The sequence below is a fragment of the Streptomyces sp. NPDC054786 genome, from assembly GCF_053611685.1.
The window spans coordinates 57,672-113,166 of sequence record NZ_JBSHAW010000010.1 but is presented as its reverse complement, the minus strand read 5'-3'; the positions used below and the strand labels follow the sequence as shown (position 1 = coordinate 113,166).

The following is a 55,495-nucleotide window of genomic DNA, read 5'->3' as shown; positions in this document are numbered from 1 at the left end:
CCCACTGACCGGCCTACGCGGGGGCACGCATCTGGTCCAGCGCCACATACGTAAGGCGCGCGGCTTGGCTTCTCGCCCGCCACAAAATCTCGTCGGCAAGCATATTCCCGAGACCGGCAAGTGCCGCGGCAGATAGCCGGGGGTGTCCGCGTTCCCGAAAGTCCGGCGGTAACCATAACGCCATAAGTTTCTAGGATACTTGAGCGGTAAGGCGAAAGGTGACGAGGGAGGATTTGCTGAGGACTCACCGGAAATCCAGGGCAGCTCGCGCTGATAGGGAGTTTTTGTCGTGACGGAAAACATGTGGGACTTCCAGGAAGAGACCGGCTTCCGGGCAGGGACCGACCTGATCGGCTTCGACGTCGAAGCGATCGACGGAAGAATCGGCAAGGTCGACAAACACTCCGACGAGGTGGGCGCCGCTTACCTGGTCGTCGACATCGGCGGATGGCTGTTCGGCAGGCATGTTTTGCTACCGGCTGGAACGATCTCCTCCATCGACCTCGAGAAGACCACGATCCATCTCTCCCGTACCAAGGAGGACATCGAGCACGCCCCGGAATTCGACAAAAACAGGCACATCGCCGACGACGACTATTACCGGCAGCTGACCGGCTACTACGGCGCTCCGCACTCCTGAACGTGCCGGCCCTCTCGCCTCGGGGCCGACGACCTGATGGGCCGCCACCGTGGGTCGTCGAGCCAACCACGATCCTGACAACGGGCCACAGCGGTCCCGTTCCCGTATGGCCCGCCCGTAGCAGGAGCGACAGACGCCGTCTGACGAGTTCGGCCGGGGGCCGGGCGGGAGTTCGTGCCCTGCGGGACGTTCACGGCCGTTTGCGTTTCGATGATGTTCCCCGACCCCCTACTCGAAGGTCTTCAGGGTGTCCTCACCGTGGGTCCACCAGACACCGAGCCTCTGGCGCGTCAGGAGCCAGCCGTTCGGGCCCCGGCTGAACTCCCAGTCGTAGGGGCCGCCCATCGAGTAGGGGGAGGAAGTCTTCCCGGATTCGGTGACGGCGACGAACCACATGTAGCCGATGCCGGTCGCGCGGTCGCCGTCCATGTCGAAGTGCATGTTCAGGATGTGGTGCTGCATGCTCGGGTAGGGCGATTCCGCTGCTTCCACCGTCGCCAGGACCGCGTCCTTCCCGTGGATCTTCTCCCATGGCCCGAACTCCAGCACCGCGTTATCGGCCCAGCAAGCGATCCAGGTCTGCCAGTCCTTGCGGTCCAGTGCCCTCCACCCTTGGATCATGAGGGCACGCAGGGCTTCTTTGTCCTCCAGGTCCCGCAGTCTTCGCACCAGGCTGTCGTAGTCGGCGGCAGTGGGTGGCATACCTGCTCCTTTCCTTCCGGAGTGGGTCACTGGGCGCTTGCGGTGGGGCGGACGACGATTTCGTTCACGTCGACCTGCGACGGCTGTGAAAGGGCGTAGGCGATGGCCTCCGCGATGGCTGCGGCCGGCAGTGCCACGGCGCGGTAGGTCTTCATCGCCTCCCTGGCCGCACGGTCGGAGATGCTGTCCGCGAGTTCGGACTCGATCACGCCGGGGGAGACGAGGGTGACCCGGATGTCCCCGGCGGACTCCTGGCGCAGCCCTTCGGAGATCGCACGGACAGCGAATTTGGTGGCGCAGTAGACGGCGGCGGTGGGGGAGACCTCGTACGCGCCGACGGAGGCGATGTTCACGAAGTGCCCGCCGCCCTGTGCGCGCATCACGGGCAGGGCGGCGGCGATGCCGTGCAGGACTCCCCGCACGTTCACGTCGATCATGCGGTCCCACTCATCGGTCTTGAGCGCTTCCAGCGGGGAGAGGGGCATCAGACCCGCGTTGTTCACGAGGGCGTCGATCCGGCCGTACTCGCCCACCGCCGCATCGATGAACGCGCGCGTCTCTGCCGCGTCGGTGACATCCAGCTTTCCGAAGGCGGCGGTGCCGCCCTCCTTCGTGATCTCCTCGACCAGCCGCTCCAGTCGGTCGGTGCGGCGCGCCCCGAGAAAGACCTGGTGCCCGTCCGCCGCCAGACGCCGTGCGGTCGCCTCACCGATACCGCTGCTCGCACCGGTGATCGCTACCACCTTGGTGATCCGTGCCATGTTTTCCTCCTTGAAGAGAATGAGGTGCCAGTGGTGGAACACTCCGTCACGGACCTCGCCCGTGGCGGTGACACCGTTTGTCGACGGAGTCGAGATGACTACCGGTCAGCGTGCAGCGGCCGGCAAGGCACTGCGACGCGTGCCGCGAGCCTCGTCGTCATGGCTGTCGGGCATACCGCTCCTGCCGGGTGGTCCGTCCGCGGTCACCCGCACACCGACCACATCCGCCCTCTCACCGGACCCGGCCCCTGTCGCAGGGCCCGACTGTTCGCTCACCGTGCCGCTTCCGTACTTCCGTCCGGCTCTCCGGAGTCTGGACGGCGGCGGAAGGGCACGCCAGGACAGGCTGTTCCCGGGTACGGCGCACCCAGGAACACAGGCGGGCCGGGGGGATCCAAACCGAAGTGGAGCCAGCACGGCGGTTGGAGACTTCCTTCGCGGACCCTGCGGACCCTGCGGACCCTGCGGACCCTGCGGACGGCTGCGGCGCTGGTACGGCGACGTAGGGCTGGCCGGCCTCCTGCGGCCGGCGCCGGGTGGCCGGGCTGCGGGCGGAAGGAGATGGCCGTCCTGACCGGCAGGAACACCGGCTGTCCCGGAGCGGCGGTCGTCATGAACGGTGCGCCGTGGGGTACACGAAGGCAATGGTCCACCGTAGTGCCACCGAACCGGCCCCGGTCTACCCGGCGGCTGAGGGCCCCATGTGGGCGGGCTGGGTCTACGTCGGGCTGGCTGCACTGGCCGGTGCCCAGCTCCTGGCAACCGTGCTGAGGGCGGGTTCCGGTGAACCGGCCCTACTCCCCAGCCTGGTCGGCGTGATCGCGTTCCCCGCGTTGGCCGCGGGTTCCTTCCTGCGGACTCGCCGGAGCCGTGCCCGAACCGACCTGGCCCGCGATTGCCTCATCGGCCGGGGCGGGTGACCTTGCCGCGGCCTGCTTTCGAACGCATGGGCGGCTGCTGGCCGGGCCGCCGTGGCCTCGCCCCACCACAAGCGCGGCTTTGTCCATCTCGGCACCACCACCGCGGGAGCCCTCACCAGCTGGCTCCGAACAACCGGCCATGCCGAGGGGCGAAGCCGCAGGATCGGCTTCGCCCCGTGTGCGGCAGGAGGATTGCCGCTATCCGGCGGCGCCCGGTGCGATGGCGGTCACGGTGAATTCATTACCGCAGACCTTCAGGCCCGAAGTGCGCGCGGTCATCGACTCCTTGGAGCCCGGAGGGAACGCCTGCACCAGGTCAGCACCCTTCCAGCAGCCGGAGCCCTTCAGCCCCTCGTTGAGCGTGTGCAGCACCGCGTGCGCGCTGCTGCCGGGAGCCAGCGTCACGGCCGTCCCCGCCCCTCCTTCGCGCGCGGCAGGCTTGCCGATCGTCTGGCCGTCTCCGGCCAGGAGGGAGACCCCGGGGTAACCCCGCAGGGTGCAGGACTGCTTGCCGCTGTTGGTGAAGACCAGCGCGTAGCGGATATTGCCCGCACCCGCGTCGGGCGCACCCAGACGCATCCGCATCGACGTCGCCGCGCAGCGGTTCGAGGAGTTGTCGGCGGACGCGGCGCTTCGTGCTGCGGTGGGCCGGCGGTTGCTGCCCGTCGACCCGCCGGTGTTCTGCGAGCCGCCGGCGGTGTCGCCGCCACCGGATGCTGTGTCGGAACCGGCGCTGTGGGAAGTGGCCGCCGAGGACGGGTTTCCGGAGCCGGTGGTCTTGCCGTCCTGGCAGGCGGTGAGCGCGACGGCGGCAGCGGTGGCGAGCACCGCGGCGGCGAGCTTATGTGGGTGGCGGGGGGAGGGGAGGGCGGGCATGTCGCTCCTGATCTGGTTGAACGTCGTGCGTAGACCTGCGGGGCACTCGTCCGCCTGTCCCGGGGACAGGCGGCGCAACACCTCTGACGCTCAGTGGGGTGACGCCAGGTGGGGGCGGGGTTGCGGAGCACGAGTAATCCTCGACGTGATCACTTACGGTCCGCTAATGCTGCACTAACGTCGCGCGGACATCGCGCCGCGAGAGGTTCTACGAGTCGCACCGGCTGCCGACGGATCGGATCGCCGGGCTCTTGGATCGGCCGCACTCGTCATCAGCGCGCAACCGGTGCAGGAGGCTGACAACGCAGCCACATGGACGACCGTTACCTTTCGAGGGCTGCCGGTCGCCGCTCGAAGCGCGGCCGTGGCCCGACAGCAGCCGGCCGCCCACCCTCGCCGCGGCGCGGTACTCGATCCACTCCGCGCAAGGCCAGGGACCCCACGGCCTACTGGATGCTCCAGCGGTGCGGATGCGAGGGGTCGGCGGGGCAGGCGAAGACGTTCAGTTGACCCCAGCGGCCCACGGTGACCTTGGTCGGCACGGCGGACCGGTGCGTGGGCAGGTTCCGTTCCTCCAGCGGTTTCCAGCTGCCGCTGCCGCCGTCCCACTCCCGGCTGTCGATGGTCAGCAGTAGGTGCATCGGTGCGGCGCAGGCCCGGCAGTCCATGGGAGAGGGGTCGGTCAGGTGCCATGACGCGAACCCGCCGACGCGCCAGCCGGGCGGAATGGACAGGTCGTACTGGTAGGCGGGCGGCTCGGGTGCGTCAGTGTCCGCCGCATCTTCGGCCTGCTCCTCAAGGGCTTCTTCCCAGGCATCGATTCGGGCGCACAGGTCCTCGGGAAGCAGGCCGGCGAACGGGTACGTGGCCACCTGTTCCGGGTGCAGCACGCAGGGCTCCGGCACGTACCCCTCGTAGCCCACGACCTCCGGTCGGGGCGGTGCGGCCAGGACCTCGGCGACCTCGGAGGACCGGCGCCAGCGGAGGTCCAGTGACATGCCGTACCCGGTCCTTCCGTGCCGGTCGAAGGGGCACCAGAACACCTGGAGCAGGTCACAGCCGTCCGGGCCCGCCGGCAGGTCGGGCAGGTCCCGCCGGTAGAGCTGGGCGACGCCGATCATCGGCAGCGGGTCGGTGTCGGCCGGCCCCGCGATGCGGTGCTCGCGCGAGAGCTCCGCCAGGAGTGCCCGCTCCTCCGCCGTGGGGCCCGAGCCCGGGTCGCGGTCCCAGGCGCCGGCGAGGACTTGTCGCTCCCGGTGGATGTCCACGGGACGCCGGCCGGTCCCGCGGGTGTGCGGCTCGGTGCACACCGGCCACGGCTCGTCCGCCGGCCACAGCAGGGGCCCGCCCACGGAACTGGACGACACGGCCGGTCTGCCCGGCCGCGGGTGCAGCCGGGTGGTCGTTCCGCGGTAGGAGGCCAGTTCTGGGAACAGCGCCTCGACATCGAGCGGGCGTGGCGGCGTGGTCCTGGTCATGGACGCGACCCTAATCATCAGCGGGCCTCGGTCACCGAGCGCCCCCTTGCCGCCTTCCTCCGGCGCGCGGAGCCGTGACCGCGAAGGCGTGACCGGCCGAGTCCGCTCCGAACCGGTGGTGTCGACATGCGGGTTCTGGCTCAGACCGTGTGGGCCTGTCACCGTGAGTGCCGTGCAACCTGTCGGGTGCCACGGCATGAGGTGGCGTTGCGGTGGCCGCCACGCCCTCTTCGGTATCGAAGACCGCGGTACTTCACGTGCGTTGTGGTAGCCGGTCGAAATCAGGTGCTTGGGGGGACGACGTTTGTGCCAGCGACCTCTCTGCACATCAGCCTCGCCGTCGGGAACTGGTACGGCTGGTTGGTCGTCTCACCGGGCATGCCCTCTGCTCTCGTTGTGGGAATCGATCCGCACACCGTGCCCGGTATGGACGGCAACGCGATGCGCGCTGCCCTCGACCAGGAGCTGGCGCGCTTCGGCGACCATGCAATCGATGCCTCCATGGCGCTGCTCGCGCTGGATGGGTCGGCCGAGTCCACGCTGATCGCCGCACTGTCCGGGCGTGACTGGGACGTTGTGGTCATCGGAGGCGGGATCCGCAAACCGGAGCCTCTTCTGCAGCTCTTCGAGCACGTGGTGAACTTGGCGCGACGTCGCGCCGCAGGCCGCGATCGCGTTCAACACCAGCGGGGGCGACAGCGTCGAAACGGCCAAGCGGTGGGTGTGAAGGCGGGCTGAGGCACGGGGTGCGTGACCGACACTCCCATGGGGAATCGCCCCCGCGGGATGGGGAGTTACGTGACGTTCACGCCCCCTGGAGCTCAAACGCCAGATGTTCGGCCGCGCCGGGCTTCGACTTCTCCGGAACGAGTCCTGCTCGCTCCCGTATCGAGCTGCACCAAGCGCGCTTTATGCGCAGGCAGCCGCCTTCAGGACATCCGCGGTGAGCAGTGACAGCAGGCCGATCCCTTCGGCTGCGAGCGCCTCCGCGCCGCCCTGCTGCCGGTCGATGACACACAGCGACTCGCGGATGTCCGCACCCAGAGCACGCAACTCGGTAGAGGAGAGCACGATCTGGCCACCGCTGGTGACCACGTCTTCCACGACCAAGACTCGGCGCCCGACGATGTCGGCCCCTTCAGCCAGACGGCACGTTCCATACGGCTTTGCCTGCTTACGCACGAAGGCACAGGGCAGACCGGTGTGCCGACCGAGCGCAGTGACCACTGGGATGCCACCCATCTCGAGTCCGGCCAGCACCTCCGTGTCCGACGGTACGAGCGTGACCATCTCCCGGGCGATGGAATCGAGGAGAACGGGGTCACCTTCGAAGCGGTACTTGTCGAAGTACTCGGTGGCCCTGCAGCCCGACCGGAGTACGAACTCGCCGGTCAGGTGGGAAGCGGCATGAATCTGGCGGGCAAGGTCTGAAGAAGTCACAGGATCGAAGTATCCCAGCACCAATGCAGCATGCGAGTCAGTTCACATCGACGTTGTCGAAGAGTTCGAGCAGTCTGCTGCGTCACCTCGACGTCGGTCCCGCGGTTCTCGTCGGAGGTGACCGGCAACGGCAGAAGGAACCGAGCGATGTTCACCTGCGCGGATCGCTGGGAGGAATGGCGGTCTGCTGAGTGAGGGCACTCCGGCGATGGCTGGGACGGCGTCGGTCACGTACTCTCCGCCGCGAGCTGTCGCGGATCCCGGTTTCGTGTCCCACAGTGGTTGAAGTGTTCTGCGTGTGGAAAGCCGCTTGGGTGGGTGGAGGCCGGTCGGTCCGCCCGCCCGAGACGCGGGCGCGATCCATGAAGGCTGCTACACGCGGTAGCACCGCGTCCGGTGGGCGGGGAGCGCGACGAGCAGCTGCGCCAGGCCGAGCGGGACGGTTCGGTGTGTGGGTATCGCCGACGTGCACGTCTCTTGTCTGCGCGGACGTCCGTCGTTCACCCGCTGCTCCGGAAGCCTCGGGCCGCCTTCGTGTCGTATGCCCGCACCATCAACACGGGAGAATGCATGCTCTTCGCGCTATCGCCCACCCCAAGGGCCGCGGGCCTCGGCCGGCCCACTTCGCCGGTGGTCCCCAAGCCGGGTGACCCGCCCCGGCAACCACACCCCGGCGCGCCGGACCCGCCACCGCCCGGCCCACTCGATCCTGTGCACCCTGATCCGAACCCCCCGCCCGTTCCCGATCCGGGCAAGGAACCGGAGCCACAACCCGCTCCGGATCGCCGGTACTGCACTTGATGCGGCCGGCGGGCGACGTCGCCGTCCGCCCGCCGTTGCCCGGCGCCGCATGCAGGAAACCCCTGTTCTGGCGCATCGACGGCGGCGGCGCCCCTTCCAACGACTGAACCGCGAGCCGGGCCGTCTGGTCGAGACCGGGCCGGCCCTCTCGTGTCGCGCGTGGCTGCGTTTGGGCGTGGAGTGGGAGTGCATGGCTGCGGACGGGACGGTGCATCCGGCAAGCGGCAGGCCCAGCATCCCGAACACACTGATCAAGGAGTCTCATCATGCCTGCAGGTTCGAGCAAGAAGCGTGAGCGCCAGTACGAGCACATCAAGGAACAGTCCGAGGAGCGCGGCACCTCCGAAAAGCGGGCGAAGGAGATCGCCGCCCGCACGGTGAACAAGGAGCGTGCTCGCTCCGGTGAGGCGAGGTCCGCCGGCAAGGTCTCCACCCGCGACCCCAAGTCCGCCCCGCAGCGCGGTGGCGAGCGTTCCCACAGCGGACCGCAGGGGCCCACGAAGGACCAGCTGTATGAGGAGGCCAAGAAGAAGAACGTCGACGGCCGCTCCACCATGACCAAGGAACAGCTGCGCAAGGCCGTCGGCCGCTGAACGGAGCGGGTTCCGCGAGCCGGATCGGTGACGGTTTCCGTGTCGGGCTCGTCGACGGTCAGCAGGGGGCGGCATCGAGCCCCTGCCCCGCGCCGGCGGGATACCGGGCAGGAGACGCCCTACCTCGCCGGTGCGCAGGCCGATGAAGCCGCCGCACACATCCCCGGGCGCGGAACCACCGTCGCCGTCGGGCCTGGTCAGCGCCGAAGTACCGGCGCCTTCCGGGCGGGCCCGCATGCCTGCCGCTGCCCGGATGGGTGAGTAACCCACCCGCCAAGGGGCACGCGAGGCCTGAAGGGGCGACTTTGGAGAGGTAGGCCATGCGTCGACGCGCTGGAGGAACCATGGGCGTACGCCGGCTGCTGCGCGAATGGCCCGCGTACCGGCAGCTGACCAAGAAGGATCCGCTGGGCCGTGGCCGTGCCGCAATGTCCCGGCACACCGAAGAGCTGCGGCCGCGTACGGACACCGCCGACCGTGTGGTGGGGTCGATCTGCCCGTACTGCGCGGTCGGCTGCGGACAGCAGGTGTACGTCAAGGACGACCGGGTGGTGCAGATCGAGGGGGACCCCGACTCCCCGATCAGCAGGGGGCGACTGTGTCCCAAGGGGTCGGCGACGCTGCAGCTGACGACGGGGGACTCCCGGCGTCATCAGGTCCTCTACCGGCGGCCGTACGGGACCGAGTGGGAGCCGCTGGACCTCGACACGGCCATGGACATGATCGCCGAGCGGGTGATCAAGCTGCGTCGTGACACCTGGCAGTGGGAGGAGGGCGGCCGGCGGGTCGCCCGGACGCTCGGCATCGCCAGCCTGGGTGGCGCGACCCTCGACAACGAGGAGAACTACCTGATCAAGAAGTTGCTGACCGGTCTCGGCGTGGTCCAGGTGGAGAACCAGGCCCGGGTCTGCCACAGCTCCACGGTCGCCGGTCTCGGTACCTCGTTCGGGCGAGGCGGGGCGACCACCTTCATGCAGGATCTCCAGCACGCGGACTGCATCGTCATCGAAGGCTCCAATTTCGCCGAGGCGCACCCGGTCGGCTTCCAGTGGGTCATGGAGGCCAAGGCGCGCGGCGCCCGGATCATCCACGTCGATCCGCGCTTCACCCGTACCAGCGCCCTGTGCGACCTGCATGTGCCGATCCGGGCGGGCAGCGACATCACCTTCCTCGGCGGGATCATCCATTACGTCCTGAGCGAGGAGAAGGACTTCCGGGAGTACGTCCTCGCCTATACGAATGCCGCCACGCTGGTCAGCGAGGACTTCCGCGACACCGAGGATCTCGGCGGCGTCTTCTCCGGCCTGGACGAGGAGCAGCGGCGCTACGACCCCGCGAGCTGGCAGTACGAAGGCACCGACGTCCAGGCACCGGCGGGCGACGTCGAGCAACTGCACGACCAACGCCTCCAGGACAGCAAGGTCACGCCGCAGGTGACTCCGGGGCACGCCGAGTCACATGGCGCGGGCGGCCCCCAGGCCCACCCCCGCGCACCGCAGGACCCGACGCTGCAGCACCCCCGTTGCGTCTACCAGATCCTCAAGCGGCATTACGCCCGCTACACCCCCGAGATGGTCGAGCGGACCTGCGGGGTGCCACGCGAGACGTTCTTGCAGGTGTGCGAGGCGCTGACGGAGAATTCCGGGCGCGAGCGCACCAGCGCCTTCGTCTACGCGGTGGGCTGGACGCAGCACTCGGTGGGCTCTCAGTACATCCGGGCGGCCAGTGTGCTCCAGCTGCTGCTGGGCAACATCGGCCGCTCCGGCGGCGGCATCCAGGCGCTGCGCGGCCATGCGTCCATCCAGGGCTCCAGCGACATTCCCACCCTCTTCAACCTGCTGCCCGGCTATCTGCCGATGCCGCATGCGCACACCCATGAGGACCTGGACAGTTTTGTCGCGGCGAGCCGTACCGACAAGGGTTTCTGGGGCCAGATGCGGGCGTACTTCGTCAGCCTGCTGAAGGCGTACTACGGCGACGCCGCCACGCCCGGCAACGACTTCTGCTTCGACCATCTGCCGCGGCTCACCGGCTCCCACAGCACCTATGACACCGTGCTCGCCCAACTGGACGGCGTGTGCAAGGGCTACTTCCTCATGGGCGAGAACCCCGCGGTCGGCTCCGCCAACACCCGTTTGCAGCGGCTGGGGATGGCCAACCTGGACTGGCTGGTCGTCCGCGACTTCTCCCTCATCGAGTCGGCGACCTGGTGGCAGGACGGACCCGAGATCGAGACCGGCGAACTGCGCACCGAGGACATCGGGACGGAGGTGTTCTTCCTCCCGGCGGCGGCCCACACCGAGAAGTCCGGTTCCTTCACCAACACCAACCGCTGGCTGCAGTGGCACCACGCCGCCGTCGAGCCGCAGGGCGATGCGCGCAGCGATCTGTGGTTCATGTATCACCTGGGCCGGCGCATCAAGGAGAAGCTGGCGGCGTCCACCGATCCGATGGACCGGATGATCCAGGACCTGACCTGGGACTACCCGGTGGAGGGGCCGCTCCGGGAGCCGGTCGCCGCGGCCGTGCTGGCCGAGATCAACGGCCACGGCCCCGACGGGGCACCACTGAGCGCCTACACCGAGCTCAAGGACGACGGTTCGACCCGGTGCGGCTGCTGGATCTACTGCGGGGTCTTCGCGGACGGCGTCAACCAGGCCGCCCGCCGCACTCCGCACACCGAGCAGGACTGGGTCGCCGCCCGGTGGGCCTGGGCCTGGCCCGCGAACCGGCGGATCCTCTACAACCGGGCCTCGGCCGCCCCCGACGGTACTCCCTGGAGTGCGCGCAAGGCCTATGTCTGGTGGGACGCCGACGACGGACGCTGGACCGGCCATGACATCCCCGACTTCCTTCCCGACCGGGCCCCGGACCACGTGCCTCACCCGGAAGCCACCGGACCCGACGCCCTGCGCGGCGACGACCCCTTCATCATGCAGGCCGACGGCAAGGGCTGGCTCTACGCACCGTCCGGGCTGCTCGACGGGCCGCTGCCGACCCATTACGAGCCACAGGACTCCCCGTTCACCAACGCCCTCTACCCTGACCGCCCGCGTAATCCCACCAAGCAGCTCTACTTCCGCGCGGGTAACCGCTACCACCCCAGCGGCGACGAGCCGGGCGCCGAGGTCTATCCGTACGTGCTGACCACGCACCGTCTCACCGAGCACTTCACGGCGGGCGGGATGAGCCGCTGGTCGTCCCATCTGGCCGAGCTGCAACCCGAGTTGTTCTGTGAGGTGTCACCGCAACTCGCCGCGGAGCGCGGCCTGGAGCACTCCGGATGGGCCACGATCATCACCGCCCGCAACGCCATCGAGGCCCGGGTCGCGGTCACCGACCGCATCAGGACACTGACCGTGCACGGCCGTACGGTGCACCAGATCGGGCTGCCCTTCCACTGGGGGCCCAACGGGGTCGTCACCGGCGATGCGGCGAACGAGCTGGTCGCCATCGCGCTGGACCCCAACTCCCATATCCAGGAGGACAAGGCCCTCACCGCCGACATCCGGCCGGGGCGGCGGCCGCGCGGCCCCGCGCTTCCCCGCCTGGTGGCCGATTACCGGCGGCGTGCGGGCATCACCGAGCACACCGGAGAGGACCACCGGTCATGACCGACAGCCTGCTCAGCGGCCCGGAGCCCGACCCGGCCGGCGACGCCGGTCATGCCGATGCCCCGCCCCGGGTGGGGTTCTTCACCGATACCTCGGTCTGTATCGGCTGCAAGGCGTGCGAGGTGGCGTGCAAGGAGTGGAACGCGATCCCGGAGGACGGGCTCTCGCTCACCGGCATGTCGTACGACAACACCGCTGAACTCGGCGCCTCGACCTGGCGCCATGTGGCCTTCATCGAGCAGTCGGCGCCACCGGCCGCGCCCCGGGTGCCCGCCCCCGACGGCCGTACCCAACTGCCGCTCGCCGAGGACTCCTCGCAGTCGGCGGGCGGCGACTTCCGCTGGCTGATGTCCTCCGACGTCTGCAAACACTGCACCCATGCCGCCTGCCTCGATGTCTGCCCGACCGGCTCGCTCTTCCGTACCGAGTTCGGGACCGTCGTGGTCCAGGAGGACATCTGCAACGGCTGCGGCTACTGCGTCCCCGCCTGCCCCTACGGCGTCATCGACCAACGCCCGTCCGACGGCCGCGTCTTCAAGTGCACCCTGTGCTACGACCGGCTCGGCGCCGGGCAGGAGCCGGCCTGTGCCAAGGCGTGCCCGACCGAGTCGATCCAGTTCGGCCCGCTGGACGAACTGCGCGAACGAGCGGCGTTGCGGGTGGACCAGTTGCACTCCGCAGGCGTGCCCGAGGCCCGTCTGTACGGACACGACCCCGAGGACGGGGTCGGCGGGGACGGCGCGTTCTTCCTGCTGCTCGACGAACCCGAGGTCTACGGGCTGCCACCCGATCCGGTGGTCACCACCCGGGACCTGCCCGCGATGTGGAAGCACGCGGGGGCGGCGGCGCTGTCGCTGGTGGGCGGTGCTGCCCTCTCCTTCGCGCTGCCCGCGCTCCTGCGAAGGAAGGTACGACGATGACCGACCAGGCACCCCGCAGCGATGGCACCGGTGCGCGCCGCCGCCGTAAGGGCGAGCAACTCATGGTCCCCCGGGCGGAGTTCCGCTCCTACTACGGGCGACCGGTCATCAAGGCCCCCTCCTGGGCGGCCCGCGACATCGCCGGGTACTTCTTCCTCGGCGGCCTGGCGGGAGCCGGGTCGGTACTCGCCGCGGGCGCCCAGCTGACCGGCCGCACCACTCTGGCGACCGCGATGAAGGTGTCCTCCCTGACGGCGGTGTCCCTGTCGGCCGCGGCACTCATCAACGACCTGGGCCGCCCCGGGCGGTTCGCCAACATGCTGCGGGTACTCAAGCCGACCTCGCCGATGAGCGTCGGCTCGTGGTTGCTCAGTGCCTACGGGCCGGCTGCCGGTGCGGCGGCCCTCTGCGCGGTCACCGGGCGGCTGCCACGGGCCGGCGCCACCGCCACCGCGGCCGCCGCAGTACTGGGGCCGGTGGTCGCCACGTACACCGCGGTCCTCGCGGCGGACACCGCCGTACCGGCCTGGCACGGTGCGCACCGGGAACTGCCGTACCTCTTCGCCGCTTCCGCGACCGCTGCTGCGTCCGGCATGGCGCTGGTGTGCGCACCGACCGCGGACAACGCACCGGCGCGTTGCGCGGCAGTGCTGGCCGCGGCCGCGGAAGCGGCGGCCACCCGAGCCGCCGAACGCCGCCTGGGCATGGTGGCGGAGACCTACCGGGAGGGGCGGGCAGGGAAGCTGCTGCGCTGTGCGCAGGTCCTGACCGGTGGCGCCGCGGTGACCGCGGCGATCGCGGGGCGCCGCTGCCGGACGGCGGCCCTCGCCAGTGGTCTGGCGTTGCTGGCCGGTTCCGCCTGCACCCGCTTCGGCATCTTCGCGGCCGGCATCGCCTCCGCGGAGGACCCCGCCTACACGGTCCTCCCACAACGCGCCGCCAAGGAGGCGGCACTGACGAACTGATCCGCCCTCGGTCACGGGTGCCGGCGGATGCTCGTGCGCCTTCCTCCCTCGCCCGGAGGCCGGAGCGATCAGCATCGTCGACGAGTTCGGTCGGCAGGAGGAATGTCATGGCGAGCGTGGAGCCGGCGCGAAGATGTCCAGGCCGGCCCCGAGGATGACGTATTGGGTGACACCGCGGTCGGCCTGCTCGGCGATCAGATCCTCGATGAAGCGGGCACGGGTCACGATGGCCGCCCGGAACGCGCTGGTGGCGTGGGGGTCCATGTCAGGGCGGTCGCGCCAGTCATCCCGGGGGCCGCCAGCCGCAGTCCGATCTCGTCCTCGATCACGTGCGGCGGCGGGTCGACCTGGACGTGCATCGCCCGCCAGAGGGCGGTCCGCACCGCGCTGCTGTCCGGCGCCTCAGCCTGCTCGTCTGCCATGGTGCTCCCTCTCGTCGCGGTCAGTTCCCGGCGGGAGCCTGGAGGTTCCACAGGCGCCCGTCGGGGTCGCGGACGGCCATTTCCTTGGTCCCGTAGGCGGTGTCCTCGCGCCGATGCGGCTCGTCGAGCCCGGTGGGCACCGAGACGGCAGCGGCCCCCCGTGGCGTCATGCCACCAGGGGCCGGTCCCTGGGGCCGATCGGGGTGGGAAGCGCGGTGGAGCCGGTCAGGTAGCGGTCCGCGGCTGCCGCGGCGGCCCGTCCCTCGGCGATGGCCCACACCACCAGGGACTGGCCGCGCCCCGCGTCGCCCGCGACGAAGACTCCGTCCGGCCGCATGGGGGCGGCCCGTTCGGCCGGCCACGCCGCCTCGGCCGCGAAGCCGCCGTCCCGGGCGAAGTTTCCCCGCTCGTCCAGGGTGAGCCCCAGCTGCCGCATCAGACCGGTGCCCCGCTCGGGACCGGAGAAGCCGAGGGCGACCAGCACCAGCTCCGCCGGGATCACCCGCTCGGTGTCCGGCCGCGGCCTTCTCGCCGTGGGCTCCACCTCCGTCAGACACAGGGCGCGCACCCGGCCGTCCGCCGTTCCTTCGAAGCGCAGGGTGGCGGAGGAGAAAATCCGCGGATCCGTGCCCTCCCGGCCCCGGGCCTCTTCATGGGCATGGGAAATCCGGTAGACCTTCGGATAGATGGGCCAGGGCTCGCCGTCCGGCCGGGCATCGCCCGGCTCCGGGTTGATGTCCAGCTGCACCACGGAGGCCGCGCCCTGGCGCAGCGCGGTGCCCAGGCAGTCCGAGCCGGTGTCCCCGCCCCCGACGATCACCACATGCTTGCCCTCGGCGGTGACAGGAGGCGACGCGAAGTCGCCCTCCACGACCCGGTTGGCGAGGGGCAGGTAGTCCATGGCCTGGTGGATGCCGTGCAGCTCGCGGCCGGGAACGGGCAGTTCCCGCTGCTCGGTGGCTCCGACGGCGATGACCACCGCGTCATGACGCCGTCTGAGCTCGGTGGCGTCGACATCGCTGCCGACGGCCACGCCCGTACGGAACTTGGTGCCCTCCGCCCGCATCTGCTCGATGCGGCGGTCCAGATGCTGTTTGGCCATCTTGAACGCGGGGATGCCGTAGCGCAGCAGCCCGCCGATGCGGTCGGCGCGTTCGTAGACGGCGACGGTGTGGCCGATACGGGTGAGCTGCTGTGCCGCGGCCAGCCCCGCGGGTCCGGAGCCGATGACGGCGACGGTCTTCCCGCTGAGCCGCTCCGGCGGATGCGGTGGCGCGTAGCCGCGCTCCCAGATCTGGTCGGCGATGGTCTGCTCGACATTCTTGATCGTCACCGGATCGGCGTTGAGGGCCAGCACGCAGGCGGCCTCGCACGGTGCCGGGCACAGCCGCCCGGTGAACTCGGGGAAGTTGTTCGTCGCGTGCAGGCGCTCGGCCGCGGCCCGCCAGTCGCCCCGCGCCGCGTACGCGTTCCACTCGGGGATGAGGTTTCCCAGCGGGCAGCCGTTGTGGCAGAACGGTATGCCGCAGTCCATGCAGCGGTCCGCCTGCTCGGACACGAGCGGAAGCAGGGCCTGCCCCGCGTAGACCTCGTCCCAGTCGCTCAGCCGTTCCTCGACGGGGCGCGCCGGGACGGGCCGACGGGGGAACTTGAGGAAGCCGCGAGGGTCGGTCATACCCCGCCTCCATCGCTTGCTCACGCTGCAATATGGCGGTCTTCGTCAGCCTACGCCTGGTTTGTTCTGCTTTCATCGGGGGTCGGCGGAGCCACGGCAGGGGATCGCGGCGTCGGCGCCGCTGCCCCGGGCCCGGTGACCCGGCTCAGTGGCGGGCGCATCCGGCCCGCAAGGCGTATATGTGAATCCATCTATGTGAATCCATCGGAAGGTACCGATATGGCACGCGCCGGCAGGGTGCGCACGGCGCATCATGCGGTGGCGATGGCTCCTTCCGCGTAGCGCGCGAACCGGCAGCAGGAGAAGCACGGTGAAAAGCTTGCAGCCCACGCCGGCGAGGGTGTCGTGGACGCTCGCGGCGCTGGCCCTCGTGGCCGGCGTCCTGCTGAATCTCTTCGCGCCCCAGCCGTACATGGGGCTCCCGCTGCTGGCGGCCGCACCGCTCGTCGCCGGCGCCATGCTCTCCTTCCGCTCCGCGCTCGTCGTCCTGTGCATCACCTGTGTGGTCTCGGTGGCAGTGGATCTTGAGCTCGGACGTGCGGCGACGGCTCGGTATGTCGATCTGGCCGTGGTCGGCGTGGTCGGCGTGCTGGCGCTCGCGGTCAACCGGCTCCTGCTGCGCCAGGGCCGTGATCTCGCCATGGCCAGGGATGTCGCGGAAGCGGTCCAGCGGGCGGTGCTCCCGGATCCGCCGAGGGAGGTCGGGCCGCTGGCGGTGGCTGCCGGGTACACCACGGCGCAGGCCGAGGCGCGGATCGGCGGTGACCTGTACGCGGTGCAGGAGACGCCGTTCGGAGTGCGAATGATCATCGGGGATGTGCGGGGCAAGGGCATGGAGGCCGTCGCCGCCGTGTCCGTCGCGATCGGAGCGTTCCGTCAGGAGGCCGAGTACGCCCCCACCCTGACCGCGCTGGTCCAGCGGCTGGACGAGGCCATGGCCAGGGCAGCGGCCAGGAGCGGCCCGGTGACCTCCAACGAGGGCTTCACCACCGCGGTGCTGGCCGAGGTGTCCGCCGACGGCGGGGCGCTGAGCCTGGTCAACCGAGGGCATCCGCCGCCGTACCTGGTCCACGGCGGGCAGCTCGTACGGCTCGACCCGAGCCTCCCGCAGCTGCCGCTCGGCATGGGGCTGGGGGGCGCCGCTTTGGCCGGCTCCGCGCCCGTCGATGTGGTGCGCCTGCCCCTGGGCGCCTCCCTGTTGCTGGTCACCGACGGTGTCACCGAGGCCCGGGACGCACACGGCACCTTCTACGATCCGGTCTCCGCGCGCCGCATGGGCAGGCGGTTCACCGATCCGGATGCGCTGGTGGATGCCCTGACCAAGGACGTCGGCCGCTGGACCGGGGGCAACCACCGGGACGACATGGCCATCCTCGCCGTCACCCGGCGCCGTGTGCTCCCGCCCGCTGCCCTTGATCAGGCGGCGCCCCCACGCCGCCACCGGCCATGACACCGCCGCGCTCGCGGCCCCACTCCGCACCGGGCCGGCCATTGCGTCCGAACGGTGCCACGGACACCTGTGACACCGGCAACCAGCCTCACCCCAGGCCGAGTTGGCGTCCCCATGACGGAACGGCGCCGGCCATCCGGCGCCGGCCGTTTCCACTCTCCGCAGCTGCCGCGGCTGCCTCGACGAGCCGGCTCACCGAAGGATGCGGACGCCCGGAACCCGGGGGAGAGCCATGCTCGGCCCGGCCTCCGGAGGCCGGGCCCGGGAGCGCGCTCTACGCTGGGAGAGGAAGCCGACGACCGAGGTGCGGTGAGGCGGTGGAGGCCCGTGGCGGTACGGCACCGGCTGATCGAGCGCTCTCCCGAGGAGCTGTGGACGGTACTTGCCGACGGCTCCCGCTACGAGGAGTGGGTGGTCGGCACCGTGCACTCGCGGCCCGCGGCCGGCGACTGGCCCGAGGTCGACTCCATGATCGAGTACACCGTGCGGCTGGGGCCCTGGGACCTCACCGGCCGCACCGTCGTACGCCACAGCGAACCGCCGCATGCACTCGAGCTCGAGGTGGACAGCGGCCGGCTGGGCACCGCCCGGGTCGCCATCGAGGTGCGTCGCTGGGGCCCGGATTCCCTGGTCATCGTCGATGAGCACCCGCTGCGGGGGCCCGGCGGACGACTGCACAACGCGGGCGTCGACGTCCTGCTGCAGCTGCGCCACCGGAGCATGCTCAGCAGGCTGGCCGACGTGGCCGAGCGGACCCCGCGCGGCACACCGTGCGCGCCCCGGCCGTGGCGTCGGTGAGCCGCCGCACGGGGCGGCGGTCAGAGAACTGACGTGGCATCACCTGCATGTCCGGACGAGCACCCGGGGCTCAGGAGGGTGAGATCGGTCCGGTCGGCAGGGCGGCAAGCAGCAGCAGCGCGATGTCGTCCTGCCGGTCCGTCTCGTCCTGCCGGTGCTCCAGGAGGGTGTCGGCGAGGCGGTCCGGGCCCTGCGGCGGCGCGTCGTTGAGGCGCCGGGCGAGGTCGGCGACGGAGCGCTCCGGGTCGGCACCCGGCGTTTCGACCAGGCCATCGGTGTAGAGGGCCAGCACGGAATCCGGGGGCAGGGTGATCTCCGTGGCGGTGTACCGGGCTTCGGGCTCGACGCCCAGGAGCAGCCCCGGAGGGACGTGCAGCACCGTGGTGTGCCGGTCGGGGTGGCGGAGCAGGGGCGGGGGATGGCCGGCGTCGGCCAGGCACGCCCGCCGCGTCCGCAGGTCGATATGGACGTACAGACAGCTGGTGAACAGCTCCGGGTCCAGGTCGCTCAGCAGCCGGTTCGTGCGCGCGAGTACCTCGGCGGGGGAGGCACCGGCGGTGGCGTAGGCGCGTACGGCGGTGCGGGCCTGCCCCATGAAGGCGGCGGCGGCCGCATTGTGGCCCTGCACATCGCCGATGACGGCGGCGATGCTGTTCTCGTCGAGGCGGATCAGATCGTAGAAGTCGCCGCCGATGTCCATACCGCGGGTCGACGGCAGGTAGCGGGCGGCGACGGCGAACCCCGGTACCGAGGGCAGGCGGTGCGGCAGCAGGGCGGCCTGCAGATCGTGCGCCAGTTGCTGCTTGGTGTCGTACAGGCGGGCACGGTCGAGGGCCTGGGCGATCAGGCCCGCCAGCGAGGTGAGGACCTGGCGTTCCTCCTGGCTGAAGGTGCGGGGCCGGGTGTACGAGAGGATGCAGCAGCCCACCGGACGGCCGGACACGATCAGCGGCAGCACGGCCCGCGCCGCCTTGCCCGTCAGAAGCGGCAGCCCCGGGTAATCGCGTTCCATCTCCTCGGGGGTGGTGAAGAAGCTGGGTTCCCCGGTGGCGAGGGCGTGGACGGCGGGGCTGCCGGCGGCGCTGAGGGCGACACCTTCGAAGGCGGCGACGGCCTCGGCGGAGTAGCCGCGATGGCCGATGGTCAAGAGCCGGCCCGCCTCCGCCGCGTACATGATCACGCCCTGGGCCCCGAACGCCGGCACGATCTGGTCGGCGACGAGATCGACGACGTCCTGGGCCCCCACGGCCTCGGTGAGGGCGGCCGCGAGGTGCAGCACGTGGTAGATCTGGCCGGCCCGTGTGGGCATGACGTCGGTCGGTGTGGGATAGGGCTCCACCGGGCCGTAGTCCTTGCCCGAGGGGCTGATCCACACACTCAGGCCCCTGCCGTCCGGGAACAGCCGGAAGGCGAGCCACAGATTCGGTGGCCGGCAGGCGGTGAAGGACGTCGGCCGACGGCTGATCACCGCGGCGCGGTAGCGGTCCTCGAAGGCCGGGTCGCGCAGCCACGGCAGGGTCTCCCACGGGCGCGAGCCGATCAGCCGGGAGTCCTGCTCGCCGAGCAGTTCCACCGCGCCGGTCGTGACCAGGGTGATGCGTCCTTCCAGGTCGAGGGCGCAGCAGCCGCCGGGCAGCCGCTCCAGGTAGTCGACCGCCGCCAGCGCCTCGTCCGGGCCCACGGTCCGCGCCGGCGGCATGGACAGCACCCGCGGCGCATCGGAGGGGGGAGCGGAGCCATCGGGCCGGGGGCGCTCGTCGAGCAGCCCCGCCAAGCGCCCGCAGGCGACCTCCACCGCCCTGCGTTCGTCCGCCGACAGCAGCGGTGCGTGGCCGGCGGGCCACAGCAACAGCAGCGCGCCCCGGGGCGCGGTTCCGTCCCCGACCGGAGCCGCCGCCAGCGAGAAGTCGTAGGGCACGGCCACCGCGACGCGGGGGAAGTCACGGGCCAGCTGCTGCTGGCCGCCCGCCCACACCAGGCGCCGTTCGCGCGTCGCGACGGCGACCGGGATCGGCGCTGCCAGCGCCACCCGGCTCCAGGGCTCCAGGAAGGGCGCCGGTACCCCGCTCATGGTCGTCAGCTGCAGGACCGGCCCGTCGGCCGCCAGCACATAGAGCCCCGCGGCGGTCGCCCCGGTCTCCCGCATCGCGCGGAGCAGTGCCCGGCCCACCGGATCGGATCCGGTACCGCCGGTCATCGCACACCTTCACACAGCTGTCGTGCCATCGACACTCACTCCGGCGCGCCGGTTCTCCCCGTGCCGAGACCGTCATGGCGTCTCTCCCGGGACAGTGCTGACGTTACGCCGCCGACCGGGCCGGGGCACTCGTTACCGGGGCCGCCGATGCGGGCCTGGCCTGGCCGAACAGCCCAAGATGCGCTCAGCTCAGGCCACGTATCATGTAAGGGCGTCTCTTTGCAGTGGCGCGGGCAGCATGTCGCCTCCGATTCCGGAGAGAGAACATGGCCGCAGACGAAGAGGACGAGACCGGAGAAGTCCGGCGTCCGTCCAGTAAGAAGACCGCCAAAAAGACCGCCAGGAAATCCAGCAGCGTTCGGGCCGGCAGCCGCGAGAGCGAAAGCGAAACGGAGCGCGCGGCTCGCCGTGTTTCCGCGCCGCGCGCCATGCGGTACGCGGCCGAGCAGCTCAAGGAGCTGTTGGGCCGGTCGCCGGAGTCCGTCTCCGCCGTGAAGCCGACGGAGGACGGCTGGCAGGCGGACGTGGAGGTCCTGGAGCTGGAACGTGTCCCCGGGACCACCAGCGTGATGGCGACCTACCGGGTGGTGCTGGACAAGGAGGGCGAACTGGTGGCGTATGAGCGCACCCGCCGCTACACCCGAGGCCAGATCGACCGGCGTTGAGGCCCGGGTTGCCACGGCAGACCGTTCGCCAGGCGAACGACACGGCCACTCCGCACAGGCCGGAGTGAGCCGATGAAGGGAGGCACCGTGACTGTGGTGCCGCAAGGCGGAGGATCCGTCGCCACCGGCGGCGGAGTGGGCTCCGGAAATCTCTACGACATCCTCGACCTGATTCTGGACCGCGGGCTGGTCATCGACGTCTTCGTGCGCGTGTCGTTGGTGGGCATCGAAATACTCAAGATCGATGCCCGCATCGTCGTGGCAAGCGTCGACACCTACCTGCGCTTCGCCGAGGCCTGCAACCGCCTCGACCTGGAGGAGGGGCGCAAGGCGCCCTCCCAGCTGACGGACATCGTCGGCGAGGTCACCGAAGGCGGATCGCACGGCAAGGCCAAAGGTGCCCTGTCCGGCGCCGCGGAAGCGGTGACCGACGCCCTCAAGGGCGGCGGGGACGAGGAGCACGAGGAGAGGCACAAGGAGCCCGCCGAGCGGCGCGAGCGGCCGGCTCGCCGGCCGGCCCGGCGCCGAAAGGAATGAGCGATGTCCGTCTACGTCTACTCCATTGTCGCGACCACCCATCCACAACGACTCGACGGCCTGGACGGGGTGGGAAAGCCCCCGTCCACCCTGCGCACAGTACGGACCGAGGAGCTCTCCGCGGTCGTCAGCGACGCTCCCGAGGAGTTGCGTCCCAAACGCCGGGACCTCGCCGCCCACCAGGCCGTCCAGGAGCGGCTGATGGCCGACGGGTCGGTCCTGCCCCTGCAGTTCGGCTTCACGACCACCGACGACGAGGCGGTGCGGGAGGTGTTGGAGGAGCGTACGGAGGAGTTCGCCGAGCGGCTGGAGGCGCTGGCGGGCTGCGCCGAATACCACCTGAAGGCCGCCCAGGACGAGGACGCGATGCTGCGGCAGATCCTTCAGGAATCGGATGAGGCCCGTGCGCTCAACGAACAGATCAGAAGCGGCACCGGAAGCCCGGATCTGCCGCTCGCCCTCGGTGAACTGATCTCCAAGGAAGTGCAGGCACGGCAGGACCGGCTGGCCGGCGGAGTCCTCGATGCGCTGCGCGGGTTCGCCCGGGAGGAAAGCGGGTCCCAGCCGGCCGGGAACGACTTCCTGAGTGTGTCCTTCCTCGTGGAGCGGGACAACGAGAAGAGTTTCCTCGCCGCCGAGCAGGATCTCGCCAAGGAGCTGGGGGAGGACTTCGACCTCCGGCTGCTCGGCCCGCTCCCCGCCTACAGCTTCGTCTAGGGAGGTCTCATGGGCCTGTTGAGCCAACTCGCCACCTTTCCGCTGGCGCCGGTGCGCGGCGTGGCCTGGGTCATGGAACGCGCCCTGGAGGCCGCGGAGAACGAGTACTACGACCCCGAACCCGTCGAGCGGGAACTCGCCGAGCTGGAACGGGCGCTGCTGGCGGGAGAGATCGATGAGGAGACGTTCGACCGGCGCGAGGACGAACTCCTGGACCGGCTGGACGAGATCAGGGCCCATGTCCAGGGCACCGACACCTGACCGCGGCGGCCGGCGCGGCGGCGGGACGTGGACCCGCGCGCCCGTCGCCAGGCCGGGATATGAGGGAATCGAGGTGCAGCGGCCGTGAACGAACCCGTCGCCAGGAGGATGGGTGACTACCCGTCCAGGGCCGGCCCGTACAGCGGCCAGGGTTCCTCGGCCAATCTCGCCGACATCCTGGAGCGGGTCCTGGACAAGGGCATCGTCATCGCGGGCGACATCCAGATCAATCTGCTGGACATCGAACTGCTCACCATCAAGCTGCGCCTGCTGATCGCCTCGGTGGACAAGGCGAAGGAGATGGGCATCGACTGGTGGGAGCACGACCCGTCACTCTCCTCCCGCGCTGCCGACGGCCACCACTCGCTCGCGGAGGAGAACAAGCGGCTGCGCGCCGAGATCGCGGCCCTGCGCGAGGACACCGAGCTGTCCCCGGCCGAGGACGAGGAGGGAGCCGAGGAGTACGAGGAGGAAGGTGAGGACGAAGCCGAGGAGGAAGCCGGGGAGTACGAGGAGGAAGCCGAGGAGGAGGACCGTCCGGCCGCCACCCGCCGCCCCTCACGCCCCTCGCGCACGCCACGCGCCAAACGGGCCGGGCCCGGCCCCCGTAGCAAGCGGCGGGACGAGTCATGACCGAGGCCATCACCTACGCCTACGCCGTCGCGCAGGACGCCGACGGCTCCCTGGAGGAGGCGCTGACCGGACTGCCGGGGGTCGCGGACGGACCGGTGCATCTGGTGCGCGCAGGAGACCACGGCGAGGTGGTGGTCGCCGTGAGCCCCGTACCCGAGCAGGACTTCGAAGAGACCGCACTGCGCGCGCACTTGGAGGATCTGGACTGGCTGGAGTCGGTGGCCCGCGCCCACCACCGGGTGATCGAGGCGCTGGCCGCGCACACCACCGTCCTGCCGCTCCGTCTGGCGACGGTGTACCTCGACGACGAGCGGGTGCGGCAGATGCTCGACGCCCGCCAGGAGGCGTTCGGCGAGCGGCTGTCCGACCTGGCCGCGCACACGGAGTGGGGCGTCAAGATCTATGTCGAGGCGCCCGCCGCCACCGACCGGCCCGCCGAGCCGCCCGCGGACGCGGACCTGAGCCCCGGGCGGGCCTACCTCAGCCACCGCAAGGCGCAGCGGCACGCCCGTGAAGACGCCTACCGGGACGCCGAAGAGGTCGCCCGGCGCGTCGAGGACGCGGCCCGCGGCTATGCGGTCGACCGGGTCCAGCACCGGGTGCAGCAGGGCGAACTCGCCCGCGGCCCGGGGGAGAACGTCATCAACGACGCCTACCTCGTGCCGCTGGAGCACGGCGACGGCTTCCGCGCCGACGTCCTCCGGGCCGGCGAAGGGCTGCCCGGAGTACGCGTCGAGGTCACCGGGCCCTGGGCCCCGTACTCCTTCGCCACGCCCCCCGAAGCCGAAGCGCTGAAGCGAGCCGCCCCGTGAGGGCGGCGGGCGGGCCGCCGGCACAGGCGGACGAGCCCCTGCCGGACCGGCAGATCGCGCTGATCGACCTGCTGGACCGGCTGCTCAGCGGCGGCGTGGTCCTCACCGGAGACATCGTCCTCTCCATCGCCGACATCGACCTCGTACGTATCTCGCTGCGCGCGCTGATCGTCTCCATCAGCGAACAGAACCCCTCCCCGTGGCGCTCCACCGCACCCCTGGTACGGGACGACGATGACAGCCGGTGACCGCCGCCCCGGCAACCGCTTCGACGATGTCGCCGATGCGGCCGCCCGCGCCTTCCGGCTGCTGCCTCCGACACCGCAGGACGTCCAGCCCCCGGCCGGCCCGGGACCACGAAGGCCGGCCCACCGGGTCAGCGCCGACCCCGACACCGTGGAGCGGGACCTCATCAAGCTCGTCCTCACCCTCGTCGAGCTGCTGCGCCAGCTCATGGAACGCCAGGCCCTGCAGCGGGTCGACGCCGGAGATCTCACCGAGGAACAGGAGGAACGCCTGGGAGCGACGCTGATGATTCTCCACGACCGCATGGTCGAACTCTGCGCCCGCTACGACCTTTCGATGCAGGATCTGAACTTGGATCTCGGGCCGCTCGGGACGTTGCTGCCCCCTGCCGAATGAACCCGAAGGAGTACGCGATGAACATCGGTAAGAAGACCAGGAACATCGGCCATATCGTCGAGGGAAAGGCCAAGGAAACGACCGGGAAGGCCCTCGGCAACAAAAGCCTTCAGCGGAAAGGCAAGGCGGAACAGGCCATGGGAAGAATGCGGCAGGCAGTGGAAAAGGGTAAGGACACCTTCAAGCACTGACCGGCACGGCCCCGCCGCCGCACCGCGTGCGACGGCGGGGCCGGCGCCCCATGGGCCGGGGGGACACCCGGCAGCCGGTTCAGGGCTGGCGCCGCGCCTCGTCGACGGCCGCGCGGCCCGCCGCGAACTCCCCGTCGGCGGAGTCGGTGCTGAGCTTGCCGCCGGCGCTCTCCAGATGCGCCCGGACGAACCACTGGAACAGTTCCAGCGACCGCAGATGCTCGATGAGCAGGTCCTGGGTCACCGGATCGGTCACGTCGGTGGCGGCCACCGCCGCGCGATGGTCCTTGATGATCCCCGAGTAGACGACGTCCAGCGCCCCCAGGTGTTCGATCGCCTGTGCCCGTCCGACGGAGTAGTCCTCCCAGGCCCGCTCGGCGACCAGGGCCCCCGGCGTGCCCGTCGGCGAGCCGCCCAGCGTCGCGATGCGTTCCGCGGTGGCGTCGACCATGGAGCGGACGGCCTCGACCTGTGGGTCGAGCATTTCGTGGACGGCGATGAAGTGCGGACCCACGACGTTCCAGTGCACATGCTTGAGGGTGAGTGCCAGGTCATTGAGCGCATGCAGCCGTTGCCGCAGCCGTCCGATGACCTCTCCTCCTTCGTCCTCGGTCATGCCGGGAACGGTGTACTCGGGGGAATTGCTCGCAGCCACGGTGAACTCTCCTTTCACCACAGGTGGGCTCTTCCTGCGGTGAAATCCCGGGTGCCCGGTAACTCCGTCCGGAAACACGCGCCCGGCCCCCGCTTTCCGTCCGCAGCGGCCGCGGGCCGCACGGCTCTACGGGACGTCCTCAGCGCTGATTGAACCGGTCGGCCGCCCGGTCGTTGAGGGCGCCGAGCACGCTGCGCAGCCGCCGGGCCGGCGGCTGCTCCCCGGCCGCGACTGTCGACCCGTCGACGGTGCCGCGGGCGCCGTCGCGGGGCAGGACCCGGGAGAGCGCCGACACCAGCCGGGTGGTGGTCACCGGCGCCAGCCCGTGCGCCTTGGCACCGAGCCGGGCCGCCGGCGTCAGCACGATGCGTGGACGGCGCCGTTGCACCGCGGACACGATGCGCTCGGCCGCCCGCTCGGCGTTCATGGACAGCATCGGCGCCCCGGCCAGCGCCGAGAACCAGGCGTACTCCCGGCGCCGGTCCCCGCCGAAGAGGGCATGGAGATGCGACCCGGTGCGCATCAGGCCGGGGTGGACCGCCGTCACGGTGACGCCGTGCGCGCCCTCCTCCGCGTGCAGCCCGTCGGCCAGCGCGGCCACCGCGGACTTGGCGCAGGAGTACGGCAGCAGATGCGGCACCGCCAGCAGACCCCCGACGGACCCGATGAGGGCCAGTCTGCCGCCGGCCGGGCTGCGCCGGAGGTGGGGGAGCGCGGCGAACGCGGTGTTCAGCGCCCCGTTGAAGACGGAGTCCATCGCGTCCTGGAATCCGTCGGGGCCGAGTGCGTCCGCCGGACCGACCTGGATGATGCCGGCGTTGGCGATGACGATGTCCAGCCCGTCGTGGTCCCTGGCGATCTCCGAGAGGCGGTCCTGCACCGCGGCCCGGTCCCGCACATCGCACACCACACCGCGCACCGTGCCGCCGCGCCACTGGGCCAGCTTGCCGACGGCCCGGCCGAGTTCGGCCTCGTCGCGGGCCAGCAGCACGACATCACAGCCGCGCCGCAGCAGTTGACGGGCCAGGAGCAGCCCGAGCCCCCGCGAGCCGCCGGTGACCACAGCGGTGAGCCCTTCGATCGAGGGAGCGGCCGGAAGTACGCGCATGACGATCCCTTCCCTTGGACGCCGGTCGGCACAGGCGGGCAGGCGGTCCCGCGGACGACCTCAGGCGCCGATCACCTGCTGACTTCGACGCTAACGGGCGGCGGGGCGTGGCGTGAGGCGCGCATGAGCCGCTGAGCTGGGCATTCGCCCCCGGACCCGGCGGGACTCCCGGACAGCCAAGGGCGGGGGACGCCTACCGCGCCGGGCGTACCCGCCAAGGAGCGTTCGGCCAGTCAGGCGGCCCGGTGCCGCCGGAGGCCCCGAACGGCGCCGCGCGGCCCTCTCGATGAACCAGCAGCTGCGCCAGGACCACGGCCGCTGACCGGACCCGCGAAGGGGTCAGCCGGCGCCGGGCAGCCGTACGTGAACGGTGCCCTCGCCGTCCACGCTCACCTGGAAGGACGGCTGGGGAGCGGTGGCTGGGCCACGGACGTTCGCGCCGTCCGACAGCCGGAAGACGCTGCCGTGCCAGGGGCACACCACACAGCCGTCGGTGATCGTGCCCTCCGGCAGGGGCCCCGAGAGATGGCTGCACCGCCCGGCGAGGACATGGATGTGCCCGCCCGGTTGGCGGACCACCAGCAACGGGACCTCGCCCAGTTCCCGGCGCACCGCCTCGCCGACCGGGAAGTCCTCGACCCTGCCCACGGGGTGCCAGCCCTCGTCCAGCAGATGCGGCACCGGCTCCGCCTTGTTGGCGCCCGCGGCCTGCCGGTAGGCGAGGTGCCCGCCGAGCATCCCGCCGGTGCCGGCCGCGCACAGTCCCGCGAACCCGAGCACCTTGCCCCGCACCGTACGGCCGCGGCCGCGGTGCACCCAGGACCGGGTGTACAGCCCGACGGCCACGGCGATGGACGCCGCGTGCACCAGCCCCGTACGCATCTGGTCCTCGTGCTGCTCGGCCCAGTCCACCCAGCCGGCCCACGCGGCCGGCACGGCCGTGACGACACCCACCCCCACCAGGAGGCGGGCACCGCGCCGGGTCCCCGGGACGACGTCCAGCACCGCGGCGGACAGCCAGGCGCCCATCGGCACCTGCACCAGGGCCGGATGCAGCGGATGACCGATCGGCAGACCGTGCAGTACATCGCGGTAGCGCCCCAGGGGCAGGCCGCGCACCAGCCGCTGCAACGGACCGGCCAGCGCATCCAGCTTCTCCCAGCGGGCCGGCGCGTCGAGGGACGTCACCACGGCTTCCGCGGCGCGGGCGGCGGCCCCGGCAGCGGTTCCGCTGCCGCTCGCGAGCCCATATGTCCTCGCTCTCATTCCTCTTCCTCCTCGTCTTCCTCCTCCTCTTCACCGAGTTCGTCGTCGTCCTCGTACTCCTCCTCGGGCTCTTCCTCCTCCTCGTCCTCTTCGCCTTCGTCGTCGTAGCCCTCGGCTTCCTCGTCCTCCTCCTCGCCGTCGTAGTCCTCGGCGTCCTCGGCGTCTTGAGCCTCTTCTTCCTCCACGGCCTCTTCATGAGTCCGTACGACCTCGCCGTCGCGGATTTCCCCGCGCCAGCCCTCGGGCTCTTCGTCGGTGAGGGTGACGTAGCGCTGGAAGTGCTTGAAGTCCAGCCGCAGTCGGCGTCCCTGGGCCCGCCAGATATTTCCGGTCTTCTCGAAGAATCCCGAGGCGTAGTACTCGACGACCAGCACGATGCGGGTCAGGCTGGGCGCCAGTTCGTGAAAACTGACGGCACCCCGGGGCGATCCCTTGGCACCCTCGGACGTCCACACGATGCGCTCGTCCGGAATCTGTTCCTGAACGGTCGCCTTCCAGCCCCGGGTCGAGGGACCCACCTTGGCCTTCCAGTCACTGGTCGTCTCGTCGTGCAGCGACACATTGCGTACGCCCTTGGTGAAGCCGCTGAACTTCTCGTACTGCGTCCAGTGGTCGTAGGCGGTGCGCAGCGGCACCCCGACATCGAGCACCTCGATGATGTTGGTGACTTTCTGGTCCCCCGACTTGCGTTTCTTCCCGCCGCCGAAGGCATCCTTGGCCTTCCCCACCACGGTGTCCTTGACGTTCTCCGCCGTGCCCTTGACGGCGGCCTTGACGGGGGAGTCGCCGCCGAGGAGATTGCCCGCGATCTTGGACAGTGATCCGCCGTTTTCGGCGACGTCGGTGAGCTGGCCCGTCACATCCATGAGTTTGTCCCCGGCCCGTTCGGCCAGGTTGCCCACCCACTTCGTCGCATATTCCCCTAGTTCGTCACGCAGCCGGTCGAGTCCCGAGTCCGCGTTGTCCTGTCCCGTCTTGGCCATGACCGGTTACCTCCGCCGCTGGGTGCGCGATGATGTCTTCTTGGCGGCCTTCTTCGCCGCGGGTGCTGCCTTCTTGGCTGCGGCGGTCTTCTTCGCGGGAGCTTTCTTGGCGGCGGTCCGCCCGGCCGTCTTCTTGGCCGCGGTCTTCTTCGCCGCTGTCTTCTTCGCTGCCGTCTTCTTTGCCGCGGTTTCCTTGGCCGGGGCCGCCTTCTTGGCCGGGGCTTTCTTGGCGGTCTTCTTCGCCGCCGTGGTCTTCGCCGCGGTCTTCTTGGCTGCGGTCTTCTTTGCGGGCGCCGTCTTCTTCGCGGCCGTCCGTCCCGCGGCGGCCTTCTTCCCGGCGGACTTCTTGGCCGGTGGCTGCTGCGCGCGCTTCTTCGCCGGGGCTTCCCGCTTCGCCTCCGACGCGCGCCTGCGCGGCTCCGGCTTCGCAGCGGCCCGCGGGGTGCGCCGAGCCGGCCGCTCCTCGGGCTCCTCCTCCGGCTCCTCTTCTTCTTCCTCTTCCTCGTACTCCTCCTCGGGCTCTTCCTCGTCCTCGTCCTCCTCGTACTCGCCTTCGGGCCCCTCCTCCTCCGGCTCCTCTTCCTCGTCGTACGCGTACTCCCCCTCGTCCTCCTCTTCCTCGTCCTCCTCCGGTTCCAGCCCGATGCCATCGAGCTTGAGGGACCGGTCGTGGAGGGTGTCTGCGAGCGTCGTCAGACGACGGTTGGCGGCCGTCGTCAAGGCCTTCCGGCCGGCATCCATCACTTCTCCGCGCAGTTGGTCTCCCAGCTCCGCGACCTGGGGGATCTCATTGAGCTTGCGCATTCCCTGGGCCACGAGCTGGCGCGGTTCAAGCCCGAATTGACGCCCGGCGATATACGACGCCGCCGTCAGCGCGAACCGGCCCTTTTTTGTACGGCCCAGCACATAGCCGCCGGCTAGGGCGGCGGCCAGCAGAATTTTGGTTCCGTCATTCATGGGTACGTCACCTTTTCCCGGACATGCAGCCGATCGGCGTCTGTACAGGGGCCGCCACTGGGCGGCATACCTTTCAGCCCTACCTCCAGAGTGATCGCTGTCGTGACCTGCGCATCCCGAGCGGTCCGAAGGGCCCTGTGCGCTCACCCTGTGGAAGCGGCCGGTCCTGCTGCGTGGCGGGCGTACGCGGGCGCGGCACGTACGGCAACCGGCGGTGACGCCCCCTGGACGGGCGTGGGTACGGCCCGCCCTACGGGTCACATGCGCAGCAACGGAAGCCTCGCGCCTCCCGGCCACGGCGCGACAGCCCTCGGTGGGGCACCGCGCGGCAGCGGCAGCACGGCAGGTGTGCGGGAGCTGAGCAACGGCCCTACGCTCGGAATATGCCGGGAACACGCCGTGCACCGTCTCGTGTGGGAGTAGGGGGAGCGCGGCGTGTTCGCCGGCGCAGGCCGGCGGTCCGGCCGTCGGTCGTCGCGGCGGTGATGGCGCTGCTCGCCGCCTTCGTCGGAACTCCCGTCGCGGCGGCAGCCGATGACCCGGATCTGACGTCCTTCTACCAGCAGAAACTGTCCTGGGAACGGTGCGGACAGGACCTGCAGAGCGGTGCGCAGAGCGACGGTGCCGGTCAGCCGCCCGGCTTCCGGAAACGTCTGGAGTGCGCTCGGCTGGAGGTGCCGCGGGACTACGGCAACCCAGGGCGGAGCACGATGCAGGTCCAGCTGATCCGGCTGAAGGCGACCGGGCCCGGCAAACGGCTCGGCTCGCTGGTGCTCAACCCCGGAGGGCCGGGTGCTTCCGGCGTCAACTATCTGATCGACAGCGGGAGCTCCTTCGCCAAGCTGGGGCAGCGCTACGACATCGTCAGCTTCGATCCGCGCGGCACCGGCCATACCGAACCGGTCTCCTGTGGCAGCAAGCTCGCCCCGCCGCCCGGCTCGGGCGCCGACGACAGCCTCGCCGCGAAGGAGAAGCGCATCAACGAGGCCTGCGGCCGCTACTCCGGCGGGCTGCTGCGGTGGGTCGGCACCCAGGATGTGGCCCGGGACATGGACGTCCTGCGCGCCGCGGTCCGCAACGACAAGCTCAACTACCTGGGGTTCTCGTACGGCACCAAGCTCGGCGCTGTCTATGCCCACGAGTTCCCCCGTAAGGTCGGCCGGATGGTCCTGGACAGCGTCGAGGACCCGACCAAGAACGCCTGGCAGACCGCCCTGTCCCAGGCCCGGGGCTTCCAGCGGGCACTGGACGACTTCGCCGCCGACTGCACCCGTCAGGCGGACTGCCCGCTGGGCACCGACGAGGGCAAGGCGCAGGACCAACTGCGCCAGTGGTACCAGCAGTTGAGCGAGCAGCCGATGAAGGTGAAGGGGGAGACGGTGGATGAGACCAGCTATGTGTATGCCTTGCGCGAGGCCCTGTACAGCAGAAGCGACTGGCCGGCGCTGCGGCAGGCGCTGGCACAGCTGCGGCACGGCGGCGGCTCCGGGATCCTCCGCCTGAGCGACGCGCATGCGGGCAGCGCCGCCCACTCCGACAGCGTCCCGGCGCGGCGAATCGGCCAGGACGAGCTACCCCCGCAGGACCAGCTGGCCCTCCGGGCGATCTCCTGCCGGGACACCTCGGAGCGCTATGGCGCAGACGATTACCCCCGCGCGGAGCGTGAACTCACCGAGGCCTCCCCGCTCTTCGGCCCGGACATCGCGCCCACCCTGCTGGACTGCTACAACTGGCCCGCTGCGGGCGACGACGCCTCCCGCGATGTCGCGGCGCCCGACGCGCCGCCCCTTCTGCTCGTCGCGACCACCAACGATCCGGCCACCCCCTACCAGGGCGCGTTCAACATGGCCCGTGAGCTGCGCAACTCCAGCGTCGTGCTGACCTACCGCGGTGAGGGGCATGCCGCCTACACCACCGGTGACCCCTGCGTACGGCGCCATGTCGACGCCTTCCTGCTGAGCGGCACCCTGCCCAAGCCCCATACTTCCTGCGGCTGACGGCCGGACCCGCGGCGGAGCGCAGCCCCCACACGGGGGACTACTTGTAGTAGCGGGTGTCCTCGACATCGACGACGGGGGCACCGGGGGACGGTGGCTGGGTACGCCGCCGCTTCAGGATGCTCACATATGTGGCGAGGCCGATGACGCCGACGATCATCATGATGATCCCCACCAGGTCGACATTGATCCCGGCCACATGCCAGTCGACCGCGAACGTGAGGATCGCTCCCACCGCGAGCAGACCGATGCACCCACCGATACCCATGGTGTCAGCCTCCCTAACTGTCCGGGCAGCGAGCCCTGTTGAGGGGTCGCGTACCCGAGGGCGGCCGCCTTATGTGTGAATGCGGGGCAGGGCCCGGGGCCCCGGACGGGGTTCAGCCGGCCCGCCGCCCACCCCTGCTCGCGGTCTTCGTCGCCGCGGGCGTCTTCTTCGCCCCGGTCTTCTTCGCCCCGGTCTTCTTGGCGGCGGTCTTCGTGGCGGTGGACTTCTTCGCTGCCGCTTTCTTCGCTGCCGTCTTCTTCGCGGTGCTCTTCTTCGCGGTGCGGCCGGACCCGGCGCCCTCGGCGTCCTCGTCCTCGCCGCGGGACTTCTTGGCCGCGCGGACACTGTCCTGAAGGGCCGCCATCAGGTCCATCACCTGCCCGGTCGGCTGCTCCTCACCGGCCGGGAACTCCGGCTTGCGATGCGCCAGCTTCGCCGCCACGATCTCTTCGAGCGCCTCACGGTAGTGATCGTGCACATCGGCCTCCGACAGTTCGCCGAAGGAGTCCATGAGTGTCTCGGCGGCCGCCACCTCGGCGGGGGCGACCTCCGCCCGGCGCTCGGGCAGCACCCCGTCCATCGGGCGGATCTGGTGTGGCCACAGCAGCACCTGCATGACCAGCGCGCCCTCCATGGGGCGGATCATGGCGAGCGTCTCCCGCCCGTGCAGCGCGATCTTGCCGAGCCCGACGCGCTGATGCCGCTCCATCGCCTCGCGCAGCAGCACGTAGGGCTTGGCCGCGGCGGGGCTGTCGATACCCAGGTAGTAGCCCTTGCCCATCTGCAGCGGGTCGATGTCACCGCCGGCCACGAAGGCCAGGATCGTCAGCGTCTTCGCGGTCGGCAGCGGCAGCGCGTCCAGATCGTCGTCGCTCAGCGGTACGACGGTGTCGCCGTCGTCGGGCCGGTAGCCCCGGCCGATCTCGTCCGGGGTGACCTCGACGCCTTCCAGCGAGCACACCGGCTGATTGCGCACCCGGCCGCCGTCCGCCGTATGGATCCGCACAAAGCTGACCGACGTGGAGCTGTCCGTGGCGTTGTACGCGGCGACCGGGATCGTGACCAGGCCGAAGCTGATGGAGAACTTCGCCGTGGGGCGCATGGGGGCCGCCTTCATCGGAGCCATTCGGCACCATGGTAGGCGGGGCGGACGGAGGGTACATCCCGGGCGATTACGGGTGTGCCAATCGGGTGGCGGCGGTCCCGGTGCGCCCTCGGCGCGGTGCTCGGGTGCCGTCCGCCCGCCCGGCTGTTCCCGCCCGCTCAGGAGGCCGCGGCGGTGACCCGGCCGGCCCGGACCGCCTCCATGAGCGTCTGGTGATCGAGCTCGTTGCGGTCCGCGTAGCGCTCCGCGAACCGCGCCAGCGCCTCGTCGAAGGCCGTGCTCCTGCCGAGGTAGGCGCCGATCGCGATCCGGTCGCCGGACCTGGCGTGCGCGCGGGCCAGGGTGGCCCCGCAGCGCACGGCGAACCGCCGCATGCCCGCCGGCACCATCACATCCGTGGGCAAGATGCCCTTCCAGTCACGCAACTGGCGTACATAGAAATCGCGCTGGCGCCCGTCGATGCCGGTGGTCCGCTCCCAGCCGAGGAAGATGTCGCCGGCGGCCTGCATCAGCCGCTGGCCGGCCACGACGCGTTCGCCCTGGTTGGTGTAGGGGCCCTGTCCGGCGTAAGGGGCGAGCGCGGACTCATCGGCCTCCTTGGCCTGCAGCAGGAGCGGGTCGTCCGTGTCCTTGCCGAGCAGCAGCACGATCCAGCAGCGGGTGCCCACACTGCCGACCCCGACGACCTTGCGCGCCATGTCGACGACCCGGTACTGCTCCAGCAGCCGGCGATGGTCCGAACGCAGCGTGCGTCCGTATCTCTGGACCAGCTGCCGGATCTGGTCCTCCAGCTGGTCACGCTCGGCGTCCGGCAGCAGATCGTCCAGCGGCACGATCAACGGCGGATCGGCGGCGATCCGCACCCGGCCGCCGCGGCTCCGGGTCAGCTTGCGATACGCCTGCATGGTGTCGCGCGTACGGGCTTCCTCGATGGTGCGGGACAGCCGCGCACGGCCCCTGCTGTCCAGCTGCTGCGCCTCCTCGGCCGCCACATCGGTCATATCGGCATGGGCGTACCAGACGTCCAGGGTGCGCATGTCCGCGTAGCGGCGCATCTGCTCGCGGTAGGACGCACAGACGGCCCGGACGATGTCGGCCCGTACCTTCCCGGGGAGACCGTTCCCGCGCCCCGCGATGGCGAAGCTGGCCGCCAGCCGCTTGACGTCCCACTCCCACGGACCGGCCAGGGTCTCGTCGAAGTCGTTGATGTCGAACATCAGATGGCGCTCGGGGGAGGCCAGCAGCCGGAAGTTCAGCAGATGGGCGTCCCCGCACAGCTGGGTCCGCAGCCCCGTGGACGGCGTCGTGGCCAGGTCCGCCGCCATGATGGCGGCGGCGCCGCGGTAGAAGCGGAACGGTGACTCCAGCATCCGACCGTAGCGAAGGGGCACCAACTCCGGTACGCGGAGGGCCGACTGCCGCTCGATGATGTCCACCGGATCGTCACGGCCGGCCGTGGGGCTGAACTCCGCATGACGGGAGCGGGGCACTTCGGAGCGAAGTGCCCTGCCCTGTTCCGCGCGTTCCTGCGGGGTGAGTCCAGAGGTCATGGCCGGGGCCGGGGAGGGTGTTCAGGTCACCGGGTGGCCGGGGCGTGATGGTTGTCCGTACACAGCGCCCACATGATGAAGATGTTGATGGCGACCAGCACGATGGCCCAGAACGGGTAGTGGGGGATCCACAGGAAGTTTGCCAGCGCACCGAAGCCCGCCAGGATGACACCGACCGTCCGCGCCCACAGCGCACCGGTGGCCATGAGTGCGATACCCGCGAGGAAGATGACGATGCCCAGGATGAGATGGATCCAGCCCCAGCCCGTGAGGCTGAAGGAGAATACGTAGTTCCGTGAGGTGACGAAGAGGTGGTCCTGGGCGATGGCGGAGATGCCCTCCAGGAACGTCATTGCGCCACCGAAGATCATCAGAACTGCGGCGAAAGCTGTCCAACCGCCTACGCTGTGCTTCTGAGTGGCCATGGGTCACTCCTCACTTGAGAAACCTGGCCGTCCGAACTGGACCTGCCGACCGTCGTGCAGTGCATTCCACGTTTGCACACGTACCGGTCAGCCGCATGTCAAGGACGTTCGAAGGCCTGGAGCACCCCGGCCACCGCGAAGCCCAGCGCTCCGGTGAGGGTCCCCCAGTTGGCGATGCCGACGCTGACCAGGCTGCCGGTCTCCGGGCGGGTGAAAGCGGCCAGCGCGGCCACCATGAAGAGCACGGAACCGAGCTGATTGACCGCGACGATCCACCAGCCGAGGCTGCGCCGGTGCAGGCACAGCGGGCGATGGCAGACCTCGACGATCGCCAGCTGCCCCGAGATCAGGAACAGCAGACAGCCGATCATGTCGGGCGCCCAGATCAGCCGGTTCATCTGCCGGGTCGTGAGCCCCTGCAGAAACGAATCCAGCAGATTGATGCCGAACACCAGCGTCCCCGCGAACAGCACGAAGGTACTGAGCCAGTCGATCCGGCCCGGTTCATAGCTCCACCACCGGAAGTGGTGCGTGGTCAGTGAACCCGCCGTGCTCTCCCGGCGCGGAGCGTTGATGGTCTGGACGAGTGAGGCATAGCCGCCCAGGGTGAAGAGTGCGCCGCCGATGAAGTAGATGGTGGCGGTCACGGTGGAGCTCACCGAGCTGAACTGGGCGAGCGCCGCACCGACGGCGAACAGCGTCCCGCCGACGGTGAAGGAGACCGCGGCGATGCCGTTGAGCCTGCGCAGACGGTTCAGCGTCGCGGTGTCGGCACGCCGGGCGCTGCTCTCGGTGGCCCCGGCGGGCCGCACCGCGAGCGTCCCGCGCTTGCGTGCCGCCCGCGACTCCCATACGGCGGTCTCGCCCGCTTCGAGGCGCCAGGTCAGCCGGGTGGTGAACGGTCCCGCGCCTTCGGCGCGCTCCTCGGTGATCCCCACCCGCCGAGCCTAACGATCCCGTACGGGAATGCCGGTAGCGCCGCCTCGTCAGATCCTCGCGGTGTTCCCCCGCTGCTCCGCCGCGCGCTGGGCGGCGAGCCGGACGGTGGCGTTCCGGGCGCCGTACCCCCGGTAGCCGCCGGTGCGTTGGACGATCTCGAAGAAGACCCGGCCGACGGTGGCGGTGTAGCAGTGCCAGAACTCGCCGTCTTCGTCGCGGTCGTAGAGAATCCCCAGCTCCCGCAGGGCCGCCAGGGTGCGGGGGTCCAGGTCGTGGCGGGCTTCGAGGTCGTCGTAGTAGTTGTCGGAGAGGGGCAGCAGGGCGGCGCCGGCCGCACGTACCCGGCGGACGGTGGCGACGATGTCGTCCGTGGCGAAGGCGATGTGCTGCGGCCGGGCCCCCTGGTCCCCGGGGCCCGGTGCCACATTGAGGGCGATCCGCAGCCCGCCGTCGGCGCCGGCCACGGCGCGGCTGCGGAACAGCCCGTAGGGATCGGCCAGCTCCAGGCTCTCGTCCGGCCGCAGGCCCAGCACGCTCCGGTAGAAGAGGCACGCCGAGTCGAAGTGGTGCCAGGGCTGGGTCAGGGCCACATGGTCGATATGGGAGAGGCCCGCCGCCGCCCCGGGCGGGCCGGGGGCGGCGGCGAAGTCGTCCGTCCAGTCGGCGTGGTCGCGCTGTGCCGTACGGCAGAAGAACAGCTCGGTCCCGTCGGGCGCGGCCACCGCGTCCAGCGGTACGTCCTGCCCTCTGAGCTGGCGCGGGACGACGGGTGCGAGCAGCGACTCGGCGCGCCGCACGGCCGCGCCGGGCTCCGGTGTCTCCAGGCCGAGGGCGACCAGCCCGGGTCCCTCCCTGCGGTCGGCACCGGCGGCGTTGAGCAGGATGCGGGCCGTGCCCTGCTGCCACAGCTCCACGGGCTTGCCGGTGTGCCGGCCGGTGCGGGCGAAGCCGAGGGCACCGAGCAGGCCGCGCAGCGGCTCGGGGTCGGCGGCGGCCAGTTCGGCGAAGGCGAAGCCGCTCGGTACGACCGGGGCGGGCAGCGCACCGGTCTGCGCCGCTTCCTCCAGGCTGAGCAGGGAGCGCAGCGCGTCGACCGCGGTCCGGCCGGCGTCCGCCTGCCGGAAGACGTCGTTGAACACCTCCAGCGACAGCGGCCCCGTATACCCGGCGCGGACGGCATGCCGCACCAGGCCCGCGACATCGAAGCCGCCCTGGCCGGGGAAGCAGCGGTAGTGGCGGCTCCACTGCAGCACATCCATCGCCATCAGCGGAGCGTCGGCGAGCTGGAGGAAGAAGAGCTTGTCACCGGGGATCTCCTCGATGCCCCGGGGGTCGCCGCCGTGGGAGAGGATGTGGAAGCTGTCCAGGCACAGGCCCAGCGCGGGGTGGTCGGCCTCCTTGACGATGCGCCAGGCATGGTCGTACGTATCCACGTGCCGGCCCCAGGCGAGCGCCTCGTAGGCGATCCGGATGCCGTGTGCCGCGGCGCGCTCGGCGAGCCGGCGCAGCTGGGCGGCGGCGAGCGCATCGTCGTCGGCCGCCCGGGGCGAGACGCTGGAGCAGACCAGCATCAGGTCGGCGCCCAGCCGTTCCATCAGGGCGAACTTGTGCTCCGCGCGCCGCAGATTGCCCGCGAGCAGGCCCTCGGGCACCGCCTCGAAGTCGCGGAAGGGCTGGTACAGCTCGATGGTGAGCCCCAGGTCGGCGGTGCGTGAGCGTACTTCCTCGGGACTGAGGGGACCGGCGATCAGATCGTTCTCGAAGATCTCCACCCCGTCGAAACCGGCGGCGGCGATGGCGGTGAGCTTCTCGGAGAGCGAGCCGCTCAACGAGACCGTGGCGATGGATTTACGCATGGGGGGCGTCCTCACAGGCGGGGGCGACAAGGGCGGCGAGGTCGTCGAGCATCCGCTCGGGGTGCGGCTCACGGCCGGTGAACAGCCGGAAGGCGTCCGCGGCCTGGAAGACCGCCATACCGCCGCCGTCCAGCGTCCGGCACCCCAAGTCCCTTGCAGCGAGCAGCAGTTCGGTGTCCAGCGGGCGGTAGACGACCTCCGCCACCCACAGCCCGGGGTGCAACAGGCGGGCCGGCAACGGCAGTCCGGGGTGGGCGGCCATCCCCGTGGGTGTCGCATGCACCAGGCCGTCGGCGTCCGCCAGCGCGCCGGGCAGTCCCGCCCTCGTCGCCGTGGCGGCGCGGCCGCCGCCGAACCTGCGGTTCAGCGCGTCGGCGAGGCCGCTCGCGCGGGCCGGGTCGCGGTCGGCCACGGTGAGCCGGTCCACGCCCAGGGCCAGCAGCGCATGGGCGACGGCCGCACCGGCTCCGCCGGCGCCGAGCTGGACGACCCGGTCCGCCGCGGCGCCGGGCAGCCCCCGGCTGAAGGACTGGGCGAAGCCGGTGACATCGGTGTTGTGGCCGATGGTCATCCCGTCGCGGAAGACGACGGTGTTGACCGCGCCGAGGGCCGCGGCCTCCGGCGCCAGCTCATCGAGGTGCTCGATCACCAGCTGCTTGCAGGGGTGGGTGATGTTGAGACCGTCGAAACCGAGGGTGCGGGCGGCGCTGATCAGCTCGCCGACCGATTCCGGCCCGCCGCCCAGGACGTCGATGTCGAGGGTGCGGTAGAGCAGCCGCAGACCGTGCCGGTCGGCCTCGCGCTGGTGCAGCTCCGGGCTGAGCGAGGGGCCGATGCCGGATCCGACCAGCCCGGTGAGGTAGGCGGACGTCGTCACCGGGGTCATCGGCTCCCTTCCAGCAGACGGGCGAGGTGGGCCAGCGCGAGCGCATAGCCGTGCGCACCCGCACCGCAGATCACGGCATCGGCGACACCGGACACATAGGAGAAGTGCCGGAACTCCTCGCGCCGGTGAATGTTCGACAGATGCACCTCGACGATGGGGACGTCCGCCGCGGCCAGCGCATCGCGCAGGGCGACGGAGGAGTGGCTGTAGCCGGCCGGATTGATCACGATCCCGCGGTGCGCGGTCCGTGCCTCCTGCACGGCGTCGATGAGGACGCCCTCGTGGTTGCTCTGCCGTACGTCGGCCGCCAGCCCGTGGTCGGCGGCGGTGCGGTGGCACAGCGCCTCGATGTCGGCCAGGGTGTCGGGTCCGTAGATCTCGGGTTCGCGGAGTCCGAGCAGATTGAGGTTCGGCCCGTTGAGGACCAGGACGGGGGCCGCGAGCGTCCCGTCGGTGGCGGGGTTCGGCATGTTTCTCTCCCGTGCAGAGATGCGTGGAGCATCCAGACTAATGTACGAACTGGTTAGTTCATTGTGTGCACAGGTCGGCGCGTGGCGACGGTCCGCTTGGTCCCCAGGTCCGCGGTGGGCACCCGGTGCGTCTCCCGTGCGGTCGCCGCAGCGAGGGCGCTGAGGAGGCAGATGCCCGCCGTGAAGGCCGCCACGCCCGGCCAGTTCGAGCCGTCCGGGCCGGCGATCCGCTCGGCGAAGGAGACGGCGAACCCGGCGACCGCGAAGCCGGTCTGGATGCCGATGGCCATTCCGGAGAGCCGGACCCGGGTGCTGAACATCTCGCCGTAGAACGACGGCCAGCTGCCGTTGGCCGCGCTGTAGACGACGCCGAAACAGAGGATGCCGGTGGTGAAGACGAGCGGATAGCTGCCGGTGGAGAGCGACCACAGATAGACGAAGATCATCACGGCGGAACCCAGTGCACCGGTGAGGAAAACCGGCTTGCGGCCGATCCGGTCCGACAGCCGCGCCCACAGGGGAATGGCGAGCAGTGCCACGGCGTTGGCGAGCGCCCCGACCCACAGCATCGTCGACTTGTCGAGACCGACGTGGTCCCCGGTGGCGTAGGACAGGGCCCAGACGGTGAAGACGGTCTGGACGGTGGCGATGAGGGAGGCCGCGACCACCCGCAGCACATCGGCCCAGTGGTGGCGCAGCAGATGGACGAGCGGAAGCCCGGCCACCTCGGCGGCCGCCGAGGCCTCCAGAAAGGCCGGGGTCTCCGTCAGCTTCCGCCGGATGACATAGCCGGCTACCGCGACCACGGCGCTCACCAGGAACGGAAGACGCCAGCCCCAGGTGTAGAGCTGTTCCTCGGGCAGTGTGGCGACCGGGACGAAGGCGAGGGTCGCCAGGATCTGGCCGGCCTGGGTCCCGTTCAGGGTGAAGCTGGTGAAATACCCCCGCCGGGTCTCCGGGGCGTGTTCCAGGGTCATCGAGTTCGCGCCGGCCTGCTCGCCCGCCGCCGAGAGGCCCTGGAGGACCCGCATCAGGACGAGCAGCACCGGAGCCGCGGTGCCGACCTGCGCATACGTGGGCAGACAGCCGACGACAAAGGTCGACAGGCCCATCAGGACCAGCGTGAAGACCATGATCTTCCGCCGTCCGAGCCGGTCGCCGACGTGCCCGAGCACCAGCGCGCCCAGCGGCCGGGCCGCATAGGCCACGCCGAAGGTTCCCAGTGAAATCAGGGTGGCGGTCGCGGGGTCGTCGGGACTGAAGAAGACATGCGGGAAGACCAGGGCCGCGGCACTGCCGTACAGGAAGAAGTCGTAGTACTCCAGGGCGCTGCCGGTCCAGGCGGCGACGGCGGCCTTGCGGGGAGAGCGAGCGGACACACGTGCTCCTCAGGCAATTAACGTACTAGGTAGTTAGTTGTTGCGCTGGGATCGTGCTGTCCGGCTGCTGTCACTGTCAAGACATCTCACCGAGACTCTTGCCGTGAGGGGGAGCGGCGAGTGAGGGACGAACGGCGGCGGGCGGCGGGGCGCTTGCGGCGCCGCCCGCCCCGGCTCACCGGTCGGCGGAAGCGTTCCCGCTCGTCAGATACGCCAGGACCATGTCGCCGAGCATCGTGCGGTAGTGGTCCCGGCGGTCCTTCGCGGTCAGATCGCGTCCGAAGAGCGCGCCGAAGGTATGCCGGTTGGCGACCCGGAAGAAGCAGAACGAACTGATCATCGCGTGCAGATCGACGGCGTCCACGGTCGCCGTGAACACTCCCTGCGCCCGTCCCTCCGCCAGGATGCGGCCGATGATCTCGATCGCCGGGGAATTGAGTTCACCGAGCGTCTGCGAGGCGGCCAGATGCTCCGCCTCATGGATGTTCTCGATGGTGACCAGCCGGATGAAGTCCGGATGCGCCTCATGGTGGTCGAAGGTCAGCTCGGCGAGGTGCCGGATCGCGGCCGCCGGGTCCAGATGCCCGGCGAGCAGCGGTCCGGCGATGCGCTGTTCCTGCTCGCGGATGACGGCATAGGCCCGCTCCAGCACCTCGGTGAACAGCTGTTCCTTGCTGCCGAAGTAGTAGTAGATCATCCGCTTCGTGGTGTGGATCCGGGCGGCGATCTCATCGATCCGGGCGCCGGTGTAGCCCAGGCGCGCGAACTCCTCCGTGGCGACGTCCAGAATCTCGGTCCGCGTCCGCGCCGCGTCGCGCTGCCGTCCGGCGGGACGCGACGGCGGGCGGACGGCACTCATACGGCTCCTCGGAGGCTGGATCAGTGCCGGTCAGTCTAGGGCCTGCCCCCCAAGGCGCGGCCGTTCGGTCCGCCGTGCGGTGCCCGGCGCGGGGACCGGATCGGGCGCGGGTCCGGGCTCCGGTCCCGGCGTCGGCGGTGCCGGATTCGGCGGGAGCGGATCCGGCTCGGGGGCCGGCACCGGAGGGGGCACCGGATCGGGTCCCGGAGCGGGGACCGGGCCGGGTGCCGGTCCCGGCGTGGGTCCGGGCGGTCCGGGGCCCGGACCCGGAGTGGGCGGAACCGGATCCGGATGGGTGGGGCCTGGCGGGCCTGGTGGCTGTCGCACGGTCAAAAGCTCCTCACGCGTCGCTCCTCGGCGGCCGAGCGCCTCACGCTCGCTCCGCCTGGCCTGCTGGTCTCCTTGCCGGTCCGGCGCCGGCCATGCGAGGCGATACGCACGGAACCCGGCGGCCCGGCGTACGTACACACTCTGCGACGGTGCGGACCACTCGGCGACACGGGAGGCGAACGGACGCCCCGCGCGCCCTGCCACCCGGACGCGCGAGCGTAGGACGGCCCGGAGCGGGTAACCCGGCCCGCATGAATGCCACAGACACCGGCACCGACACGGTGCGCGCGGGCCGCCGCACCGTGAAGATCCACCGGCCGGACAAGGTGCTGTTCCCCGACGACGGCCTGACCAAGGCCGATGTCGTCGGCTACTACCGCCGGGTGGCCGCATCGATGGTCCCGCAGCTGCGGGGGCGGCCGCTGATGCTGGAACGGCTCCCGGAGGGGCTGGGCGGCCCGCAGTTCATGCAGAAGGACACCCCGGACCACTACCCCGACTGGATCCGGCGGGTGCGGGTCACCAAGGAGGGCGGCACCGTCACCCATACCGTCTGCGACGACAAGGCGACCCTCCTCTTCCTCGCCGACCAGGCATGTCTCACGTTCCACCGCTGGCTGTCGCGCGCCGACCGGCCCGACCACCCGGACCGGCTGGTGTTCGATCTCGACCCGCCCGGCCCGGACTTCGCGGCCGTACGGGACGCCGCCCGGCAGCTCTGCGCGCTGCTCGACGAGCTCGGTCTGCCGGCTGTCCTGATGACCACCGGCTCGAAGGGGCTGCATGTCACCGTTCCGCTGGACGGCAAAAGCGACTTCGACACGGTGCGCGGGTTCGCCCAGGAGGTGGCTCAAGTGCTGGCAGGGCGTCACCCGGACCGGCTCACCACCGCCGTACGCAAGAAGTCGCGCGGCGACCGGCTCTACCTCGATGTGCAGCGCAACGCCTATGCGCAGACGGCCGTCGCCCCGTGGTCGCTGCGGCCCGAGCCGGGCGCCCCGGTCGCCGCGCCGATCAGCCGCAAGCAGCTCGACGATCCGCAACTCACCGCGCAGAGCTGGTCGTTGAGGGATGTCGCCGGCGTCCTGGAGCAGGCGAGGTCACGTCCGTGGTCCGGGGTGCCGGCCCGCGGGCGTTCGCTGCGTACGGCACGAAGGCGGCTGGAGGCGCTGCGGTGAGCGGGTCCCTGCGCTGAGCGGGGCCCGGTGGGCGGTCGGTCCGCGGCCGACCGGCCGGCCCCGGCCCGTCCTCACGCCTCCTCCTGCCGCTGCTCCGCCTCGTCCTCGGGCTCGCCGTCCACCGCCCTGTCGAGCCGGCGCCGCTCCCGCCGGGCCCGTTCCCGGTCCCCCGGTGAGGCTTCGGTGACATCCAGGAAGACCTGGTCGGCGATCGGCCACTTCTCCCGGATGGCCTTCTTCAGCCGTACCAGGACCTCTTCGACCTCCTCGCTGTCCAGTCCGGGGACGAGATCGACACGGGCCGCGACCAGCGTCGACAGGGTCCCCAGCCGCATCGACAGCAGTGTGGTCACGGTGTCGATCTCCGGCTGCTCCTCCAGGAACTCCCGGATGGCCCGGCGCAGCGCCGGGTCGGCGGCCTCCCCGATGATCTGGCCGCGTGACTCCTTGGCGAGCTGGTAGGCGACGAACACCAGCAGCACGCCGATGATCATTGACGCCCAGGCCTCCCACTGCACCGAGCCGGTGATCATGTGCAGTCCCATGCCGACCATGGCGACCACCACACCGAAACAGGCGGTCGAGTCCTCGGCCAGCACCGTCCGCAACGCGGGGTCGTCCGCCGCGCGGATCGCCTCCCGCATGCTGTGGCCGGCCTGCCGTGCCCGGCCGCGGACCTGCATCAGGGCACGGAACAGCGAGGCGCCCTCGGCGACCAGCGCGACGGCCAGCACGATGAGGCCGACGACATAGCCCGTATGGGTCTCCGAACTGCCCGAGCGCAGTGCCTCGATGCCCTGGAAGACGGAGAAACAGCCGCCCATGACGAAGATTCCGACGGCGGCGAGCAGCGACCAGAAGTACCGCTCCTTGCCGTAGCCGAAGGGGTGTTTGCTGTCGGGTGCGCGCTTGCTGCGCTTGAGCGAGGCGAGCAGAAAGATCTCGTTGAGGCTGTCGGCCACCGAGTGCGCGGCCTCGGAGAGCAGCGCGGGCGAGCCCGCGAACAGCCCACCGAGCACCTTGGCCAGGGCGATCACCAGATTGGCACCGAGCGCCACGAAAACGGTGACCGCGGTCCTGGCGTCCTGGCCCTCGCCCCCGTCCGCTTCCGGTCGACCGGTGGAGTGATGCGCAGCGTCAGCGTCCCGGGACAAGCGTCGCCTCCCCGTCGTCGGTCGGACAGCCGACGCGAGCGTAGCCGCTCGGACACGGCCGCGCACCTGACGCGGAAGCATTGCGCCTCACGGAGCAGCGGCGTTTTCCCGCCCGTCGGACCGGGGACGGTGACAGCGGATCACCCACCGGAACGGCAAAGGACAAGACGTGGCCCGCACTTCCTCTCTCGACCTCCTGCGTCTCCACGGGGGCGCACCGTGAGCCCCCGCGGCGGACAGCGGGCCCTTGCGCACACACTGCTGGACCGGCACGGCGAGACCTTTGCGGCACAGAGCGGGATCCGGCTGGGGAACACTCCCCAGCCGCTGTATCAGGTGCTGGTGCTGGCCGGTCTGCTCAGCGCACGGATCCGCGCGTCCGTGGCGGTGGCGTCCGCGCGCGCCCTGTTCGACGCGGGGATGCGCACTCCGCGGCGGATGGCGGAGGCGACCTGGCAGCAACGGGTCGATGCCCTGGGGGAGGGCGGATACCGGCGCTACGACGAGCGCACCGCCACCCAGCTCGGTGACGGCGCCACGCTGCTGCTGGACACGTACGGCGGCGATCTGCGGCGGATGCGGGAGGAGGCCGGCGGCGACACCGGTGCACTGCGCCGCGCACTGCGGAAGGTGCCGGGCCTGGGGCCCGCGGGCTGCGACATCTTTCTGCGCGAGGTACAGGGCGTCTGGCCCGAACTCGCCCCGTACCTCGACGCCAAGGCCGTCCAGGGGGCGGAGCGGCTGGGCCTGCCGGGCGACAGCGGGAAGCTGGCGCGGCTGGTCGGGCCGGACGATGCCGCCGCCTTCGCCTCGGGCCTGGTACGCGCGGCGCTGGACCGGTCCGTCGTCGAGGACGTACGGGAGTCGGCGGGAGCCTGAACCGGGACCGGGGGCGACGCACGAAACCGGCCGCCCCCGTCACACGATCAGCGCCGCCAGCAGGGTGACGCCCGCCAGGAACCAGGCGACGTAGTCGCCCACGTGACCGGAGTGCAGCCGGCGCAGTGGTGTGGCCCAGCGGGGCGGTTCCCGGAGTGCGGGGCGCCGCACGGCCAGGAGGGCGAGCGCCGTGGCCGCGGCGGTGGCCAGCAGGCCCCACAGCACACCGGAGAGGGACCAGTGCGGCGGGGGAGTGGGTGCGGGCTCCGCCACCCGGCCGTACAGGACGGCCGCGAGGTATCCGGCGTGGTCGGTGAAGGCGTCGGCGGCCCGGCCGACGCCCGTGCGCAGGCCCGGGACCAGCCCCACCGCCAGCGCCCCGGTGAGCAACACCGTGGGCACGACGAGCATGCTGTCCGGAACGCGGGAGAGCCGCCCGCCGCTGGTCTCCGGCTCCTCGGCCTCCCCCGTCGTCTCCTCGGCGGCGTCCGCCGGGCGGGGCCGGGGGGCCTCGCTCTCCGGAACCGGCCCCAGCCCCAGGAACACCCGCGCCCCGGCCCGTAGCACCGCGCCCCCGGTCACCGCCGAGACCAGGACGCACAGCGCCGTCGCCCAGCCGCCCGCCGCCTCCTCGATGACGGCCTTGCCCAGCGCGGTGCCGAACGGCGGCAGCCCGGCGAGCGCCAGTCCGCCGATGCCGAACAGCACGCCGGCCCAGGGGAGTTCACGTCCTCTGCCGTGCAGTTGGAGCTCGTCGACACTGCCGAACCGGTCCAGGAGAATGCCCACACAGGCGAAGAGCGCGGCCTTCACCCCGGCATGCGCCAGCACGTACAGGACGACGCCGCCGAGTCCCTCCGGGGTGAGCACCGCGAGGCCCACCAGGAACAGTCCGGCGTGCGCGACGGTGGAATAGGCCAGCAGGCGCTTGAGATGGCGCTGCTGCCAGCACAGCACCGCCCCCAGCACGGCGGTCAGCACGCCCAGGGTCAGCAGCGTCCGGTGTGCGTCCGGCGCCGGGATGCCGCCGGGCCCCGCGAAGACCGTCCAGTAGATGCGGGCCGTGCCGTACAGGCCGAGTTCGACCATGACGCCGGACAGCAGCATGCACACCGGCGTCGGCGCCACCGCATGCGCATCGGCCAGCCAGAAGTGGAACGGCACCGCAGCGGCCTTGACCAGCAGACCGGTGACGACGAGGACGAAGGCGGCGATCACCGGCGCGTCCGGGCCGCCGGGGTGCGCATCGAGGGCGCTGCCGATCTGGGCGAGGCCGAGCTCACCGGTCCGGGCGTAGAGCAGGGCGATGCCCAGCAAGGTGGCATAGGCGCCGAGGGAGTTGACGATGCCGAACACCAGCGCCCCCTGGACGGCGCGGGCCTCCTCGACGCGGTAGCCGGTCAGTGCGTAGGCGACGACGCCCATCAATTCGAAGAAGACGAAGGCGTTGAAGAGGTCCCCGGTGAGCGCGAAGCCGCACATGCCCGCCTGGAAGAGCAGCACCAGGGCGGGGAAGGAGCCCGCATGGCGCCGTGGCGGCTCGTCGAAGTACCGCCAGGCGTAGGCGAGAGCGGCCAGCGCCAGCAGCGAGACCAGCGCGGCCAGGCCGAGACCGATGCGGTCGCCGACCAGCACGATGCCCACACTCGCCCCGCCGTGCGGCCGCCAGCCGCCCAGCCATTCCGCGGGGCGCGCGGTGGACGACGGCGTGGCGGCCGATGCGCACAGCGCGAGCGCCGCGGTGCCCGCGGCGAAGAGACACCCCAGCACCTCCGCCGCGTACCGGGGCAGCCGGCGGCCCGCTCCGACCACCAGCGCCGCGCCGAACAGCGGAGTGGCCACGATCAGCGGCAGGGTCTGTGCGACGGTCACCCCCGCAGCTCCGAGAGTTCGTCCGGGTCCACTGTCCGGTGCCGTTTGGCGACCTGGATGACCAGGGAGAGCAGCAGCGCGGTGACGGTCGCCCCGATGACGATGTCCGTGAGGGTGAGGGCCTGGACGACGGGGTCGACGACGGGGCGTGAGCCCGGCGTGATGTCGGAGAAAACCGGGGCGGTGCCGCCGTCCCGGTACCCGATGGCGAGCAGCAGGACATAGGTCGAGGCCTGGCAGACGGCGAGGCAGCCCACGGCGTGGATGAGGTTGCGGCTGGTGGCCAGCCCGTAACAGCCGATCAGAAACAGCCATGCCGCGATCACATACGGCAGCACACTCACGTCCTGACCTCCGCTTCGCCGTCCCGGTCGTCGCTCTCGATCTCCACGGCCTGGTCCAGGAAACGGGCCAGCAGGACGACCACGCCGCATGCCACCTCCACGCCGATGGCGGCGTTCAGCAGCGGAACGGTGCCCCCGGAGGAGAGGGTGTTGAAGGTGCCGTAGGGCAGGAAGTTGGCCAGGAACGCCGCCCCGGTCAGCAGCGCGGCCGCGCCCACCAGCAGATAGGCGGCCTCACCGGCGGCATCCGCCACCTCGTACGTGCCGACCGGTCTGATCCGCTCCAGTGCCCGGTAGTCCACGGCGATGTACAGCAGATGCAGCGAGGTGGCGACCACCACCCCGCCCTGGAAGCCCCCGCCGGGGCTGAGCTGACCGTGCGCGATGACGTACAGGCCGATGAGCAGGGTGACGGGCAGCGCGATCAGCGCATAGCGGCGTACCGGCGGCGCGACCGGGACCGGCTCCGGAGGCAGCCGGTCCTCGTCGCGGGTCTGCCGCAGCAGGACCACGGTGCCCAGGACCGCGCCGAACAGGATGGACTCCTCACCGAGGGTGTCGAAGGCGCGCTGGTCGAAATTGACGGAGGAGAGGGTGTTGGCGGTGTGCCGGGCGAGCGCGGCATGCACGGCGCGGTCGCCGTAGGGATGCCACAGGCCGCCGAACGCCGGCAGCCCGAAGCAGGCCACGAGGAGCAGCACGGCCACCCCCAGGCCGCCGGCGGCCAGCACCCACAGCCGCAGCCTCATGCTCATTCGTGTTCCTCCCGGCGCTCGCTGCGCGCCTTGCGCCGCACCTTGCGTACGGACAGCAGCACCATCAGCGGGGTCAGCGCGCAGCCCACCGCCAGCTGGGAGAGCGCGACATCGGGGGCCTGCAGCAGCAGGAAGACCGTGGCCAGGGCCAGGCCGAGCAGGGACAGCAGAAAGGACTGGCGTACCGGGTCGCGCACCAGGACGGTGGCGGTCCCGGCGCCGGCCACCAGGAGCAGGCCGAGCAGCAGCGGCAGATCGTCAGCCATCGGACATCCCTTCCGCGGGCCCGGTCCGGCCGTGCCCCGAGGTGACGGCGGCGGTCACCGCCCGGGCGGCCACCCGGCTCCCCAGCACCAACAGCACGCCGATGACCAGCAGTTTCACCAGCGCCCTGCCGGGGCCCGTGACCACGCACAGCGGCAGCACCACCGCGGGAACGGCGGCGTAGGTGAGCGCTGTGACCGCGAACAGGGACCGCGGCCGGGGCGGGCGGTCCGCCAGCCGGTCGGCGAGCAGCCGCACGAACAGCAGCGTGCCGGCCGGCCCCAGGACCGAGAGCACCAGCGCCGGATCGACATACGCCGGGCGCCCGTACCCCTGGGCCAGCAGCAGGAAGACCAGGCTGAGAAGCGTGGTCGCCAGGTTCTGGGCGGGCACCCGCCGCCGGACCGGACCGGTGGCGGCGCCGTACGCGGCCGGGGTGACCCCGCACAGCAGCAGGGCGGTGGCCGCGGCGGTCCAGCCGTTCATCGGCGCCCCACCGCGCGGCGCGCTCCGCAGGCCGCGGCGGCGGCGAGCAGCGCGGCGCCGGCGCCGACCGCCCACTCCAGTGTGTCGACGGGACCGATCAGTACGATCCACAGTCCGGTCAACCCCGCCCACCAGCCGATGAGTTCGGCGCCGGCCGTCAGCCGTCGAGCCATCCGCGCACCTCCTGAGGCCCGGGTACCCGGGCCTCAGGCTCACATGCGGGGGCCCGGCCGCCCCGTCACCGCGCCGCGCGTCACTCCGTCGGAGGGGGCATCCGGCAGGGCGCCGTCAGTTCCCCCAGGTCCAGTCGGCGACCTCCGGCAGATCGGTGCCGTGCTCCAGGATCCAGGCGTGGTGGCGGGTACGGACGTCCGCCATCGCCTGCCGCAGCGCGACGGCGCGCACCCCGAGGCCGGGGACCCGGTCGATGACATCCATCACCAGCCGGTACCGGTCGAGATCGTTGCGTACGACCATGTCGAAGGGCGTGGTCGTGGTCCCCTCCTCGCGGTAGCCGCGGACATGCAGATTCTCGTGGCCGGCGCGGCGGTAGCAGAGCCGGTGGATCAGCCACGGATAGCCGTGGTAGGCGAAGATGACCGGCTTGTCACGGGTGAACAGTGCGTCGTACTCGGGGTCCGGCATACCGTGCGGATGCTCCCCCGACGGCAACAGCCGGGCCATGTCGACGACATTGACCACCCGCACCGTCAGCTCGGGCAGATGCCGGCGCAGCAGATCGGCCGCCGCCAGCGTCTCCTGCGTGGGCACGTCCCCCGCACAGGCCAGCACCACATCGGGCTCGCCGGTGCCGTCCTCGGTGCCCGCCCACTCCCAGGCGCCGGCGCCGCGCGCGCAGTGGGTGCGGGCCTCGTCGAGGCTGAGCCAGTCGAAGCTCGGCTGTTTGCCGGCCACGATCACATTGACGTAGTCGCGGCTGCGCAGCGCATGATCGGCCACCGAGAGCAGGGTGTTGGCGTCCGGCGGCAGATAGACGCGGACCACCTCCGGGCTCTTGTTGAGGATGTGGTCGACGAAGCCGGGGTCCTGGTGCGAGAAGCCGTTGTGGTCCTGGCGCCAGACGTGCGAGGTGAGCAGGTAGTTCAGCGAGGCGATGGGACGCCGCCAGGGCAGCCGGCGCGCGGTCCGCAGCCATTTGATGTGCTGGTTGACCATGGAGTCGACGATGTGCGCGAACGCCTCGTAGCTGGAGAAGAGCCCGTGCCGGCCGGTGAGCAGATAGCCCTCCAGCCATCCCTGGCACAGATGCTCGGAGAGCACCTCCATGACCCGGCCGTCGCGCGCGAGGTGCTCGTCGGTGTCGAGCGTGGTGGCCTGCCAGGCCTTGCCGGTGGCGTCATAGAGCGCCTCCAGCCGGTTCGACGCGGTCTCGTCGGGGCCCACGACGCGGAAGTCGCGGCGCTCCGCGGTCGCCTCCATGACCGCCGTCAGCAGTCCGCCCAGCACCCGGGTCGGCTCGTGCAGCTCGCTGCCGCGCTTCTCGACCGTCACCGCATACCGCTCCAGCGGCGGGACGGGCAGCTCGCGCAGCAGCAGACCGCCATTGGCGTGTGGGGAGGCGCCGAGCCGGTGCGACCCCTCGGGCACACAGGCGAGCACCTCCGGGCGCGGCCTGCCCTCGTCGTCGAACAGCTCGTCCGGCCGGTACGAACGCAGCCAGCTCTCCAGCTGCCGCAGATGCCCGGCGTTGTCGCGTACCCCGGACAGCGGGACCTGGTGGGAGCGCCAGGTCCCTTCCACGGGCTGCCCGTCGACCTCGTGCGGGCCGGTCCAGCCCTTGGGCGTACGCAGCACGATCATGGGCCAGCGGGGGCGCTCCGTCACCCCCTCGGTGCGGGCCCGGCGCTGGATCGCGGCGATCCGGTCCAGCGCACCGTCCATGGCGGCGGCCATCGCCTGATGGACCGCCGCCGGGTCGTCGCCGGTGACATGGATCGGGTCATGACCGTAGCCGCGCAGCAGCGCATCCAGCTCGTCCTGCGGAATCCGGGCGAGCACCGTCGGATTGGCGATCTTGTAGCCGTTGAGATGCAGCAGCGGCAGCACCGCGCCGTCGTGCACCGGGTCCAGGAACTTCGTGGCGTGCCAGGACGCGGCGAGCGGCCCGGTCTCCGCCTCGCCGTCGCCGACCACACAGGCGACGAACAGCTCCGGATTGTCGAACGCCGCGCCGTAGGCATGGGTGAGGGAGTAACCCAGCTCGCCGCCCTCATGGATCGACCCCGGGGTCTCCGGGGCGACATGGCTGGGCACTCCGCCGGGGAACGAGAACTGCCGGAAGAGCCGGGCCATGCCCTCGCCGTCCCGGCCGACATCGGGATAGGTCTCGGAGTACGTGCCGTCCAGCCAGGAGTTGGCCACCACGGCGGGGCCGCCGTGACCCGGCCCCCACACGCACAGGGCGTCCAGCTCGCGGGCCCTGATGACGCGGTTGAGGTGGGTGTGCACCAGGTTCAGGCCGGGCGAGGTGCCCCAGTGGCCCAGCAGCCGCGGCTTGATGTGCTCGGGGCGCAGCGGCGTGGTCAGCAGGGGATTGGCCATCAGATAGATCTGCCCGACGGACAGATAGTTGGCGGCCCGCCAGTGGGCGTCGAGACGGTGCAGCTCGGTGGCGTCGAGAGGCCCTGGCGCCACCGGTGCCCCGCCCGTCCCCGCCCCAGCCGAGTTCTGCGCATCGTGCATGCTCATCTCCCTGTCGAGGTGACGTGCAACGGACGTTCACAGCGTGCGCAGTGCGGGCAGCAGCTCGGCCTCGGCCCACTCCAGGAACGGCTCCTGGTGGGCGCCGCCGATCTGGACCAGCGCGACTTCCGTGAAGCCCGCGTCCACATAGGTGCGTACCGCGTCGACGAAGCGGCCGACGTCGTCGCCGCACGGGAAGGCCTCCGCGATGTCCTCCGGCCGCACGAACCGCGTGGTCGCGTCGAAGCCGGCCGGGCCCGGCAGCTCGGCGTTGACCGGCCAGCTGCCGAGCGCCCAGCGGAACTGCTCGTGTGCCCGGGCGACCGCCGCCTTCCGGTCGGGGTCGTAGCAGACGGGCAGCTGGCCGATCCGCGGTTTGCCCTGGCCGCCGTGCCGGTCGAAGGTGGTCAGCAGCTCACCCCTGGGCTCGGTGGCGATGACCAGATCGGCCAGCCGGCCGGCGATCTCACAGGACCGGGCGCCCGAGACGGCCACCCCGATCGGCGGCAGCACCTCGGGCAGATCCCACAGCCTGGCGTGCACCACGTCGAAGTGGGTGCCGTGGTGGGTGACCTCACCGCCACGGAACAGCGCCCGGATGATCTCGATCGCCTCGGCCAGCCTGTCCAGCCGTACGGGCGCGGCGGGCCACCCCGCACCCACCACATGCTCATTGAGGTTCTCACCCGAGCCGAGCCCCAGCCGGAACCGGCCCCCGGAGAGCAGCTGCATGGTTGCGGCCTTCTGGGCGATGACGGCGGGGTGATAGCGGGTCGTCGGGCAGGTCACATAGGTCATCAGCGGGATGCGGTCCGTCGCCTGCGCCGCCGCGCCCAGCACGCTCCAGGCGTACGGGGAGTGGCCCTGGGAGGCCAGCCAGGGGAAGTAGTGGTCGGAGGTCACCGAGAAGTCGAAACCGGCTCGCTCGGCGCCCACCACATGCTCGACCAGCGCCCGGGGCCCGGCCTGTTCTGTCATCATCGTGTAACCGATATGCACCATTCCATCACCTTGCTGTGGGCGTGCAGGGCCTGCAACCGGGGTCGTTCCCGCTCAGTCGGGCGGTTCGGGAGCCGGGTGGTCGCCCGGCTCCGCGCCGGGCGGCTCCTCCGGGTTCGGGCCCGGCTCATCCGGTTCCGGCTCGGCCGGCACCGGGTCATGCGGCACCGGGTGCGGGTCACTCGGCACGGGCCCCGGCTCCTTGGGCGTCGGCTCGGTGGTCATGGCGTGGATGGTCCTCAAGGTCATGGCGCTCTCCTTCCTCCCCATCCTCCGTCGGATGCCCCTGGTCGGCCCGTTCAAGAAAAAAATCCACGGCTGCGTTCGTGAGGCGCTCCGTTCACGAGGCGAAGGACGCGGCCGGAGGGCCCCGAGGCCCTGCCGACGGGCTCCTCAGTACACGTCGCGGACGTAGCGCTTCTCCGCCGCGAGCTGCTTGACGTAGCCGGCGGCCGCCTCCTCCGCCAGACCGCCGTGTGCGACGGCGATGTCCCGCAGCGCACGGTCGACGTCCTTGGCCATCCGGGACGCATCACCGCACACATAGAAATGAGCGCCGTCCTGGAGCCAGGACCACAGCTGGGCGCCGTGTTCCCGCATCCGGTCCTGGACGTAGACCTTGGCGCGCTGATCGCGGGAGAAGGCGGTGTCCAGCCGGGTGAGCAGCCCGTCGCGGCGCAGCCGGCCGAGCTCCTCCTCGTGGTAGAAGTCCGTGGCGCGGCGCTGCTCGCCGAAGAAGAGCCAGTTGGGGGCGCGGTGGCCGCGGGCCTGCCGCTCGTCGAGGAAGCCGAGGAACGGCGCGACTCCGGTACCGGGGCCCACCATCACCATCGCGGTGGCCGGATCGGCCGGCGGACGGAAGTGGGCAGCGCGCTGGACGAACACCGGCACCGGGCGGCCGGGCTCGGCATCGGCCAGAAAGGTGGAGGCCACGCCCTTCCGCGGGCGCCCCCGGCGGTTTTCGTAGCGGACCACGGAGACCGTCAGACGGACCAGACCGGGATCGGTCAGCGGGCTCGACGAGATGGAGTACTGCCGGGGCTGCAGGCGCTTGAGGACGCCGGCCCACTCCGCCGCACCGGCCCGGACCGGGTGTTCGGCCAGGACGTCGACGGCCTGACGGCTCCAGGCCCACTGGGCCAACTCGCCCTTGTTGTCCGGCCGCAGCAGCTTTTTCAGGACCCGGTCACCGGTGCGTTCGGTGACCAGCCGGAGGAGGCCGGGGGTGATCCGGGTGATGTCCAGATGGCGGTGCAGCGCCTCGCCCAGAGGCACCGTGCCCAGGCCGGTGAGGTCGACGCCGGCGGCCGGATCGAGGCCGGTGACGGCCAGCCACTCCGCGACGAGCTCCGGGCAGTTCCGCGGCAGCACGCCGAGCGCGTCACCCACCTCGTAGTCCAGTGGGGTGCCGTCGCCGTCACGGGTGTCGAAGGTGAACTGCCGTACCTCCTTGGTGGCCCCGGCACGGCTGAGCAGCTGATTGCCGACGAGGCGGACGGTGACGGGCGCGGCCTTGGAGGGGCGGGTGGCGGCGGGCGCCGCGGGAGCCGGGGCGGCATCCGGTGCGGGCGCCGCGGGGTCCGGCGCCCCGGCGGTCCCGGTGTCCGTGGCGTCGCCCGTCTCCGCCCCGGCCTCCAGAGCCGTGAGCACCTGGTCGAGCCACTGTCCCGCGGGCTGCTCGTAGTCCGGTTCGCAGTCCGTACGCGGCGCCAGCCGCACCGCGCCCAGTTCGGCGAGCCGGTCGTCGAGCCGGCGGCCGTGGCCGCAGAAATCGTCGTACGACGAGTCGCCCAGCGCGAGGACGGAGTAGCGCACACCGTCCAGCCGGGGGCTGTCCGGCGCGTTGAGGACATCCCAGAACCCCGCCCCGTTGTCGGGGGCGTCGCCGTCACCGAAGGTGCTGGTGACCAGGAGCAGATCGGCGCCCCGTGGCAGCGTCGCCGGTGCGCTGTCGGCCATGCTCAGCAGCGTCGCGTCCCGCCCGCTGCCCTGCAGCCGCCGGGCCGTGTCGGTGGCGACCTCCTCCGCGTTGCCGGTCTGGGAGGCCCACAGGACGAGGACCGTACGTGCGGGCGGGGCACCGTCCGCTTCGGCGGGGGCGTCCGCCGGGTCCGCCGCCGTCGCCGGCCGGGCGTCCGGCGCCCGCGAGAACATCCCGGCCAGCACGCCGTTGACCCACAGCGCACTCTCCGGGTCCAGGGGCGCCTGGGCGGGCAGCACGGGCGTGCCGGCGGTACGCCCGGAGCCCAGCCCGGCGAGGAAGCCGGACAGATAGCGGCGTTCGTGCTCGGCCAGCACCGGCGGGGCGGAGCCGGCGAGCTGGAACACCTCGGACAGCACCGCCACCGCACCCTCCGGGCCGGCGCCCCGGCCCGCGCCGGTCTCGGGCAGGCCGTCCCCGTGCGCCGTGCCGGCCTCGGGTGCGCCGCCCGTATGTGCCGCGCCGGCCCCTCCCTGCCCGCGCCCCGCCTCGCCCGCCACCCTGGCCAACGACACCGCGCACACCTTGAACTCGGGCTGGAAGGAGACCGGGTCGACCGCGTCATGGGTCACCGCATTGACGCTGAGGTACTCGCCGAACAGATCGTTCCAGTGGAACGGCGCAAAGCAGTTCCCGGGCCGTACCCGGTCGGTCAGCACGGCGGGCAGCACCGCCCGGCCGCGCCGCGAGGCGACCTCGACGGTGTCGCCCTCGGCGATGCCCAGCGCCTGGGCATCGTGCGGATGGAGCTCCACGAAGGGGCCGGGGTTGAGCTTGTTCAGCTTGGCGACCTTGCCGGTCTTGGTCAGGGTGTGCCACTGGTGCGGCAGCCGGCCGGTGTTCAGCACATAGGGGAAGTCGTCGTCGGGCAGTTCGGCCGCCGGAAGATGCGGACGGGCGAAGAAGGCGGCCCGGCCGCCGGCGGTGGGGAAGGACAGCCGGGGACGGGTGCCGTCCGGCCGCTCCTCCAGGGTCTGGCTGATGCCGTCGTTGAGGTAGCGCACCGGATTGCGGTCGGGTCCGTCGGCGGCCGCGCTGGGCCACTGCACGGGGGTGTGCCGCAGTCGCTCATAGCTCACCCCGCGCAGGTCATAGCCGGTCCGCGGGTTCCAGGCGCGCTTGATCTCCTCGAATATC

General features: G+C 71.1%; 55 protein-coding genes and 2 pseudogenes (2 of these 57 only partly in view). 22 read left to right on the top strand and 35 right to left on the bottom strand.

All coding sequences use genetic code 11. The features are described 5' to 3' along the window. Both ACWGI6_RS11090 and ACWGI6_RS11085 read left to right on the top strand, forming a co-directional pair. On the top strand, positions 1–8 hold the 3' portion of the coding sequence (locus ACWGI6_RS11090; protein WP_453267219.1) for an aconitate hydratase. The gene continues 1,915 nt to the left of window position 1, outside the view; the window shows 8 of its 1,923 coding nt (coding positions 1,916–1,923); its start codon lies off the left edge, out of view; its stop codon occupies positions 6–8. Between the two features lie 281 nt (positions 9–289). Continuing rightward, entirely contained in the window at positions 290–640 is a 351-nt protein-coding gene (locus ACWGI6_RS11085; RefSeq protein ID WP_453267218.1) for a PRC-barrel domain-containing protein, read from the top strand. A gap of 228 nt (positions 641–868) precedes the next feature. Here ACWGI6_RS11085 and ACWGI6_RS11080 read toward each other — a convergent pair whose 3' ends face one another. Continuing rightward, the gene (locus ACWGI6_RS11080) at positions 869–1,342 is read right to left on the bottom strand and encodes a nuclear transport factor 2 family protein (RefSeq protein WP_453267217.1); all 474 of its coding nucleotides are present in this window, start codon (positions 1,340–1,342) and stop codon (positions 869–871) included. 26 nt (positions 1,343–1,368) lie between these two features. Further along, positions 1,369–2,103: an SDR family oxidoreductase gene (locus ACWGI6_RS11075; protein ID WP_453267216.1), complete on the bottom strand. Its 735-nt coding sequence runs from the start codon at positions 2,101–2,103 to the stop codon at positions 1,369–1,371. Between the two features lie 644 nt (positions 2,104–2,747). On the opposite strand from ACWGI6_RS11075, the gene ACWGI6_RS11070 reads away from it, so the two are divergent. Further along, positions 2,748–3,023 (top strand): hypothetical protein, encoded by a 276-nt coding sequence (locus ACWGI6_RS11070; RefSeq protein ID WP_453267215.1) that lies wholly within the window; start codon positions 2,748–2,750, stop codon positions 3,021–3,023. A 198-nt stretch (positions 3,024–3,221) separates the two neighbouring features. Here ACWGI6_RS11070 and ACWGI6_RS11065 read toward each other — a convergent pair whose 3' ends face one another. Together ACWGI6_RS11065 and ACWGI6_RS11060 are read right to left on the bottom strand one after the other, a co-directional pair. After that, the gene (locus ACWGI6_RS11065; RefSeq protein WP_453267214.1) at positions 3,222–3,899 is read right to left on the bottom strand and encodes a DUF4232 domain-containing protein; all 678 of its coding nucleotides are present in this window, start codon (positions 3,897–3,899) and stop codon (positions 3,222–3,224) included. A gap of 446 nt (positions 3,900–4,345) precedes the next feature. Continuing rightward, positions 4,346–5,377, bottom strand: a complete 1,032-nt coding sequence (locus tag ACWGI6_RS11060; RefSeq protein ID WP_453267213.1) for a hypothetical protein — start codon at positions 5,375–5,377, stop codon at positions 4,346–4,348. A 378-nt stretch (positions 5,378–5,755) separates the two neighbouring features. Here ACWGI6_RS11060 and ACWGI6_RS11055 point away from each other — a divergent pair. Further along, positions 5,756–6,104 (top strand): annotated as a pseudogene (locus tag ACWGI6_RS11055) (hypothetical protein). A 182-nt stretch (positions 6,105–6,286) separates the two neighbouring features. Here ACWGI6_RS11055 and ACWGI6_RS11050 read toward each other — a convergent pair. Further along, positions 6,287–6,838 (bottom strand): orotate phosphoribosyltransferase, encoded by a 552-nt coding sequence (locus ACWGI6_RS11050; protein ID WP_453267212.1) that lies wholly within the window; start codon positions 6,836–6,838, stop codon positions 6,287–6,289. Between the two features lie 1,046 nt (positions 6,839–7,884). Here ACWGI6_RS11050 and ACWGI6_RS11045 point away from each other — a divergent pair. The 4 genes from ACWGI6_RS11045 to nrfD all read left to right on the top strand — a co-directional run bounded on the left by ACWGI6_RS11045 (position 7,885) and on the right by nrfD (position 13,710). After that, the gene (locus ACWGI6_RS11045) at positions 7,885–8,211 is read left to right on the top strand and encodes a plasmid stabilization protein (RefSeq protein WP_393907979.1); all 327 of its coding nucleotides are present in this window, start codon (positions 7,885–7,887) and stop codon (positions 8,209–8,211) included. A gap of 344 nt (positions 8,212–8,555) precedes the next feature. Beyond that, positions 8,556–11,825 (top strand): formate dehydrogenase, encoded by a 3,270-nt coding sequence (gene fdh / locus ACWGI6_RS11040; RefSeq protein WP_453267211.1) that lies wholly within the window; start codon positions 8,556–8,558, stop codon positions 11,823–11,825. Further along, complete coding sequence (locus tag ACWGI6_RS11035) at positions 11,822–12,745, top strand: 4Fe-4S dicluster domain-containing protein (protein ID WP_453267210.1); 924 nt, start codon at positions 11,822–11,824, stop codon at positions 12,743–12,745. The genes fdh and ACWGI6_RS11035 overlap by 4 nt, the downstream gene beginning before the upstream one ends. After that, the gene (gene nrfD, locus ACWGI6_RS11030; RefSeq protein WP_453267209.1) at positions 12,742–13,710 is read left to right on the top strand and encodes an NrfD/PsrC family molybdoenzyme membrane anchor subunit; all 969 of its coding nucleotides are present in this window, start codon (positions 12,742–12,744) and stop codon (positions 13,708–13,710) included. Before ACWGI6_RS11035 ends, nrfD begins: the two co-directional genes overlap by 4 nt. 126 nt (positions 13,711–13,836) lie before the next feature. On the opposite strand, the pseudogene ACWGI6_RS11025 reads toward nrfD, so the two are convergent. From ACWGI6_RS11025 to ACWGI6_RS11015, 3 genes and pseudogenes are all read right to left on the bottom strand, one after another. Then, a pseudogene (locus ACWGI6_RS11025) lies at positions 13,837–14,132 on the bottom strand (class I SAM-dependent methyltransferase); the annotation flags it as partial. Between the two features lie 20 nt (positions 14,133–14,152). Further along, on the bottom strand, positions 14,153–14,302 hold the full coding sequence (locus ACWGI6_RS11020) for a hypothetical protein (protein ID WP_453267208.1): 150 nt from the start codon (positions 14,300–14,302) through the stop codon (positions 14,153–14,155). After that, a complete protein-coding gene (locus ACWGI6_RS11015) occupies positions 14,299–15,807 on the bottom strand; it encodes a glutamate synthase subunit beta (RefSeq protein WP_453267207.1) in 1,509 nt (502 codons plus the stop codon). The genes ACWGI6_RS11020 and ACWGI6_RS11015 overlap by 4 nt, the downstream gene beginning before the upstream one ends. A 310-nt stretch (positions 15,808–16,117) precedes the next feature. On the opposite strand from ACWGI6_RS11015, the gene ACWGI6_RS11010 reads away from it, so the two are divergent. Together ACWGI6_RS11010 and ACWGI6_RS11005 are read left to right on the top strand one after the other, a co-directional pair. Then, positions 16,118–17,257 (top strand): PP2C family protein-serine/threonine phosphatase, encoded by a 1,140-nt coding sequence (locus ACWGI6_RS11010; protein ID WP_453267206.1) that lies wholly within the window; start codon positions 16,118–16,120, stop codon positions 17,255–17,257. A gap of 327 nt (positions 17,258–17,584) precedes the next feature. Further along, positions 17,585–18,055 carry an SRPBCC family protein gene (locus tag ACWGI6_RS11005; RefSeq protein WP_453267205.1) on the top strand — a complete coding sequence of 157 codons (471 nt, stop codon included), beginning with the start codon at positions 17,585–17,587 and terminating at the stop codon, positions 18,053–18,055. A gap of 70 nt (positions 18,056–18,125) precedes the next feature. On the opposite strand, the gene ACWGI6_RS11000 is transcribed toward ACWGI6_RS11005, so the two are convergent. Beyond that, positions 18,126–20,252, bottom strand: coding sequence for a SpoIIE family protein phosphatase (locus tag ACWGI6_RS11000; protein WP_453267204.1), 2,127 nt, complete (start codon positions 20,250–20,252; stop codon positions 18,126–18,128). Between the two features lie 266 nt (positions 20,253–20,518). On the opposite strand from ACWGI6_RS11000, the gene ACWGI6_RS10995 reads away from it, so the two are divergent. The 9 genes from ACWGI6_RS10995 (at position 20,519) to ACWGI6_RS10955 (ending at position 24,710) form a co-directional block, all read left to right on the top strand. Next, positions 20,519–20,917: a gas vesicle protein GvpO gene (locus ACWGI6_RS10995; protein ID WP_453267203.1), complete on the top strand. Its 399-nt coding sequence runs from the start codon at positions 20,519–20,521 to the stop codon at positions 20,915–20,917. Between the two features lie 87 nt (positions 20,918–21,004). Next, positions 21,005–21,454, top strand: coding sequence for a gas vesicle structural protein GvpA (locus ACWGI6_RS10990; protein ID WP_453267202.1), 450 nt, complete (start codon positions 21,005–21,007; stop codon positions 21,452–21,454). A 3-nt stretch (positions 21,455–21,457) separates the two neighbouring features. Further along, positions 21,458–22,171, top strand: coding sequence for a GvpL/GvpF family gas vesicle protein (locus ACWGI6_RS10985; RefSeq protein ID WP_453267201.1), 714 nt, complete (start codon positions 21,458–21,460; stop codon positions 22,169–22,171). A 9-nt stretch (positions 22,172–22,180) separates the two neighbouring features. Beyond that, on the top strand, positions 22,181–22,432 hold the full coding sequence (locus tag ACWGI6_RS10980; protein ID WP_453267200.1) for a gas vesicle protein GvpG: 252 nt from the start codon (positions 22,181–22,183) through the stop codon (positions 22,430–22,432). A gap of 108 nt (positions 22,433–22,540) precedes the next feature. Continuing rightward, entirely contained in the window at positions 22,541–23,065 is a 525-nt protein-coding gene (locus ACWGI6_RS10975) for a gas vesicle protein (RefSeq protein ID WP_453267291.1), read from the top strand. Next, positions 23,062–23,877: a GvpL/GvpF family gas vesicle protein gene (locus tag ACWGI6_RS10970; RefSeq protein WP_453267199.1), complete on the top strand. Its 816-nt coding sequence runs from the start codon at positions 23,062–23,064 to the stop codon at positions 23,875–23,877. Before ACWGI6_RS10975 ends, ACWGI6_RS10970 begins: the two co-directional genes overlap by 4 nt. Further along, positions 23,874–24,125 carry a gas vesicle protein gene (locus ACWGI6_RS10965; RefSeq protein ID WP_453267198.1) on the top strand — a complete coding sequence of 84 codons (252 nt, stop codon included), beginning with the start codon at positions 23,874–23,876 and terminating at the stop codon, positions 24,123–24,125. The genes ACWGI6_RS10970 and ACWGI6_RS10965 overlap by 4 nt, the downstream gene beginning before the upstream one ends. Continuing rightward, positions 24,112–24,519: a gas vesicle protein K gene (locus ACWGI6_RS10960; RefSeq protein WP_453267197.1), complete on the top strand. Its 408-nt coding sequence runs from the start codon at positions 24,112–24,114 to the stop codon at positions 24,517–24,519. The genes ACWGI6_RS10965 and ACWGI6_RS10960 overlap by 14 nt, the downstream gene beginning before the upstream one ends. Positions 24,520–24,536: 17 nt before the next feature. Continuing rightward, entirely contained in the window at positions 24,537–24,710 is a 174-nt protein-coding gene (locus ACWGI6_RS10955; RefSeq protein ID WP_453267196.1) for a CsbD family protein, read from the top strand. Positions 24,711–24,789: 79 nt separating this feature from the next. Here the strand turns inward: ACWGI6_RS10955 and ACWGI6_RS10950 are convergent, their stop codons facing one another. From ACWGI6_RS10950 to ACWGI6_RS10930, 5 genes are all read right to left on the bottom strand, one after another. Continuing rightward, positions 24,790–25,326 carry a Dps family protein gene (locus tag ACWGI6_RS10950; protein ID WP_453267290.1) on the bottom strand — a complete coding sequence of 179 codons (537 nt, stop codon included), beginning with the start codon at positions 25,324–25,326 and terminating at the stop codon, positions 24,790–24,792. A 178-nt stretch (positions 25,327–25,504) separates the two neighbouring features. After that, entirely contained in the window at positions 25,505–26,473 is a 969-nt protein-coding gene (locus tag ACWGI6_RS10945) for an SDR family NAD(P)-dependent oxidoreductase (protein ID WP_453267195.1), read from the bottom strand. Positions 26,474–26,812: 339 nt separating this feature from the next. Continuing rightward, positions 26,813–27,739: a Rieske 2Fe-2S domain-containing protein gene (locus ACWGI6_RS10940; protein WP_453267194.1), complete on the bottom strand. Its 927-nt coding sequence runs from the start codon at positions 27,737–27,739 to the stop codon at positions 26,813–26,815. Next, positions 27,736–28,722, bottom strand: coding sequence for an SRPBCC family protein (locus ACWGI6_RS10935; protein ID WP_453267193.1), 987 nt, complete (start codon positions 28,720–28,722; stop codon positions 27,736–27,738). The genes ACWGI6_RS10940 and ACWGI6_RS10935 overlap by 4 nt, the downstream gene beginning before the upstream one ends. Before the next feature lie 6 nt (positions 28,723–28,728). Then, positions 28,729–29,679 (bottom strand): histone protein, encoded by a 951-nt coding sequence (locus ACWGI6_RS10930; protein ID WP_453267192.1) that lies wholly within the window; start codon positions 29,677–29,679, stop codon positions 28,729–28,731. 413 nt (positions 29,680–30,092) lie between these two features. Between ACWGI6_RS10930 and ACWGI6_RS10925 the strand changes: the two genes are divergently transcribed. Beyond that, positions 30,093–31,676, top strand: a complete 1,584-nt coding sequence (locus tag ACWGI6_RS10925) for an alpha/beta hydrolase (RefSeq protein WP_453267191.1) — start codon at positions 30,093–30,095, stop codon at positions 31,674–31,676. Between the two features lie 40 nt (positions 31,677–31,716). Here the strand turns inward: ACWGI6_RS10925 and ACWGI6_RS10920 are convergent, their stop codons facing one another. The 10 genes from ACWGI6_RS10920 to ACWGI6_RS10875 form a co-directional block, all read right to left on the bottom strand. After that, entirely contained in the window at positions 31,717–31,944 is a 228-nt protein-coding gene (locus tag ACWGI6_RS10920) for a DUF6458 family protein (RefSeq protein WP_453267190.1), read from the bottom strand. Positions 31,945–32,056: 112 nt separating this feature from the next. Beyond that, positions 32,057–33,046 carry a non-homologous end joining protein Ku gene (gene ku / locus ACWGI6_RS10915; RefSeq protein WP_453267289.1) on the bottom strand — a complete coding sequence of 330 codons (990 nt, stop codon included), beginning with the start codon at positions 33,044–33,046 and terminating at the stop codon, positions 32,057–32,059. A 161-nt stretch (positions 33,047–33,207) separates the two neighbouring features. After that, entirely contained in the window at positions 33,208–34,599 is a 1,392-nt protein-coding gene (locus ACWGI6_RS10910) for a DUF2252 domain-containing protein (protein WP_453267189.1), read from the bottom strand. 26 nt (positions 34,600–34,625) lie between these two features. Next, positions 34,626–35,024, bottom strand: coding sequence for a DUF7144 family membrane protein (locus ACWGI6_RS10905; protein WP_393908004.1), 399 nt, complete (start codon positions 35,022–35,024; stop codon positions 34,626–34,628). Positions 35,025–35,122: 98 nt separating this feature from the next. After that, a complete protein-coding gene (locus tag ACWGI6_RS10900) occupies positions 35,123–35,962 on the bottom strand; it encodes a hypothetical protein (RefSeq protein ID WP_453267188.1) in 840 nt (279 codons plus the stop codon). Between the two features lie 48 nt (positions 35,963–36,010). After that, on the bottom strand, positions 36,011–37,819 hold the full coding sequence (locus tag ACWGI6_RS10895; RefSeq protein WP_453267187.1) for a bifunctional sugar phosphate isomerase/epimerase/4-hydroxyphenylpyruvate dioxygenase family protein: 1,809 nt from the start codon (positions 37,817–37,819) through the stop codon (positions 36,011–36,013). After that, a complete protein-coding gene (locus ACWGI6_RS10890) occupies positions 37,812–38,705 on the bottom strand; it encodes a shikimate dehydrogenase (RefSeq protein ID WP_453267186.1) in 894 nt (297 codons plus the stop codon). Before ACWGI6_RS10890 ends, ACWGI6_RS10895 begins: the two co-directional genes overlap by 8 nt. Beyond that, positions 38,702–39,175, bottom strand: coding sequence for a type II 3-dehydroquinate dehydratase (gene aroQ, locus ACWGI6_RS10885; protein ID WP_453267185.1), 474 nt, complete (start codon positions 39,173–39,175; stop codon positions 38,702–38,704). The genes ACWGI6_RS10890 and aroQ overlap by 4 nt, the downstream gene beginning before the upstream one ends. A 53-nt stretch (positions 39,176–39,228) precedes the next feature. Further along, positions 39,229–40,554: an MFS transporter gene (locus tag ACWGI6_RS10880; RefSeq protein WP_453267184.1), complete on the bottom strand. Its 1,326-nt coding sequence runs from the start codon at positions 40,552–40,554 to the stop codon at positions 39,229–39,231. A gap of 175 nt (positions 40,555–40,729) precedes the next feature. Continuing rightward, positions 40,730–41,413: a TetR/AcrR family transcriptional regulator gene (locus ACWGI6_RS10875; protein ID WP_453267183.1), complete on the bottom strand. Its 684-nt coding sequence runs from the start codon at positions 41,411–41,413 to the stop codon at positions 40,730–40,732. A 581-nt stretch (positions 41,414–41,994) separates the two neighbouring features. Between ACWGI6_RS10875 and ligD the strand changes: the two genes are divergently transcribed. Then, positions 41,995–42,921 (top strand): non-homologous end-joining DNA ligase, encoded by a 927-nt coding sequence (gene ligD / locus ACWGI6_RS10870; protein WP_453267182.1) that lies wholly within the window; start codon positions 41,995–41,997, stop codon positions 42,919–42,921. 71 nt (positions 42,922–42,992) lie between these two features. Here ligD and ACWGI6_RS10865 read toward each other — a convergent pair whose 3' ends face one another. Next, positions 42,993–44,075: a cation diffusion facilitator family transporter gene (locus ACWGI6_RS10865; RefSeq protein WP_453267181.1), complete on the bottom strand. Its 1,083-nt coding sequence runs from the start codon at positions 44,073–44,075 to the stop codon at positions 42,993–42,995. A gap of 219 nt (positions 44,076–44,294) precedes the next feature. Here ACWGI6_RS10865 and ACWGI6_RS10860 point away from each other — a divergent pair, with 219 nt between their 5' ends. Next, the gene (locus ACWGI6_RS10860) at positions 44,295–44,954 is read left to right on the top strand and encodes an endonuclease (RefSeq protein WP_453267180.1); all 660 of its coding nucleotides are present in this window, start codon (positions 44,295–44,297) and stop codon (positions 44,952–44,954) included. Between the two features lie 39 nt (positions 44,955–44,993). Here ACWGI6_RS10860 and ACWGI6_RS10855 read toward each other — a convergent pair whose 3' ends face one another. The 10 genes from ACWGI6_RS10855 to ACWGI6_RS10810 form a co-directional block, all read right to left on the bottom strand. After that, positions 44,994–46,826 carry a complex I subunit 5 family protein gene (locus ACWGI6_RS10855; protein WP_453267179.1) on the bottom strand — a complete coding sequence of 611 codons (1,833 nt, stop codon included), beginning with the start codon at positions 46,824–46,826 and terminating at the stop codon, positions 44,994–44,996. After that, complete coding sequence (locus ACWGI6_RS10850) at positions 46,823–47,170, bottom strand: sodium:proton antiporter (RefSeq protein ID WP_453267178.1); 348 nt, start codon at positions 47,168–47,170, stop codon at positions 46,823–46,825. Before ACWGI6_RS10850 ends, ACWGI6_RS10855 begins: the two co-directional genes overlap by 4 nt. Next, positions 47,167–47,925, bottom strand: a complete 759-nt coding sequence (locus ACWGI6_RS10845) for an MnhB domain-containing protein (protein WP_453267177.1) — start codon at positions 47,923–47,925, stop codon at positions 47,167–47,169. The genes ACWGI6_RS10850 and ACWGI6_RS10845 overlap by 4 nt, the downstream gene beginning before the upstream one ends. Continuing rightward, positions 47,922–48,191 (bottom strand): Na(+)/H(+) antiporter subunit B, encoded by a 270-nt coding sequence (locus ACWGI6_RS10840; protein WP_393908015.1) that lies wholly within the window; start codon positions 48,189–48,191, stop codon positions 47,922–47,924. Before ACWGI6_RS10840 ends, ACWGI6_RS10845 begins: the two co-directional genes overlap by 4 nt. After that, positions 48,184–48,675 carry an MrpF/PhaF family protein gene (locus ACWGI6_RS10835; RefSeq protein WP_453267176.1) on the bottom strand — a complete coding sequence of 164 codons (492 nt, stop codon included), beginning with the start codon at positions 48,673–48,675 and terminating at the stop codon, positions 48,184–48,186. Before ACWGI6_RS10835 ends, ACWGI6_RS10840 begins: the two co-directional genes overlap by 8 nt. Next, entirely contained in the window at positions 48,672–48,848 is a 177-nt protein-coding gene (locus ACWGI6_RS10830; RefSeq protein WP_453267175.1) for a hypothetical protein, read from the bottom strand. Before ACWGI6_RS10830 ends, ACWGI6_RS10835 begins: the two co-directional genes overlap by 4 nt. A 115-nt stretch (positions 48,849–48,963) precedes the next feature. Beyond that, a complete protein-coding gene (locus ACWGI6_RS10825; RefSeq protein ID WP_453267174.1) occupies positions 48,964–51,384 on the bottom strand; it encodes a phosphoketolase family protein in 2,421 nt (806 codons plus the stop codon). 30 nt (positions 51,385–51,414) lie between these two features. Next, positions 51,415–52,380 carry an LLM class F420-dependent oxidoreductase gene (locus ACWGI6_RS10820; protein ID WP_453267173.1) on the bottom strand — a complete coding sequence of 322 codons (966 nt, stop codon included), beginning with the start codon at positions 52,378–52,380 and terminating at the stop codon, positions 51,415–51,417. A gap of 51 nt (positions 52,381–52,431) precedes the next feature. Continuing rightward, on the bottom strand, positions 52,432–52,626 hold the full coding sequence (locus ACWGI6_RS10815; protein WP_453267172.1) for a hypothetical protein: 195 nt from the start codon (positions 52,624–52,626) through the stop codon (positions 52,432–52,434). 144 nt (positions 52,627–52,770) lie between these two features. After that, a protein-coding gene (locus ACWGI6_RS10810) for a molybdopterin-dependent oxidoreductase (protein WP_453267171.1) crosses the window boundary here: on the bottom strand, positions 52,771–55,495 show its 3' portion. It continues 1,550 nt past the right edge of the window; 2,725 of the gene's 4,275 nt are visible here — the last part of the coding sequence; its start codon lies beyond the right edge, outside the window; it ends in the stop codon at positions 52,771–52,773.

Bases quoted from the DNA above. Each gene is read 5' to 3' on its own strand.
- ACWGI6_RS11080 (WP_453267217.1), bottom strand. From the start codon at position 1,342: ATGCCACCCACTGCCGCCGACTACGACAGCCTGGTGCGAAGACTGCGG.
- ACWGI6_RS11075 (WP_453267216.1), bottom strand. From the start codon at position 2,103: ATGGCACGGATCACCAAGGTGGTAGCGATCACCGGTGCGAGCAGCGGT.
- ACWGI6_RS11070 (WP_453267215.1), top strand. From the start codon at position 2,748: ATGGTCCACCGTAGTGCCACCGAACCGGCCCCGGTCTACCCGGCGGCT.
- ACWGI6_RS11065 (WP_453267214.1), bottom strand. From the start codon at position 3,899: ATGCCCGCCCTCCCCTCCCCCCGCCACCCACATAAGCTCGCCGCCGCG.
- ACWGI6_RS11060 (WP_453267213.1), bottom strand. From the start codon at position 5,377: ATGACCAGGACCACGCCGCCACGCCCGCTCGATGTCGAGGCGCTGTTC.
- ACWGI6_RS11045 (WP_393907979.1), top strand. From the start codon at position 7,885: ATGCCTGCAGGTTCGAGCAAGAAGCGTGAGCGCCAGTACGAGCACATC.
- fdh (WP_453267211.1), top strand. From the start codon at position 8,556: ATGGGCGTACGCCGGCTGCTGCGCGAATGGCCCGCGTACCGGCAGCTG.
- ACWGI6_RS11035 (WP_453267210.1), top strand. From the start codon at position 11,822: ATGACCGACAGCCTGCTCAGCGGCCCGGAGCCCGACCCGGCCGGCGAC.
- nrfD (WP_453267209.1), top strand. From the start codon at position 12,742: ATGACCGACCAGGCACCCCGCAGCGATGGCACCGGTGCGCGCCGCCGC.
- ACWGI6_RS11020 (WP_453267208.1), bottom strand. From the start codon at position 14,302: ATGACGCCACGGGGGGCCGCTGCCGTCTCGGTGCCCACCGGGCTCGAC.
- ACWGI6_RS11015 (WP_453267207.1), bottom strand. From the start codon at position 15,807: ATGACCGACCCTCGCGGCTTCCTCAAGTTCCCCCGTCGGCCCGTCCCG.
- ACWGI6_RS11000 (WP_453267204.1), bottom strand. From the start codon at position 20,252: ATGACCGGCGGTACCGGATCCGATCCGGTGGGCCGGGCACTGCTCCGC.
- ACWGI6_RS10995 (WP_453267203.1), top strand. From the start codon at position 20,519: ATGGCCGCAGACGAAGAGGACGAGACCGGAGAAGTCCGGCGTCCGTCC.
- ACWGI6_RS10985 (WP_453267201.1), top strand. From the start codon at position 21,458: ATGTCCGTCTACGTCTACTCCATTGTCGCGACCACCCATCCACAACGA.
- ACWGI6_RS10980 (WP_453267200.1), top strand. From the start codon at position 22,181: ATGGGCCTGTTGAGCCAACTCGCCACCTTTCCGCTGGCGCCGGTGCGC.
- ACWGI6_RS10975 (WP_453267291.1), top strand. From the start codon at position 22,541: ATGGGTGACTACCCGTCCAGGGCCGGCCCGTACAGCGGCCAGGGTTCC.
- ACWGI6_RS10970 (WP_453267199.1), top strand. From the start codon at position 23,062: ATGACCGAGGCCATCACCTACGCCTACGCCGTCGCGCAGGACGCCGAC.
- ACWGI6_RS10960 (WP_453267197.1), top strand. From the start codon at position 24,112: ATGACAGCCGGTGACCGCCGCCCCGGCAACCGCTTCGACGATGTCGCC.
- ACWGI6_RS10955 (WP_453267196.1), top strand. From the start codon at position 24,537: ATGAACATCGGTAAGAAGACCAGGAACATCGGCCATATCGTCGAGGGA.
- ACWGI6_RS10950 (WP_453267290.1), bottom strand. From the start codon at position 25,326: ATGACCGAGGACGAAGGAGGAGAGGTCATCGGACGGCTGCGGCAACGG.
- ACWGI6_RS10945 (WP_453267195.1), bottom strand. From the start codon at position 26,473: ATGCGCGTACTTCCGGCCGCTCCCTCGATCGAAGGGCTCACCGCTGTG.
- ACWGI6_RS10940 (WP_453267194.1), bottom strand. From the start codon at position 27,739: ATGAGAGCGAGGACATATGGGCTCGCGAGCGGCAGCGGAACCGCTGCC.
- ACWGI6_RS10935 (WP_453267193.1), bottom strand. From the start codon at position 28,722: ATGGCCAAGACGGGACAGGACAACGCGGACTCGGGACTCGACCGGCTG.
- ACWGI6_RS10930 (WP_453267192.1), bottom strand. From the start codon at position 29,679: ATGAATGACGGAACCAAAATTCTGCTGGCCGCCGCCCTAGCCGGCGGC.
- ACWGI6_RS10920 (WP_453267190.1), bottom strand. From the start codon at position 31,944: ATGGGTATCGGTGGGTGCATCGGTCTGCTCGCGGTGGGAGCGATCCTC.
- ku (WP_453267289.1), bottom strand. From the start codon at position 33,046: ATGCGCCCCACGGCGAAGTTCTCCATCAGCTTCGGCCTGGTCACGATC.
- ACWGI6_RS10910 (WP_453267189.1), bottom strand. From the start codon at position 34,599: ATGACCTCTGGACTCACCCCGCAGGAACGCGCGGAACAGGGCAGGGCA.
- ACWGI6_RS10905 (WP_393908004.1), bottom strand. From the start codon at position 35,024: ATGGCCACTCAGAAGCACAGCGTAGGCGGTTGGACAGCTTTCGCCGCA.
- ACWGI6_RS10895 (WP_453267187.1), bottom strand. From the start codon at position 37,819: ATGCGTAAATCCATCGCCACGGTCTCGTTGAGCGGCTCGCTCTCCGAG.
- ACWGI6_RS10890 (WP_453267186.1), bottom strand. From the start codon at position 38,705: ATGACCCCGGTGACGACGTCCGCCTACCTCACCGGGCTGGTCGGATCC.
- aroQ (WP_453267185.1), bottom strand. From the start codon at position 39,175: ATGCCGAACCCCGCCACCGACGGGACGCTCGCGGCCCCCGTCCTGGTC.
- ACWGI6_RS10875 (WP_453267183.1), bottom strand. From the start codon at position 41,413: ATGAGTGCCGTCCGCCCGCCGTCGCGTCCCGCCGGACGGCAGCGCGAC.
- ligD (WP_453267182.1), top strand. From the start codon at position 41,995: ATGAATGCCACAGACACCGGCACCGACACGGTGCGCGCGGGCCGCCGC.
- ACWGI6_RS10845 (WP_453267177.1), bottom strand. From the start codon at position 47,925: ATGAGCATGAGGCTGCGGCTGTGGGTGCTGGCCGCCGGCGGCCTGGGG.
- ACWGI6_RS10840 (WP_393908015.1), bottom strand. From the start codon at position 48,191: ATGGCTGACGATCTGCCGCTGCTGCTCGGCCTGCTCCTGGTGGCCGGC.
- ACWGI6_RS10835 (WP_453267176.1), bottom strand. From the start codon at position 48,675: ATGAACGGCTGGACCGCCGCGGCCACCGCCCTGCTGCTGTGCGGGGTC.
- ACWGI6_RS10830 (WP_453267175.1), bottom strand. From the start codon at position 48,848: ATGGCTCGACGGCTGACGGCCGGCGCCGAACTCATCGGCTGGTGGGCG.
- ACWGI6_RS10825 (WP_453267174.1), bottom strand. From the start codon at position 51,384: ATGAGCATGCACGATGCGCAGAACTCGGCTGGGGCGGGGACGGGCGGG.
- ACWGI6_RS10820 (WP_453267173.1), bottom strand. From the start codon at position 52,380: ATGGTGCATATCGGTTACACGATGATGACAGAACAGGCCGGGCCCCGG.
- ACWGI6_RS10815 (WP_453267172.1), bottom strand. From the start codon at position 52,626: ATGACCTTGAGGACCATCCACGCCATGACCACCGAGCCGACGCCCAAG.